Source organism: Stappia sp. WLB 29 (assembly GCF_023507705.1).
GTDB lineage: Bacteria > Pseudomonadota > Alphaproteobacteria > Rhizobiales > Stappiaceae > Stappia.
In genome coordinates, this window is the sequence record NZ_JALBGD010000008.1 from 55,352 (window position 1) to 113,022 (window position 57,671).

Genomic DNA, 57,671 nt, shown 5'->3' on the forward strand with positions numbered 1-57,671 from the left:
GACGATGCGCGGCGAATACAGCACCGACTGGAACGAGATTTCGGCCGCGGCCGTCTTCGTCGCCGTTCCGATCATCGTCATCTACCTGTTCCTTGAGCGCTACCTGGTCGGCGGACTGACCGCGGGCGCGGAGAAGTAATCCATGGCCAATATCTCCATTCGAAACGTCCACAAGAGCTACGGCGCGCACGAGGTGCTGAAGCCGTTCTCGCTCGAGATCGCGGACGGCGAATTCATCGTGCTGGTCGGCCCGTCCGGCTGCGGCAAGTCGACCATGCTCAAGATCCTGGCGGGCCTCGAGCCGGCGACCGGCGGCGACATCCATCTCGGCGAGCGGGAGGTCACCGACCTTGCTCCCGGCGACCGCGACATCGCCATGGTGTTCCAGAACTACGCGCTCTATCCGCACCTGACCGTGCGCGAGAACATCGGCTTCGGGCTGAAGATGCGCGGCACGCCCAAGGCCGAGATCGAGCGCCGGGTGCTGGAGGCCGCGCGCATCCTGGAGGTGGAGAAGTATCTCGACCGCCGGCCGAAGGACCTGTCCGGCGGCCAGCGCCAGCGCGTCGCGCTGGGCCGCGCCATCGTGCGCCAGCCGCAGGCCTTCCTGATGGACGAGCCGCTGTCCAATCTCGACGCCAAGCTGCGCGTCCACATGCGCGCCGAGATCGGCGCGCTGCACAAGCGTCTCGGCGTCACCACGGTCTATGTCACCCACGACCAGATCGAGGCGATGACCATGGCCGACCGGGTGGTGATCATGCGCGACGGCGAAATCCAGCAGATCGCCGATCCCGACACGCTGTTCCAGCGGCCCGACAACCTCTTCGTCGCCGGCTTCATCGGCTCGCCGGGCATGAACTTCCTCTCCGCCGACGTGGAGCGCTCCGCCGGCGGGGCGGCGATCACCCTGTTCGGCAACCGGATCGCCGTCGACGAGGCGCGGCTCGCCGGCGCCTCGACCGTCATCGCCGGCATCCGGCCGGAGCATTTCCACCTCGGCGAGGGCCCCGCGACCTTCACAGTCCGTCCCAGCCTCGTCGAAAGCCTCGGCTCGGAGAAATACGTCTATTTCGACGGCGGGGCGCATATGGTCTCGGCCGGCGAGAGCGAGGACGACACGTCCAAGGGCCTGATCGCTCGTCTCGCCCATTCCGGCCCGATGGCGGAGGGGCAGGATCTCGTCCTGTCCTTCGACCCGGCCGAACTGCATCTCTTCGATGCGGTGAGCGAAAAGGCGCTGCGCTGATGCTGGTTCTCGTCACGGGAAGCTCGGGCCGCGTCGGTCGGGCGGCGGTTGCGGCGCTGCGCGCCGCCGGACACCGGGTGCGCGGCTTCGACCTGCGCGCGTCCAATCTGAACCAATCAGGCTCCGATCTCGACGAGGTGGTCGGCAGCTTCGATGATGCCGAGGCCTGCGCCCGCGCGGTTGCAGGCGTCGAGGCGGTGCTGCATCTGGGCGCCTTCATGTCCTGGGTGCCGGCGGAGCGCACGGCGATGTTCCGCGCCAATGTCGAGGGAACCAGGGTGCTGCTCGATGCGGCGGCGCAAGCCGGCGTACGCCGTTTCGTCTTCGCCAGCTCCGGCGAGGTCTATCCGGAGAATGCGCCGCTGTTCCTGCCCGTCACCGAGGAGCATCCGCTGCGGGCGAACAGCCCCTATGGCCTCACCAAGCTGCTGGGCGAGGATCTCGTCTCCTTCCACCAGCGCATCGGCAGTTTCGAGACGGTGATCCTGCGCTTCTCGCATACGCAGGATGCCAGCGAACTGCTCGATCCCGACAGCTTCTTCTCCGGCCCGCGCTTCTTCCTGCGCCCGCGCATCCGCCAGCAGGAGCGCATGGGCAATACCGCTGTCGCCGAACTGCTGCGCGCGGCCGATCCCGGACGGCCCGCCCATGTGCTGGCCCGAAATGCCGCCGGCAAACCGTTCCGGATGCACATCACCGACACCAGGGATATGGTGAAGGGCGTGCTGCTGGCGCTGGAATCGGACCGGGCTGCCGGGGGGATCTTCAATCTGGGGGCGAGCGACCCCGTCGATTTCGAGCGGCTGCTGCCGGCCATGTCCGAAATCACGGGATTGCCCGTCGTCACCGTTGACCTGCCCGGCGCCGGCGTCGATTACCAGACCTCGAACGCAAGGATACGCGAGACGCTGGGGTTCGAGCCGGAATGGACGATCGATCGGATGTTGCAGGAGGCGGCGCGGACATGGCGGACGCGAGCACAGGCCTGAGCCAGTCCCGCAAGGACGTCCCCTCCGGCACGGCGGCGCTCGCCAAGGGCCTGACGCTGCTCGACATGGTGGCCGATGCGGAGACGCCCTTGCGCTTCGCCGACCTGCTGCGCCAGTCCGGCCTGCCCAAGCCGACCTTCGCGCGCATCCTGCGCACGCTGATCGCCTTCGGCCTCGTGCGCCAGAACGAGGAGCGCGGCACCTATGTCATCGGGCCGCGCTTCCTGGAGCTGTCGCACCGGGTGTGGGACACGTTCGACCTGCCGACCGCCGCCGCGCCCGAGCTGGAGCGCCTGTCGGCCGAGCTCGGCGAGACGGTGGCGCTGTGCCGTCTCGACGGCGACCAGGTGCAGTATCTCGACGAGCGTTCGGGCGACGGTCTCGGCGTCCGGGTCGACACCGGCCGGCGCGTGCCGTTGCATTGCACCGCCGCCGGCAAGGTGCTGGTCGCCTTCCAGGAGCCGGGCTTCGCCCGCGCGCTGCTCGAGCGCCTTCACCTCGACCGCTATACCCCGCGCACCATCACCACGCTGGAGGCCTTGCAGGCCGACCTGACGCTGACCCGCGCGCGCGGATACTCGGTCTCCTACGAGGAGCACCTGAACGGCGTGAACTCCGTCGCCGTCGCCATCGCCGGCAAGGACGGTACGCCCATCGGCGCGCTGGTCGCGCTGGGCCCGTCGTCCCGGCTGGACACGTCGCATATCCACCCGGTCGGACGCGAGCTGATCGCCGCCGCCCGCAGGATCACGGGCGCTGCCGGCGCCATCGCCATCAGTTCCCGCCCGCGTCCGCGCACCAGCCAGTCGCAGACGCCGGCCGATCTCGCCTGCGTCCTGCCCTGGGGCGCGCAGCTCGGCGAGGCCCCGGTCTGGGACCCGGTCGCCCGCAGTCTTTACTGGGTCGATATCCTGCACCCGGCGGTCTACCGCTTCGATCCGTCGAGCGGGCTCAACGAGACCTGCGAGACCGGCAAGCTGGTGAGCGCAGTGATGCCCTGCGCCGACGGCTCGCTGGCGGTGGCGACACAGGACGGCATCGAGTTCCTGGACTTCGCCTCCGGCACGTTGCGGCCGCTGGTCGACCCGGAAGCGGGCATCCCCGAGAACCGTCTGAACGACGCCAAGGTCGGCCCCGGCGGGGCGATCTGGGTCGGCTCCATGCGGCTCGACGCCAGCAAGCCGAGCGGCGCGCTCTACCGGGTTTCCGCCGACGGCACGGTGACGCGCAAGGAAAGCGGCATCTCGGTCAGCAACGGCATGGCCTGGAGCCCGGACAACCGGATCTTCTACTTCGTCGATACGGTGCCGGGCCTGATCTACGCCTACGATTTCGAACCCGGCAAGGGCGTCCTCGGCAACCGCCGGGTGCTTGCGCGCATTCCGGAAGGCGAGGGGCGCCCGGACGGCATCGCCGTCGACAGCGAGGGCGGCGTGTGGTGCGCGATCTGGGACGGCTGGCGGGTCAACCGCTACCTGCCCGACGGGCGCCACGAGCGCAGCATCGAGCTTCCCGTTCCCCGGCCGACCAGCGTCGCCTTCGGCGGCGCGGACCTGGCGACGCTCTACATCACCAGCGCCCGCACGCGCCTGCCGGCCTCGACCCTGTCCGAGGCGCCGCTGTCCGGCGGCCTCTTCGCCTGCACCCCCGGCCTTTCCGGCGTGCCGATCACCCTGTTCGACCGCAAGGGCCGGGACGCTGCATGAGCCCGCTCGAGACGATCTTCGGACTTCAGGGCCGTGTTGCGCTGGTCACCGGCTCGAGCCGGGGCATTGGCGCTGCCATCGCCGCCGGGCTTGCCGGAGCGGGGGCCACGGTCGTCGTGCACGGCCAGAGCCTGGAAGCGACCGCAGGAACCGTTGCCGCCATCGAGGCGAGCGGCGGAACGGCGCTCGCCCTTGCCGCGGACCTTGCCGAGCGCGGCGCGGGCCGCCGCCTGGTGGAGGAGGTGGAGGCCCGGCTCGGGCATCTCGACATCCTCGTCGTCAATGCCTCGGCGCAGGTCAATGCCGAGCTCGCCGATCTCACCGAGGAGGACTTCGACCTGCAGGTGGCGGTCAACCTGCGCTCGACGGTGGAGATGCTGCAGGCCGGCCTGCCGCGCATGGCCGCACGCGGCTGGGGCCGGGTCGTCAGCATCGGCTCGATCAACCAGCTGCGGCCCAAGGCCATCGTCACCGCCTATGCCGCCACCAAGGCCGCGCAGCACAATCTGATCCAGAGCCAGGCGCGCGACTATGCCCGCCATGGCGTGCTGCTCAACACGCTGGCACCGGGGCTCGTCGACACCGACCGCAATGCGGGGCGCAAGGCGGCGGATCCGCAGGGCTGGGACGACTATGTCCGCACGCTCAACTGGATGGGGCGGGCCGGGCAGGCCGACGAGATGGTCGGCGCGGCGATCTTCCTTGCCTCCGATGCCTGCAGCTTCATGACCGGCGAGAGCATCGTCCTGTCCGGCGGCTACTGAGCGGTCCGGTCAGGGCTTGTAGAAGATCAGCCCGGCGCCGGCGACGATCAGCGTGAAGCCGGCCAGATGCGTCCAGCGCAGCGGCTCGCCCAGAAACCAGATCGAGAACACGGCGAAGACGCTGAGCGTGATGACCTCCTGGATGGTCTTCAGCTCGGCGGCGCTGAAATAGCCGTGGCCGATGCGGTTCGCCGGGACCTGCAGCACATATTCGAAGAACGCGATGCCCCAGCTCGCCAGGATGACGACGAGAAGCGGCGAGCTCTTGAACTTCAGATGCCCGTACCAGGCGAAGGTCATGAAGATGTTGGAGGCGAGCAGCAGGCCGATCGTGGCGAAGGGCACGTAGGAAAGATTGGCAAACGGCATCGGAGGATCCACCGCCAGCGCAAGGACACGCCTGCCGGACGGCGCGGTCGCCCGGTGCGGCATCGATCCGGACAGTCCGGCTCGGTCGCGTTTCCCGCGTCGAGAGCAGGGAAACGGACCGATTCGACGGCAGGAAGATAGCGCCGTTTGCCGCGCGCGGAAGAGGCAAGCGTATCTCCGCCCGAGGGAAACACTTAACCCGCGGATGCGGCGGGCGTTATTCTCGACCGGCGGGCGAATTGCGGCTAAGAGTGTGTCCGTCCGTTGACCCGTTTCTGCAAGGCAGTTGAAGGAGTTGCGCTTGGGTGCCGAGGCAACGTCGAAGCCGCGAACGCCGCGCGGCGTCCAGTCCGTCGAGACCGGCGGCGCAATCCTGATGGCATTGGCGCAGGCCGGCGGGCCGCTGAAGCTGAAGGACCTTGCCGAGACGCTCGGCATGGCGCCTGCGCAGCTGCACCCCTATCTCGTCAGCTTCCGCAACATCAACATGGTCGAGCAGACCGAGACCGGCCAGTACCAGCTCGGCCCCTTCGCGCTGTGGCTCGGCCTCACGCGGCTGCGCAACCAGAACGCCTATCGCGAGACGTTGCGCCGGGTCCCGGCGCTGGCCGAGGAACTGGGCCTGATGGTGGCGGTCAGCGTCTGGGGCCTGCACGGCCCGACCATCGTCTATATCGAGGAGACGGCGGCGCGCATCCACTCCAACGTGGCGGTCGGCGGCACGTTCATGCTGACGATGACGGCGACGGGCAAGATCTTCGCCGCCTTCCTGCCGAAGTCGACGACGGAGCCGCTCGCCCGCGCCGAGCTGCAGGGCGTCGAGCCCTCGCTCTACGGCGTCCCGATGGTGGACGAGGCGACGTTCCGCAAGGAAGTCGCCTCCGCTTGCGAGAAGGGCTACTCGATCACCCGGGACGCGCCGATCCCCGGCGTCAGCGCCATCGCGGCGCCGGTGTTCGATCACACCGGCATCATCCAGCTTTCCGTTACGGTGATCGGCCCGACCAACTTCATCGATCTCGCCGAGGACGGGCCCTGCCTCAAGCGGCTGATCGAGTTCACGAAGGACCTGTCGCGCGATCTCGGCCACGTCCCGCCCGCCTGATCAGCGCGCCGGCAATGTCGAGCGAAAGCACGAGGCCGCTGGCCGCGATGGCGACGCCGGCAAGCTGCAACGCGCTCGGCCACTGACCGGCGATCGGAATGGCCAGCAGCACGGCCAGCGGCGGGATCATCGCCGGGAAGAGGCCGGCAAGCCCGGAGCCGAGGCGGCCGATGGCCGCCGCATAGAGGATGATCGCCAGGCTGCCGCCGAGCACGCCCTGGTAGAAGCCCTGTTCCAGCCACTTGGCGACCGGCAGCGCTGCCGGCTCGAAGAACAGCAGATAGGCGGGCAGCAGCACGAGGGTGGTCGTTGCCGAGGCCGCGCCGATGGCCTCGACCGCCGGAAGGCGCCAGCGGCCGATGAGATAGGTGAACAGGCCCCAAAGCGTCCCCGACCCGACGAAGCACAGGTCGCCGACCAGCGTCGCGGTGTCGGCCGACTTGGAGGGCGCATTGTCGGCGGCGATGGCCAGCAGCCCGCAGATCAGCACGGCCATGCCGATCTTGCGGTTGAGGCTCATCTTCTGGCCGTCGAGGACCAGCGGCAGCAGGTTGGCGACGATGATCGTCATGCCCGGCGAGATGACCACCGCATGCGCCAGCGGCGCGATGCCGAAACCGGTGTTGAACAGGAAGGCGAAGGGCGGGCCGATGGCGATGGTGAGCAGCGCCAGCCGGGGCAGGGTGAGGGCGCCCGTACGGGAGCGGCGCAGCAGCATCAGAGGGACGAGAAGCAGCGCGGCGACGCCATAGCGCAGGATGGCGAGGTCGGCGCTGGAGAAGCCGTCCGACCGGCCGATATCGACGCCGATATTGTAGAAGGCCCAGGCGATGGAGGCCGAAAGTCCGAGCAGGACACCCGGAAGCAGGCGGCCCGGTTGTCCCGGGCCGCCCGTGTCCGTTGCGATGGGGGGCATGGTCAGTCGTTGGCCCCGGCCATGTGGCGTGCGGCGATGTAGCCGAAGGTGATTGCCGGGCCGAGGGTGATGCCGCCGCCCGGATAGTTGCCGCCCATGATGCTGAGCGCATCGTTGCCGGCGGCATAGAGCCCGGCGATCGGCCGGCCTGCCTCGTCCAGCACGCGGGCATTCCCGTCGGTCTTGAGGCCGGCGAAGGTGCCGAGATCCCCGATCACCAGCTTGACCGCGTAGAACGGGCCGTTCTCCACAGGCGCGACGCAGGGGTTGGGCTGGTGCTCGGGATCGCCGAGCGAGCGGTTGTAGGAGGTCGAGCCCTTGTGGAACTCCGGATCCTCGCCCTTGCGCGCATGCTCGTTGAAGGTGGCGACGGTCCGCTCCAGCTGCGCCCCGTCCGCGCCGATCTTCTCCGCCAACTCGCGCAGGCTCTTGCCCTCGAACAGGTAGCCGGAGCGGATCAGGCCGCGATAGGGCACCGGCGCCGGCTTGACGAAGCCGAGGCCGTATTTGCGCAGCGTCTTGTGGTCGGCGATGAAATAGGCGCAGATCTCGCCGCTCTCGGCCTCGCAGGCCTTGCGCATCGCCTGGCAGAAGTCGTGGTAGGAATCGGCCTCATTGACGAAGCGCTTGCCCGACCGGGTCACCGCGATGACGCCGGGCTTGGAGCGGTCGACGAAATGCGGGAAGACGCCGAGCGTGCCGTCGCGGCGCGGGGGACGCGACACCGGCACCCAGGCCGCGTTGTTTGGCAGGTCGTCCTTGATGGCGGCACCCACTGCCGAGCCGAGGCGCAGGCCGTCGCCGGTGTTGCCGGGAGGCGCCGGCGACACGTGCTCGTGGCCGGACGGCGAATGCGGGAACAGCTCCTTGCGGCGCACCGCGTCCTGCGGGAAGCCGCCGGCCGCCAGCACCACGCCCTTGCGCGCGGTGACTTCCACCGGGCCTTCCGCGGTGTCGACGATGGCGCCGGTGACGATGCCGCGCTCGTCGCGCAGCAGCTCGCGCACGCCGGCACGGGTCCAGATCGGCACGTTCATGTCGAAGCAGGACTTGGCGAGCCGCGCAACCAGCGCATTGCCGTTGACCAGGCGCATCGGCCGGCCGTGGAAGGCCATGTCCTTGAGGAACTTGAGGAACAGCTTGGCGACATAGAAGGCCGAGATCGGCGACTTGGTGACACGGAAGAAGTGCAGCAGCTCCTTGCCCGAGCCGATCATCATGCCGAGGAAGGTGATCTCGGCGAGCGGCGGCCGTAGACGGCGGATCTCCTTGCCGAGCTCCCGCCCGTCGAAGGGGCGGGCGACGATGGAGCGTCCGCCCGGCATGCCGCCCGGTGCGTCGGGATGGTAGTCGGCGAAAGTCGGGCCGAGGTCGAACTGCAGCGAGGTCTTCTCCTCGAAGAACTCGACCGCCTTGGGACCGGCTTCCAGGAAGGCGTCGACACGGGCCGGATCGAAGAATGCCCCGGTCTCGTGCTGGAGGTAGGTGCGGGCCTTCTCGGGCGAATCCTCGACGCCGGCGCGCTTGGCCGGACCGTTGCACGGGACCCACATCCACCCGCCGGAGCGGGCGGTGGTGCCGCCGAAGACCGGCTCCTTCTCCACCACCAGGACATCGAGCCGGCGGTGGGCGGCCGAGACGGCGCTGGCGAGGCCGCCGGCGCCCGATCCGACGACGAGAACGTCGCAGCTGTGCTTCTTCATTGATACAAATCCTTGAAAGGCGAGGCGGGTCAGGCCGCCAGATAGCCGCCGTCGACGGGCAGGATGGTGCCGGTCACGTAGCTGGACATGTCTGAGACGAGGAACAGGACGGGGCCGACGAGCTCGTCCGGCTGGCCGGTCCGCCCGAGCGGGGTATGGGCCATGAACTTGCCGATGGCCGCCTCGTTGCCGCGCGTGTGCTCGGTCATCGGCGTGTCGATGACGCCGGGGGCGATGGCATTCACCCTGACGCCGCGCGGGGCGAACTCGTGGGCCAGCGCCTTGGTGAACTGGCCGACGGCGCCCTTGCTGGCGATGTAGGCGGAGATGCCGAAGCCGGCGGACAGCGACATGATCGAGGCGAGGTTGACGATTCGCCCGCCGGTCGCCTCCAGCTGCGCCGCATAGGCCAGCACCATGTTGCGCGGCCCGTCGACATTGACGCGGAACGTCTGGTCCCACTCGCTCTCGAAGCCGGGATCGCCGAAACGATGTCGCTTCAGGATGCCGGCATTGTTCACCAGGATGCGGGCTTCGCCCAGCTCCGCGCGGGTCTTCTCGGCAAAGGCGCGGGCGGCCTCAAGGTCCGACACATCGCACTGCGCGCCCAGCGTCTTCACTCCCTCCTGCGCGCCAAGAGCGGCGGTTTCCGCGGCGGCGTCGGCGTTGATGTCGCAGACCGCGACATGCGCGCCGGCCCTTGCAAGACCCAGCGCGATCGCCCGGCCGTTGCCCTGTCCCGCGCCCGTCACGATGGCGACGGAGCCCTCGACTCCAATCATGGGCCTCTCCCTAAATTAGTGTATTGCTAATCCGTTTGATTATAGATAACACTTGAGTTAGGCAAGCGGGAGGTTGAAAAAAGCCGAACGCTGGGCCGGGAGGCCGCCGGACGGCGCGGCAAACAAGATCAAAGAGACGCCCCGTATCGGGGCGCGTTAGGGAGGTCCTGATGAAGGCACGGCTCGCATCCGCCGCGTTGGCGGCTACCATGCTTACGGCTGCTCCGGCGCTCGCCGACAGCTACGACCTGCAGAGCGTTTTCGGCCTGCAGGTGCCCTCGATCGGCCAGAGCCCGGTCAAGTGGGCCGAGCGCGTCAAGCTGATGACCGACGGCGCCATCGACATCAAGGTGCACGGCGCCGGCGACTTCGTGCCGCCGTTCGAGGTGTTCGAGGCGGTCAGCACCGGTGCGATCCCGATGGGCTTCGACTGGATCGGCTACTGGGCGAGCTCCATTCCCGTCGCCAACCTCGTGGGCTCCATGCCCTTCGGCCCGACCCCGGAAGTGGCGCTCGGCTGGATGTTCGAGGGCGGTGGCCTGGAGATCATCCAGAAGGCCTATGACCCGCATGGCGTGAAGATCATCCCGTGCCACCTCGTCGTCCCGGAGGCCGGCGGCTGGTTCAACAAGGAGATCAATACCGCTGAGGACTTCAAGGGCCTCAACATGCGCATCGCCGGCCTCGGCGGCCAGGCTCTCGCACGTCTCGGCGCCAACACCCAGCTCGTGCCGGCCGGCGAGATCTTCGTGTCGCTCGAGACCGGCCGCATCGACGCGACCGAGTTCTCCGCGCCGCAGCTCGACATCGGCTTCGGCTTCGAGAAGGTCGCCAAGACCTACTACTTCCCGGGCTGGCACCAGCCGTCGAGCTGGGACTCCATCATCGTCAACATGGACGTGTGGAACGGCTTTACCGAAGGCCAGCAGCAGATCATGATCGAGGCCTGCAAGGCCAACATCACGGCGAACCTCGGCGACCAGATCCACCAGCAGGCCGTGGCCATTGCCAAGGTCCGCGAGGCCGGCGTCACGATCAAGCGCTTCCCGGACGAGGTGCTCGCGGCGCTGCGTACCGCTTCCCAGGAAGTGATGGCCGAGGAAGCCGCCAAGGATCCGATCTTCAAGGAGGCGCTCGACTCGCTCAACGCCTATATCGAGCGCGTCGGCGAGTGGGGCGAGCTGCAGGCCCTGCCGCGCTGATCTCCCCGATTTCTCGGAAAAACAACGGAGCGGACGGCATCCTCATGAAGGGTGCCGTCCTTTCGCAATGATACGCCGTGCAAGCCTACGGAGGTCGCCGTGTCCGAACTGAGCCGCAAGGCGGGGGAGGTTCTCGCCTTTCCCGGCAAGATCGTCGGCTGGCTGGTGCTGCCGCTGATCGTGTCCGTCTGCGCCGGGGTGCTCGCCGCCAAGCTCGGCGTCAACCGTCTCGCCGACTGGGGTGCCAGCATTCCGCTGTTCGATACCGGCATCACCGTCAACACCCTGCTCGACCTGCAATGGCATGTCTTCGCGCTTGTCGTGCTGTTCGGCGGTGTCTACGCCTATCGCGACCGCAGCCATGTCAGCGTCGACTTCATGGCCTCGAACTTTTCGCCCCGCACGCGGGCCATCGTCGATCTGGTCTGCGACCTCATCTTCCTGCTGCCCTTCTGCGCCATCGTCGTGTGGTTCGGCACGCGCTTCGCCCACCGCGCCTATGTGACGGGCGAGGGCTCCACCTATGGCGGCATGATCGACCGCTGGATGATCAAGGCCTGCATTCCCATCGCCTTCTCGTTGCTCGGGCTTGCTGCCGTGAACCGCATCGTCGGCACCGCGATCGGACTGGTGCGCGGCGACTTCTCTTCCAAGGACAAGAAGGGCTCGTGATGGAAGACGCTTTCTGGCCGCTGCTGATGCTGCTCGGGCTGATGGGCGGCATCTTCGCGGGCTATCCCGTCGCCTTCGTCCTCGGTGGCATCGGCATCCTCTTCGCCGTCATGGCCGGCGTGCCGCTGGTCTTCCTGTCGACGACGGTGGCGCGCATCTATTCCGGCACGCTGACCAATTGGCTGCTGATCGCCATCCCGCTCTTCGTCTTCATGGGGCTGATGCTGGAGCGCTCCGGCGTCGCCGAACGGCTGCTGAAGTCGCTGGCCTCGGTGTTTCGCGGCATGCCCGGCGGCTACGCCTTCGCAGTCGCCATCATCGGTGTGGTCATGGCCGCCTCGACCGGCATCATCGGTGCCTCCGTCGTGCTGATGGGCATGATGGCGCTGCCGACCATGTTGCAGAACCGCTACGACCCGAAGATCGCGACCGGCCTCATCGCCGCCAGCGGCACGCTCGGCATCCTGATTCCGCCGAGCATCATGCTGATCGTCCTGGGCGACCAGTTGCGCGTGTCGGTCGGCGACCTGTTCATGGCCGCCGTCGGGCCGGGGCTGCTGCTCGGCGCGCTCTACATCCTCTACCTGGTCTGCGTCGCGATCTTCCAGCCGCACCGCATGCCGCCGGCCGAAGTCGCCGACCCGCTGCCGTTCTGGCGGGCGGCCGGAACGCTGGCGCTCGACCTGCTCGCGCCGGTGCTGCTGATCGTCTCGGTGCTCGGCACCATCGTCGCCGGCATCGCCACGCCGACCGAGTCCGCCGCCATCGGCGCGTTGGGCGCCATGGTGCTGGCGCTGGTCTCGCGCCAGCTCGACTGGGCAACGCTCTATGCGGCGCTGCGCGACACCACCAAGACCACCGCGATGATCATCTTCGTCATGCTCGGCGCGACCGTCTTTTCCGTCGTCTTCCGCAAGCTCGGCGGCGATGCGCTGATCGCCGACCTTTTCGCGGTGCACGAAGGCAACCCTTACGTCGTGATCGTCATGATCATGGCGCTGGTCTTCGTGCTCGGCTTCTTCCTGGAATGGGTCGAGATCACGCTGGTGGTGGTGCCCATCGTCGCCCCCGTGGTGGCGGGCCTCGACTTCGGCCTGACGCCGGAGCAGACGCTGATCTGGTTCGCCATCGCGCTGGCGGTCAACCTGCAGACCTCGTTCCTGACGCCGCCCTTCGGCTATGCGCTGTTCTACCTGCGCGGCATCGCGCCGGAAGGCGTTTCCATCGGCACGATCTACCGGGGCGTCATTCCCTTCGTGGTTCTGCAGATCGTCGCGCTGGCCGCGGTGATCTACTGGCCGCAGGTCGCGCTCTACATTCCGCTCGCCCTGGCGAAATAACCGTCAAGCCGCCGCCCGCCGGGCGGTGGCCGGACCAGTCCTCCCAAGCTGCCGGACCGGCGCTTCCGTCCTTGCACGGAAGCCGCTTGTCCGGCGCGGTCCGTTCTGGAGAGCCCTCAGGCGAGGGAAGGGGGCGCGACGCTGCCGCGCTCGACGAGGCCGACCGGCAGGATCGTCGCCTGCGGCACACGCTCGTCCGGCCGCTCGATCAGCGACAGCAGCAGCCGGGCAGCGATGGCGCCGGCCTCGAACTGCTGGATGCGGACTGTCGTCAGCCCCGGCGGAATCAGCTCCAGCAGCGGCATGTCGTTGAAGCCGGTGATCGAGATGTCCTTCGGGCACGAGCGGCCGATCGACTGGAAGAACGACATGGCGCCGAGCGCGAGACGGTCGTTGGCGCACAGCACCGCCGTCGTGCCGGGCGCGCGGGCGTGGATCTCGGCAGCGCAGCGCCGGCCTTCCTCCTCGTCGAACCGCTCCGCCTCGGTGATCATCGTGTCGTTGGGGCCAAGGCCCGCCTCGTCCACCATCGCCTGGAACGCCTTGAGCCGCAGCCGTCCGGTGGAAAGCTCCGCCGGGCCGGCCAGATGCGCGATCCTCCTGTGCCCCTGCCGGCGCAGGAGTTCGAAGACGAGACGGATGCCTTCCTCCTCGTCGTTGATCACATAGGGGATGTTGGTTTCCTCGATGCGCCGGTTCAGCGTCACCACGGGCAGTCCCTGGCGCGCCGCCTCGACGATCCCCGGATCGCTGCGCAGCACGGCGGTGTGGATGATGCCGTCGACGCCGCGCTCCTGCAGGATCTCCAACAGCCGCTCTTCGCGCCGCGGCTGGCTGTCCGTGTTGACCAGGATCGAGGCATAGCCGGCCGCCTCCATCACGCTCTCGATGCCGCGCACGATGGGCGGGAAGATCATGTTGGTGATGTCGGGGATCATCACCCCGACCGTCATGGTCTTCTGCTTGCGCAGGCTGAAGGCGACGCGGTTGGGCCGGTAGCCGAGCGTGCGGGCCGCTTCGCGCACCCGCTCCACCACTTCCTCCGACAGCGAGGAGCGGGAGGAGGCGTCCAGCGCCCGCGAGACGGTCGAGGGATGCACGCCGGTTGCCCGGGCGATGTCCTTGAGTGTGGGCCGTTTTCTCATGCCGCGCGCTGCCTGGTTGCGATCCTGTTTCCTGATATACCGGCCGAGGGGCGTTTCTGCAATCGATTGCATATTCTATATTGACGCATGCGAAATCGGGTGATAGCGATATGCAATCGATTGCGTAAATCGCATCGTTCGATGGCTGTCGTGCCGCAAATGCGATCCCGTCCGGCGGCTGCGCTTGCAGTCCAGGGGCGCGCAAATGCGACCGAGCAGGCTCTTCGGGCCGGCCGACGCCATCATGAGATTTGCAGCTTCGCCGCAAAGGCCCTCAAGGGCCGGCGATGGGCGGGCATTTCGACACGCGGTGCCGCGACGGAGGAGGTCGCGGCCGGCATCTCCGGATCCAGGACGGACAATAGGGATCCGGCACAGGCAGGCGAAGATGTGCAATCGATTGCATACAGCTTCCAGGCGGGAAGTCTCGGGCAGTCGGGGCGCACGGGTCCTGCCGCATCTGCAAGACCGCGACCCTTCGGTCGCGGCATGGGAGGAGGAAACCATGAAACATCTGACTGCGCTTTGCGGCGCGACCGCCCTTCTGCTCGCCGGCACGGCGTATGCGCAGGATGCGGCCCCGCTCAAGATCGGCGCCTCGCTGCCGCTGACGGGCAATTTCTCGATTGCCGGCGCCAAGCACCGGGCCGGCTACGAGCTGTGCATCGACATGATCAACGAGCGGGGCGGCATTCTCGGCCGCAACGTCGAGCTGGTCGTCTCGGACAACCGCTCCGATCCGGCCACTGCGATCAACCAGTACGAGCGCTTCATCAATGTCGACGGAGTGGAGGCGGTCTACGGCACCTTCTCCTCGCGCCTGTCGTTCCCCGTCGCCAACATCCTGGCGAAGAACAACATGGTGCACCCGCTGCCGGCCGGCGGCGCGCTGCGCATCTATACGCAGGGCCACAAGAACATCTTCTACTTCCAGCCGAACGCGGCCGAATATGTCGGCGCCTCGCTGGCCGGCGTGATCCGCGACCTGGTGCCGGAGGGCGAGCGCCCGAAGACCGCGGCCGTGATCTCCGCCGACGACTTCTTCGCCAACGGGGTGTGGGCGGGCCTTCTCGGCGAGAAGGTGATGGACCCGGCCGACGGCAGCGAGGTCGCCGACCTCGCTCCCGGCTATCTCGCCGACAGCGGCATCGAGGTCGTGTTCTCCGAGCGCTGGCCGGAAGAGGGCTTCAACGACTGGCTCAACCTCGCCAACCAGGTGAAGCGCGCCAATCCGGACCTCATCATCGGCCTGACCGCCTCCGCCGAGGAGGCCGTACAGCTGACCCGCGCGCTGAAGACCGTCCGGGCGACGCCGAAGATGGTCTATTTCAGCCAGGGCACCCAGGCCGAGTTTCTGGAAGGCACCGGCGCCAGCGCCGAGGGCGTGCTGGTCCACACCTCCTGGCACAAGGACGCGCCCTTCGAGGCGGTGCTCGGCGGCCAGCCCTTCTCCAACCTCGACTTCGTGGCGGCCTATCAGGAGCGCTTCGGCGAGGTTCCGGACGAGGACGCGGCCATTCCCTTCGCCGTCTGCCAGGGCATCGAGCAGGCGATCCTGGGGGCCGGAAGCACCGACAATGCCGCCATGGGCGAGTGGCTTTCCGCCCGCACCCGCGAGGAGCCGGTTCGCACCATCCTCGGCCGCTTCAACTGGGATGACCGCGGGCTTCCCGCCGACAAGCCGTTCCTGATGACCCAGTGGAACGACGGCGAACTGCAGTTCGTCTACCCGACCGACGAGTTCGTCGGCGTCGACAAGCTGAGCCATCCCAAGAACGGCTTTTGAGCCAAAGCCTCTCCCTCCGGACCCGCACCCTGCTGCGGGTCCGCCCGGACTGACGAAGAGGATTTCGCCATGCTTGAGGTCAAGGGCCTTTGCAAGCATTTCGGTGGCATTCGCGCCGTCGACAATTGCAGCTTCACCGTCGAGCGCGGCTCGATCACCGCCTTGATCGGTCCCAACGGCGCCGGCAAGACCACCGCCTTCAACTGCATCAGCCGCACCACCCGCCCCACCAGCGGCGAGGTCTGGCTCGACGGCGAGCGCATCGACCACCTGCGCCCGCACCGGATCACCCGTCTCGGCCTCAGCCGGACCTTCCAGATCAGCCGCAACCTGGCGGACATGACGGTGCTGGAAAACGTCATCGCCCAGTCCCGCGTGGAGGGGTGGCGGGACCTGTTCAAGCCGGCGATGAGCTCCTCGGAGATCGACAAGGCGATGGGCCTGCTCGACTTCCTCGGCATCACCCGCATTGCCCACGAGGACGGCTCCAACCTGTCCTATGGCCAGAAGAAGCTGATGGATCTGGCCGCGCTCCTGATGAGCGATCCGAAGATCATCCTGCTCGACGAACCGGCCGGCGGCGTCAACCCGTCGCTGCTGGAGGAAATCGTCGGCCATATCCGCCGGCTCAACGATCAGGGCCTCACCGTGCTCATCGTCGAGCACAACATGGACCTGATCATGCGCCTGTCCCACCGCATCGTCGTCATGGCGCAGGGCACCGTCATCGCCGACGGCCGCCCGGACGAGGTGCGCGAGAACCCGGCCGTGCTGGATGCCTATCTGGGCGGCGTTCTGGAGGAGGCTGCGTGATGGCCGAACTTCTCGAAGTCGAAAGCCTGACCGCAGGCTATGGCGATGGCCCGGCGATCCTCGACGGCGCCCATCTCACCGTCCAGCCCGGCAAGGTCCATTGCATCATCGGCCCCAACGGCGCCGGCAAGTCGACCCTGCTCAAGGCGATCTGCGGCATGCTGAAGATCCGCCAGGGCGACGTCCGCTTTCGCGGCGAGAGCCTCAAGGGGCTGCGGCCCGACCAGGTCCTGCGCCGCGGCATCTGCTTCGTGCCGCAGGAGCGGGCGCTGTTTCCCAAGATGACCGTGCGCGAGAATCTGCGCATGGGCGGCTATTCGCTCGCCGACAAGTCGGGGCTGGAGCGCCGCATCGACGAGATCGAGGAGCGCTTCCCGATCCTGCGCGAGCGCCGCGACCAGCATGCCGGCACCATGTCGGGCGGCCAGCAGCAGACGCTTGCCATGGCCCGCACCCTGATCATCAAGCCGGACATCGTCATGCTGGACGAGCCCTCGCTCGGCCTCGCGCCGAAGATCGTCCAGGAGATGTTCGACATCATGCGGGTGATGGCCTCGGAAGGCATCACGATCCTGCTCGTCGAGCAGAACGCCCTGATGGGGCTGAAGAATTCCGACTGGGGTGTCGTCCTGGACCTCGGCCGCACCCTGTTCGAGGGGCCGGCGGCCGACGTGCTCGCCGATCCCCGCATCCAGGAACTTTATCTCGGCGGCCGCAAGGCGGCCTGAGCGGGAGCATCACCATGGCAGACTTCATCCAGACCCTAATCCTGGGATTGGCGCTCGGTGGCGTCCTGGCGCTGATGGGCGCGGGCCTCAGCCTCGTCTTCGGCGTCATGCGCATCGTCAATCTTGCGCATCCTTCCTTCATCATCGCCGGCGCCTATCTCGCTTATTGGGGCTTCCGGCTGTGGGGCATCGACCCGCTCGTCATGCTGCCGGTCGCGGCGGTGATCCTGGCGGCGATCGGCGTCCTTCTCTACCGCTTCGTCTTCGAGCGCGAGGCCCGCTCGGCCAAGTATTCGGAGATGACGGTGCTGCTCACCTTCGCCCTGGCGATGGTTGTGGAAGGCGCGCTCGGCGGCATGTTCACCAACACCCAGCGCGTGACGTCGCCCTCCTATGCCACCGATGCGATCTTCATCGGCGACGTCTTCATCCCAACCGGCCAGCTTTATGCGGGGCTCGCCTCGCTGGCGATCATCGGCGGCCTGGCGCTGTTCCTGAAATACTCGCGCTTCGGCTACGCGATCCGCGCCACCACGCAGAACCGCGAGGCGGCCGAGCTGCTCGGCGTCAACGTCAACCTGGTCAGCATGGCGAGCTTCGCCATCGGCATCGGCCTTGCCGGCGCGGCCGGGGCGCTCGTCTCCTTCGTCTTCTCCTTCTTCCCGGCCAAGCACTGGGAGTGGATCGCGGTGCTGATGTCGCTGGTCGTTCTCGGCGGCATGGGCTCGATCCTCGGCACCGTCCTCGCAGCGTTCATGCTCAGCGTGGTGGCCGCCTTCGTCGGCGACTACATCGGCTCGACCTGGTCGACGCTGACCTTCTTCCTCGCGCTGTTCCTCATCCTCCTGCTGAGGCCCCAGGGCCTGTTCGGCGAGAAACCGGAGCTGGCCTGATGACCATGTCCCTCGACCAGACCTCGTCCGTCCTTGCCGCGCGCAAGGCCCACAACGAGAAGCTTGCCGCCCGTGCCGACAAGACCCGCGCGGTGTGGTTCCCCTGGACGGTGCTTGCGCTGTTCCTGGCCCTGCCGGCCCTGCAGTTCGTCGGCAACTACAACTACGTCCTGCACCTGGTGCTGTTCACCGCCTGCTATGTGACCATGGCCTCGGGCTGGAACATCCTCGGCGGCTTCACCGGCTATATCAGCCTCGGCCACAACGTCTTCTTCGCCATCGGCGGCTATTTCGCCGGCATGATCCTCGCGCGCTACGGCATCTCGACGATCCTGCTGGCACCGCTCGCCGGCGTAGTCTGCGCGGCCTTCGGCTACCTGATCGGCCGGGTGACGCTGAAGACGCGCGGTCCCAGCTTCATCATCTCCTCGCTCGCGCTGGTGATGATCGCCCGCATCCTGTTCGACCACTGGAGCTTCGTCGGCGGGGCCAACGGCGTCGCGCTGCCGGCGACCGAGCTGCCGCTGGCCTGGGCGAAGCTGCCCTACTACTACGCCTTCGTGGTGCTGGCCGCCTTCTCGGTCTGGGCCTCCTACAAGATCAAGCACTCCAAGTTCGGGCTCGGCCTGCGCGCCATCTCCAAGGACGAGATCAAGGCGGAAAGCGCCGGCATCGACACCCGCACCTACAAGGTCCTGGCCTTCGCCATCTCCGGCGCCTTCGTCGGAATGGCGGGTGCGATCTGGGGCGAATACCTCACCTACATCCGGCCCAACATCTTCCTGCTCATTCTCGTCAGCGTGAACATGGTCCTCATGTGCATCCTCGGCGGCAAGGGCACGGTCGCCGGTCCGGTGATCGGGGCGGTGCTGATCGTCATCTTCAACGAGCTGTTCGTGGCAACGCTCGGCGCCTCGGAAATCAACATCCTGGCGACCGGCGCGGTGATGGCGCTCGCCCTGATGTTCTTCCCTCTCGGCATCGTCGGAACGCTGGCGCGCAGCGGCCGTCTGCCGCGCGTGCTGAACTGGGACTGAGCCGATGGCCTTCACGCTCTACAACGCGCCCCAGTCGACCTGCTCCCAGCGCGTGCGCTACCTGCTGCACGCCAAGGGACAGGCCTTCGCGGAGCATAGGCTCGACCTGTTCCGCGGCGACCAGCTGAAGCCGGACTATCTGGCGATCAACCCCAACGGCGTGGTCCCGGCCCTCGTCCATGACGGGCGCACCGTCATCGACAGTGCCGTGATCATGGAATACCTGGAGGACATCCTGCCGGACGTGGCGCCCTCGCGCCCGGCAGATCCCTTCGAGGCGGCGCGCATGCGTGCGATGATCCGCTTCATCGACGAGATCCCGACGCCGGCGATCCGCGTGCCCTCCTACAATCTGGCCTTCCTGCCGCACTTCCGTTCGATGAGCGAGGCGGAGTTCCAGGCGCTCGCCGATAGCAAGCCGCTGCGCCGCGAGTTCCTGCTGAAGATGGGCCGGACCGGCTTCCCCAAGGAGGAGATGGACGAGGCGCTCGGCCGCCTGCGCCGCGCCGTGCTGCGCATGGCCGACTGGCTGGAAGAGGGCGGCGGCCCCTGGCTGATGGGCGAAAGCCTCACCCAGGCGGACATCGCCGTGATGCCGGTGATCGTGCGCATGGCCGACATCAATCTCGACACGGCCTGGGACGACCGGCCCGAGATCGGCCGCTGGCTGGAGCGTATCCGCGCCAGCGCGCCCTTCGCGGCGACCTACTACCACGGCTCGCTGCTCACCGAGAAATACCCCCACCTTGCCGCGCAGCGCGCCGGCATGTCCGGGGACGAGACCAGGAGGCCGGCATGAAGGATCCGGAACTGACGCGGCTGATCATCTCCCGGGAGGAGGAGGTCACGCCGAAGGTGCTCAACGCCATGGCTGAGACGGGCGACGCGCGCCTGCGCGAGATCGTCGAGAGCTTCGTGCGCCACGCCCACGCCTTTGTGCGCGAGGTGCGCCCGACGGAGGAGGAATTCGAGGCGGGCCTGCGCTGGATCACCAGGCTCGGCCAGTACACCAACGACAGCCACAACGAGACGGTACTCGCCGCCGACATTCTCGGCATCTCGACCCTGATCGACCTGATCAACAACGACGGGATGCAGGGCGAGACCATGTCGGCGCTGCTCGGCCCGTTCTATCGCGGCAACAGTCCCGAATGCTGTCACGGCGAGTCCATCGCCCGCTCGCCCACGCCCGGGCACGAACTGTTCATCTCCGGCCGCGTCGTCGGTCTCGACGGCGAGCCGATCGCCGGTGCAAGGCTCGACATCTGGCAGGCCTCGCCCGACGGGCTCTACGAGAACCAGGACCCGGAGCAGGCCGACTACAACCTGCGCGGCGTCCAGACCACCGGCGAGGACGGCACCTATCTGTTCCACTCGGTGCGGCCGGCCGGCTACCCGGTGCCGACCTTCGGCCCGGCCGGCGACCTGCTCAAGGCGCAGAACCGCAATCCCATGCGCCCCGCGCATGTGCATTTCATCGTCTCCGCGCCCGGCCGCAAGACGCTGGTCACCCAGATCTTCACCGACACGGAGGAGGCGATGGCCGACGACGTGGTCTTCGGCGCCAAGCGCCAGATCAGCGGCAACCTGCAGCGCTACGACGAGCCTCATCCCGACCACCCGGGCGCATCGCTCCCCTTCTACACCTGCAGCTACGATTTCGTTCTGAAGCCGGGCACGCCCACGTTCCCGGTGCCGCCGATCTCCGGCAAGGCGCGCAAGGAGGCCGAACATGCGTGAGCCTGTGAGCCATGAACTGGACGGCAAGGTCGCCGTCGTCGTCGGCGGCTCGGGCGGCATCGGCGCCGCCACCTGCCGGCTGCTGGCCGGGCAGGGCGCGCGGGTCGTCGTCGGCTACCGCTCCAACGCGCAGGCCGCAACAGCCCTTGCCGGGGATTTGCCAGGCTCCGGACATCTGGCGCTGCCGGTCGGCGTCACGGACACCGCCTCCATCGAGGCGTTCCGCGATGCGGTCCTGTCCGCCATCGGCCGGGTCGACATCCTGGTCAATTCCGCCGGCACGACGACGCCTGTGCCGCATCGCAATCTCGACGCCCTGACCGACGAGATCATCGACGAGGTCTTCGCGTCCAACTGGCGCGGCGTCTTCGCGACGATCCGCGCCTTCGCGCCGGCGCTGAAGGCGAGCGGGGCAGGGGTGATCGTCAACGTCTCCTCCATCGCCGCCTTCAAGGGGTTCGGCTCGTCCGTCGCCTATTGCGGGGCGAAGGCCGCGCTCGATTCCATGACGCATACGCTGGCGCTGGCGCTGGCGCCGGAAATCCGGGTGCTGTCGGTGTCTCCGGGCATGGTCGCGACCGGCTTCGTGCCCGGCCGCACCAGCGAGGAGATCGAGCGCGCGGGGGCGGCAACGCCGCTCGGCCAGGTCGCCCAGCCGGAGCATGTGGCCGAGACCATCTATGCCGTGATCCGCTACATGCCGCTGTCCACCGGCATCCGCATCCCGGTCGACGCGGGGAGGGCGCTGTAATGCAGCCGAAGGTCATCATCACCTGCGCGGTCACCGGCAATCTCACCACCCGCGAGCATCACCCCGGCCTGCCGGCGACCCCGCGGGAGATCGCCGATGCCTGCCTGGAGGCGGCGGATGCGGGCGCGGCCATCGCCCATATTCACGTGCGCGATCCGCAGACCGCAAAGCCCTCGATGGAGCTGCAGCTCTACCGCGAGGTGGTCGAGCTGATCCGTGCCCGCAACACCGACCTGATCCTCAATCTCACCACGGGACCGGGCGGGCGTTATGTCCCGTCGGACGAAGACCCGGCGGTGGCCGGTCCCGGCACCACCTTGCTGCCGCCGGAAAAGCGGGTGGAGCACGTCGTCGCCCTGCGCCCCGAGATCTGCACGCTCGACTTCAACACCATGAATTCCGGCGGCCAGGTGGTGATCAACACGCCGCGCAATGTCGGGATCATGGCGGAGATCATCTCCGATTGCGGGGTGAAGCCGGAGCTCGAGCTGTTCGACACCGGCGACATCTCCATGGCGAGCGACTTCCTGCGCGAGGGGCGCCTGCGCGCGCCGGCGATGTGCTCCATCGTCACCGGCATCAAGTACGGGCTCCCGTCGACGCCGGACGCCATGGCGACGGCGGTGCGCATGCTGCCCCCCGGCAGCCAGTGGACGGGCTTCGGCATCGGCCGCATGGCCTTTCCCATGCTCGTCCAGTCCTGGCTGCTCGGTGGGCATGTGCGCATCGGCATGGAAGACACCAGCTACATCGCCCGTGGCCGGCTGACCGCCGGCAATGGCGAGCTCACCGAGCGCGCCCGCGACCTCATCGAAAAACTCGGCGGCGAGATCGCCAGCTGCGGCGAGGCCCGCCAGATCCTCGGCCTTGCGGCCTGATCCTCCTTCATTCTCAGGGAACCAGTCACATGAACATCCAGACCACCCCCAAGACCGGCCCGGCGCTGCGGGTCTCCGAAAAATCGCCCGATCTCGACAACCTGCGCATCGAGCTGGTCGAGCCTTCCGTGCCGGCTCCCGGCCCCGGCCAGGTGCTGGTCGAGATCCACGCGGCCGGCGTCAACCCGTCCGACGTCAAGGCCTCGCTCGGCCACATGCCGCATGCGGTGTGGCCGCGCACCCCCGGGCGCGATTTCGCCGGCGTCGTCGTCGAGGGGCCGCAGGCGCTGGTCGGCACCGAGGTCTGGGGCGGCGGCGGCGAACTCGGTATCACCCAGAACGGCAGCCATGCCCGCTACATGGTGTTGCCGCAGGCGGCGGTGCGGGCAAAGCCTGCGGGCATGAGCTTCGAGGAAGCCGGCGCCATCGGCGTTCCCTTCATCACCGCCTTCGAGGGCTTGCGCGAGGCCGGCGGCGTCCAGCCCTGGGACAACGTCCTGGTGTGCGGGGCCAACGGCAAGGTCGGCCAGGCGGCGATCCAGCTGGCGACGCTGGCCGGCGCCCGGGTCTTTGCCGCCGAATACAAGCCGACGCCCTATCTCGGCCATGCCAATGCCGAGATCGAAATGCTCGACAGCTCTTCGCAGGACATTGCGGCTATCGTGCGCGAGAAGACCGGCGGCCATGGTGCCGACATCGTCTTCAACACCGTCGGCAGCCCGTATTTCGAGATCGGCAATTCCGCGCTGGCCAAGCAGGGGCGGCAGATCTTCATCTCCACCTTCGACCGGGCGGTGCCCTTCGACATCTTCAATTTCTTCCGTGGTCGCCACAAGTTCATCGGCATCGACACGCTGGCGCTCGACAGCGTCTATGGCGCGCGCATCTTCGACAAGCTGAAGCCGAAGTTCGAGCAGGGCCTGCTGAAGCCTTTCCCGATCAACCAGCGCGCCGTCTACGGCCTCCGGGACGCCGCCACCGCCTATGCCTCCGTGCTGCGCTCCACGCCGGATCGCGTGATCCTGAGGCCGCAGGGATGAAGGTCACCCGCATCGACGAGGCGCCCGCCTATGAGGCGCCGGAGCACTACGGCATGGCGATGGCCCGCCTGCAGGGCCATGAGGCGAGCGAGACGGCCGCCATGTGGGCCGGCCTCTCCCATCTCCTGCCCGGCGGCCATACGTCGCTGAAGGCCTCGCCGCACGAGAAGATCTATGTCGTGATCGCCGGCGAGGTCACCATCGGCAACGGTGAGGAAGAGGCGGTGCTCGGTCCGCTCGATTCCTGCGTCATCGCCCGCGGCGAGGCGCGCAAGCTGGTGAATCGCGGCAAGCTCCCCGCAACCGTCCTGCTGGTAATGGAGAAGGGCTGACGCGTTGCTTGCTGCCGGCGGGGCTGGGCAGCCCGCCGGCAGCGGGCGCCTGTCCTGCCGATGCAATAAGTCCGGCGCCGCGCGTTCTGGGCCGAGAGTCCGACTCGTCGGCAAAGCCGCAGCCCATGCAATCTATTGATTTTTCTTCTTGTCTCCCGTCCTTGTTGCTACCCTAAGGGCTTGTTATTTATTGCAGGTGCGTGTGCGGGTTGCTTGCGGGATTGCATGTTTTTCACGATAATTTTCAAAAAATTCTAGCAATTTTTCTTGGAGAGAACGGGCTGGTATCGCTTGTTGAGGGCTCATTCATAGTTTGTTGATAAGTTATCGGTCTTCATTTTGAAAAATTTACTTGTCGCAGGCATAGTGGGCGCATGAGCTCGATGATCCTCGACGTGCTGCCCGACAACGAAGAGACCCGTCTCCAGGCGTTGCGCCGCCTGGGCATCCTGGATTCCGGGCGCTCGAAGGAGTTCGACGCGCTGGTCGAGACCACTGCCGCGGTCTTCGGCTGCCCCATCGCGCTCTTGACCTTCGTCGACGAGCACGAGCAGTGGTTCAAGGCCCGATGCGGCCTGGAAATGGACGGGACGGCACGAAGCGCCGCCATCTGCCGCCACACCATTCTGGGGTCCGGCCTGCTGGTCGTGCCCGATCTTGCGAGCGATCCGCGCTTCCGCCACGATCCGCTGGTGACCGGCGCGCCGCACGCCCGCTTCTATGCCGGCTATCCCTTGTCGCTCGACGGCGTGCATCGCCTCGGCTCGCTTTGCGTCATCGATACCGTGCCGCGCACTCCCTCTCCCGAGCAACTGCAGCAGCTCAGCCACCTGGGTGTCGCCGCCGAAGGGCTGATTCGCGCCTATGCGGCTCGGGTGGAGGCGGCAGCCCTGCGCGAGGAGGCGCAGCGTCAGCAGGCCCTGGTCCAGACCCAGGCGCAGCTGATCGCCCAGACCACCAGCATTTCCGGCGTCGGCGGCTGGGAGCTCGACCTGGAACTGGACCGGCTCTTGTGGACCGATCAGGTCCGCCGCCTGCTCGAGGTCGACGACGACTACGAGCCGGACATGAAGAAGGCTCTCGGCTTCTTCACGCCCGAGGCGAGGTGCGAATTGCGCCGGGCGCTCGAGAATGCCCGCCTGCACGGCTTTCCGTTCAGCCTCGAGCTTCCCGCACGCACCGCCAGCGGACGCGAGCGTTGGGTGCGGCTCGCCGGCAAGCCGCTGACGCGCGACGACAGGGTCGTGCGCATCGTCGGCGCCATTCGCGACGTGACCGACCGCAAGATGGCCGAGATCCGGCTGCAGCAGTCGGAGGCGCTCTACCGCACAACCCTGCTGTCCTTGTCCGAAGGCGTGATCGTCGTCGACGCCGAAGGGCGGATCCTGTCCCACAATCCGGCGGCTCTCGTCATGCTCGGGCTTCGGGGGCGCGAGATCGTCGGGCTCTCCCTCTCCGCCCTCGATCTCGATTTCATCGGCAAGGGGCAAGACGGCGTCCGGCTCGGCAACCTGCTTGCCAGGGGCGCGGAAGATCCTGCCTGCCTGTCCAGCACCGTCGCCGGCCTCACGCTCGGGGAAGGAGCGCCGCGCTGGCTGAACCTCAATGCCGTGGCTTTCGGCAGCTCCGTCGAAGGGACGGGAGGCGGTGTGGTGATTTCACTCACCGATGTGACGCGGACCGTGCGCCAGGCCATGATGATCGAGGGCGTGTTCCAGAACTACCCCGGCGCGGTCGTCTATTTCGACCAGGACCTCGTCGTCGCAGGCTGGAACAGGACATTCGAGACGCTTCTCGACGTATCGCCCGAATATCTCGCCGGGCGGCCGTCTCTGGCCGATTACGTCCTGATGAATGCTGAGCGCGGCGAGTATGGCGAGGGCGATCCGCAGGAACTGGCCAACGATCGCCTCAAGACGATCCTCGGAGGCCGCGAGCACGGCTACGAGCGCAGCCGTCCCAATGGCGATATGCTGGAAATCCGCGGCACTTTCCTGCCTGGCGGCGGCCTGTTGTCGACCTTCACCGACATTTCCGGCCGCAAGCGGATCGAACGGCAGCTGATCGAGAAGGAGCGGCTGGCGCGCGAGAAGTCGGACGAACTCGGCGCCGTTCTGGCCAACATGAACCAGGGCGTCAGCGTCTTCGACAGCAACGCGCGCCTCACGCTGTGGAACGAGCAATATGCCGTCCTGTTCGGGCTCGACGACGGCGGCCGCAGCCATGGCGGTAGGACATTGCACGAACTGATCGCCGAGACCAATGCCAGTGCAACGTCGCCTGAGGTCGTGGAGGCCCGGGTGAAAGAGATCAGGCAGCAGCTTTCGGCTGGCGAAACGGTCCGCTCCATGTTCAGCCTGCGCTCCGGACGGATCATCTCCACCGTCCATGCCCCGCTGCCCGACGGCGGCTGGGTCGGCACACACGAGGACGTCACCGAGCGGGAGAAGGCGGCGGACAAGGTGCTGCATGCCGCCCGCCACGACACGCTCACCGGCCTTGCCAATCGCACCTATCTCAACGAGCGGCTTCAGAAGCTCGTCGCGGACGGGGCAGCGGATCCGTCCTGCCTCGGCATTCTGATGCTGATCGACCTCGACCGGTTCAAGCCGGTCAACGACGCGCTGGGCCACAATGCCGGCGATCTGCTGCTGTGCGAGGTGGCGAACCGGCTGCGGCGTTGCGCGCGCGACAAGGACTTCGTCGCCCGGATCGGCGGCGACGAATTTGCGGTCCTGCTGTCTTGCGAGTCGGGCTGCGACCGTCCGTCCGACCTAGCGGAAGCCGTGGCGCAGCGGATCCTGACCGCGATCTCCGCACGGTTTTCCATCGACGGCAGCAGCGTCCAGATCGGCGCCAGCATCGGCATCGCGCCGGTCATGCGGGGCTCCGACCTGTCGGAGCTGATGCGTCAGGCCGATGCCGCGCTCTACGACGTGAAGAACCAGGGGCGAAACGGCTTTCGCGCCTACAAGCCTGTTGGAAGGATGTCGGAAGCTGCCCTCGACCAGGACAATGTCACCGTCGTCTGGCCGGCCTTCGCCTCGGCGGGCGTCGAGGTGCGCACCAATGCGATGCACGCCGGCGGCATCGTCCAGTACCAGCCCATCGTCTGCCTGCGCAGCCGCGAGCTTCGCGGCTATCAGGTCCTGCAGCCGGGTGCGGGCCAGGGCGGCGCGTCCGGTGACGGTCCGCAGGAGACGACAGTGCTGGAAAGCGTGACCTCCGCGCTGCTGCGCGAGGTCCTGGCGGCCGCCGTGCGCACGCCGGCAGACCAGAAGATCGCGCTGTCCCTGAGCGTGCGTCAGTTCAGCCTGGAAACGCTCGCCTCCATCGTCGAGAACGAGATCGACATTGCCGGCATCGCGCCCGAGCGCATCCACCTGCAGGTGGCCGACAGCTACTTCCTCGTCAATTCCGGCGCGGCCCTGCGCCAGTTCGAGGCACTGCGTTCCATCGGGGTGCGGCTGGTTCTCGACCGTTTCGGCTCGGACTCGTCCTCGCTTCAGCTGCTCGGCCGGTTCAGCTTCGATTCCCTGCGCATCGACCGCAGCGCCCTCCAGGACATGCTGGCCGGGGCGCGCGGCGAGACGGTGATCCGTGCGCTGGTGGCCGTGGCCAGAACGTTCGACGTCGATGTCGCCGTCGACGGCATCGACAGCGAGGAGGCGGCGCAACTGCTGCAAGCCTCCGGCTGCGTGCAGGGGCAGGGCGGACTTTTCGGCCTGCCAGGTCCCATCGAGACCTTCCTTTCCGTCGCCTGACCTTCCGATGCCCGACGTCCCATGCGGGTCCCGCGCCAACTCGGCGGTTGCTTTGGCGCGTGAATTCATTAGGTAAGGGCCGAGGGCCGGTCGCCTTTCGGCGCGCCGGCCGCGGGCACAAGTCCCGGCACAACCCATGAGGCGGCTGATCCATGCAGCAACTGAAGCTGGCGGCACTGGACGAAGAAGACCTGTCGGTGATTTCCGCGCAGGTCCAGGACGCCGTCCTGAAGGTCGGCGATATCCGCTACTATCCTGCCGACCGCCATCTGGTGCTCGTCATGAACCGCTTCGCCTGGGACGTCACCGCCACCGGCAACCGGGCGTCCAACGAGCGGCGGCGCGCCGCCCTGTCCTTCGCCCGAGCCGGGCGCCCACGCACGCGCAACATCCGCCAGGATGCCAAGGACGCGGTCCTGTCCCTGCTTGCGGTGAATTTCGTGGTCTCCGAGGAGCCGGCAGGACGCATCGACCTCGTCTTCGCGGGCGGCGGCACCCTGTCCTTCGACGTCGAGTGCATCGAGGCCCAGCTTGCCGATCTCGGCGCGGCCTGGGCGACCGAGCATCGCCCCAGCCACGAGACCGACTGACCTTTCTCCAGACCTTCCGGGCCCGGCCCGGTCAATTGTGGAGCTTCCTCCCGTGGCGATCCGCCTGTCTACCCGTGCAACCGGCTTCAAGGCCGACTTCGACGCCCTCCTGTCCAGCAAGCGTGAGGCCTCCGCCGATGTCGACACGGCGGTGCGAGACATCATCGAGGACGTGAAGCAGCGCGGCGATGCGGCGCTCCTCGACTACACCCGCCGCTTCGACCGGCTGGAGGCGGCAAACCTTGCGGACCTGACCGTCACGGCTGGGGAGATCGAGGACGCGGTGAAGAAGGTCGACCCGCGCACGCTCGACGCGCTGAAGCTGGCGCGCGACCGGATCGCCTCCCATCACGCCCGCCAGATGCCGGCGGACGACCGCTATACCGATCCGCTCGGCGTCGAGCTCGGCTCGCGCTGGACGGCCATCGAGGCGGTGGGCCTCTATGTGCCCGGCGGCACGGCCAGCTATCCCTCGTCCGTTCTCATGAACGCGGTTCCCGCGGGCGTTGCCGGCGTGTCGCGCATGGTCATGTGCGTGCCCAGCCCCGGCGGCGCGCTCAATCCCCTGGTGCTGGCCGCCGCCCATCTTGCCGGCGTCACCGAGATCTACCGCATCGGCGGGGCGCAGGCCGTTGCCGCGCTCGCCTTCGGCACGCAGACCATCCGTCCGGTCTCCAAGATCGTCGGCCCCGGCAACGCCTATGTCGCGGCCGCCAAGCGGCGGGTCTTCGGCACGGTCGGCATCGACATGATCGCCGGTCCTTCCGAGATCCTGGTCGTCGCGGACGGCGCCAACGATCCCGACTGGATCGCCGCCGACCTCCTGTCCCAGGCCGAGCACGACACCAGCGCCCAGTCGATCCTGATCACCGACGATGCCGGCTTTGCCGAGGCGGTCGAGAAGGCGGTCGAGCGCCAGTTGAAGACCCTGCCGCGCGCCGATGTGGCGGGCGCAAGCTGGGCCGATTTCGGCGCCGTCATCACCGTTGCGTCGATGGACGAGGCGCCGGCGCTGGTCGATGCCATCGCGCCCGAGCATCTGGAACTGGCGGTGGAAGACCCCGAGGCCCTGTTCGCGCGCATCCGCAATGTCGGCGCCGTCTTCCTCGGCCGCCACACGCCCGAAGCCATCGGCGACTATGTCGGCGGGTCCAACCACGTGCTGCCGACGGCCCGCTCGGCGCGCTTCTCCTCCGGCCTGTCGGTGCTGGACTTCGTCAAGCGCACCTCGATCCTGCGCTGCAACGCGGAGAACCTGCGTGCCCTCGGCCCGGCTGCGATCGCCCTTGCCGAGGCGGAAGGCCTTGCCGCCCACGGCCGCTCGGTCGCCATCCGCCTCAATCTCTAGGGGCCTCGCCCCAGGGGCTTGGCGGATGGCCCTTCGACGCGATAGGTGTTGGGCAGCCGCTGACGGGCGCGCCGGAACCACGGTGCGGGCAATGGAGGGCGCAAGCGCAGGTCATGGGACAGAACAACAGCGCCCGGCTGGTTGCGGTGGAGCTCGACGAGGATTCCATCCAGCGTTCCACGCCCGACGTGGAGCACGAGCGCGCGGTCGCGATCTACGACCTCATCGAGGAAAACGAGTTCGAGCCGCTCGGCGATGACGGCGGTCCCTACCGGCTGAGACTGTCGCTCGTCGAAAAGCGTCTGGTCTTCCTGGTCGAGCGCGAGGAGGGCGATCCCGTAGTCACGCACATCCTGTCGCTGACCCCGCTGCGCAAGGTGGTGAAGGACTACTTCCTGATCTGCGAGAGCTATTTCGAGGCGATCAAGACGGCGACGCCCAGCCAGATCGAGGCCATCGACATGGGCCGGCGCGGCGTCCACAACGAGGGCTCGCGCATCCTGATGGAGCGTCTGGAGGGCAAGATCCGGGTCGACATGCAGACCGCCCGCCGGCTCTTCACCCTCGTCTGCGCCCTGCACTGGAAGGGTTAGCAGCGTGTCTGGGCCGGGCGACGTACCCGGTAAGAGCCCCGACATGGTACTTGGCACCGCGCCATCCGCGGCGCCGGGGGCGGTGTTGTTCGTCTGCGGAATGAACGCGGTGCGCTCGCCGATGGCGGCGGCGATCCTCGCCAAGCTGTTTCCCGGCCGCGTCTACGTGAAGTCCTGCGGCGTGCGGGCCGGCGAGCCCGATCCCTTCGTCGAGGCGGTGATGAGCGAGATCGGCTGCGACCTTGCCGCGCATCGGCCGAAAACCTTCGAGGATCTCGACGAGTCGGGCTTCGACCTGGTGGTGACGCTGGCGCCGGAGGCCCATCACAAGGCGCTGGAGATGACGCGCACGGACGCGGTCGAGGTCGAATACTGGCCGACGCCCGACCCCACGCTCGCCACCGGCTCGCGAGACCAGATCCTCGACAGCTATCGCGCCGTCCGCGACCTGCTGATGACCCGCATCAAGAAGCGTTTCGGCTGGGCCGCGACCCCGGGCGGATAGCCTGCCTTCTGCGGCTCTGCACAGCCGCGGATTTTCGCGAATCCTTCTGTTCCCTTTCGCGGCCCGATCCGTTAGGTTCCCCGCCACATCTGGCTCGACAATCAGGAATCCATATGGCCAAGGAAGAAGTGCTTGAATTTCCGGGGGTGGTCACCGAACTGCTTCCCAACGCGACGTTCCGCGTGAAGCTCGAAAACGACCACGAAATCATTGCCCACACGGCCGGGCGCATGCGCAAGAACCGTATTCGCGTTCTCGCCGGCGACCGCGTGCTTGTCGAAATGACGCCCTACGACCTGACCAAGGGGCGCATCACCTACCGTTTCAAGTGACGCCGCAGGGCCGCCCGGCCCGGTCCGTCACCCGCGACAGAGAGACAGCGGTCCGATGATCGCCGCAGCTTCCGACGAGAGCAATACCGACGGGACCCGTGCCAAGGGCGCGCGCCCCGCGTTGGTGCTTGCCTCCGGCTCGCCGCGCCGGCTGGCGCTGCTCCAGCAGATCGGCATCGATCCCGACACGCTCCTGCCCGCCGACATCGACGAGACGCCGCGCCGGGGCGAGACTCCGCGTGCGCTGGCGCAGCGCCTGGCGCGCACCAAGGCCGAGGTGGCGCGGCGTGCCGCCGACCGCAACGCGGCCAATGTCGACGGGCTGGTGCTTGCCGCGGATACCGTCGTCGCGGTCGGTCGCCGGATCCTGCCCAAGGCGGAAACCCACGAGCAGGCCCGTGCCTGCCTGGAGCTGCTGTCGGGTCGCGGCCATCGGGTCTATACCGCGCTGTGCATCAGCGCGCCGAAGGACGTGGTGCGTCAGCGTCTCGTCGAGACGCGCGTGCGCTTCAAGCGGCTGTCGCGCGCCGAGATCAATGCCTATCTGGACAGCGGCGAGTGGCGCGGCAAGGCCGGCGGCTACGCCATTCAGGGACTTGCGGGCGCCTTCGTCGCCAAGCTGGTCGGCTCCTATTCCAACGTGGTCGGCCTGCCTCTGCACGAGACGGCCAATATGCTGGCAGGCCTCAAGTATCCGGTCCTTGCCGGCTGGGCCGACCCGGCCGCCATCCGGCCCTGATCTGAGGTCCCGTCCCCCGGCGCGCCCTTCGCTGCGGCGGGGCAATTCCCGCTTGGCCTTGCCGGCGGTTCCTTGTCATAACGGGGCGGGTCATGCGGCAATGGGCACGCCCGTGCCTCCTTGCCGTCGGATGATCATGCAAAGCGGGGAATCTCGATGAATCTCGCAGCCTGGCTGGCGCGGGCCGGAAGGTCGCGCGCGGACGCGGTCGCGCTGGCGCGCGGTGCCTCGCCGGTCGCCAGCTACCGCGACTTTGCCGGCCGCTCGGCCCGGCTGGCCGGCAGCCTCCTTTCCCACTACGGCCTTGCCCGCGGCGACCGGGTCGCCATCGTCGCCAAGAACGGCCCGCATTACCTGGAGGCGCTCTACGCGATCTGGTGGGCGGGCCTGGTCGCCGTGCCGGTCAACGTCAAGCTGCACAGCGCCGAGATCGGCTGGATCCTGGAGAATTGCGGCGCGCGCCTTGCCCTCGTCAGCTCCGGCATGGAGGCCGATGTCGCCGCCTATGCGCCCGAGGGCCTGCGCGATGTGGTGACGCTGGGCGGGCCGCAGTTCTGGTCGCTGGTCGCCGGCGATCCGGCGCCGCTGGCCGAAGCTGCGCCCGACGATCTCGCCTGGCTGTTCTACACCTCCGGCACCACGGGGCGGCCGAAGGGAGCGATGCTCAGCCATCGCAACCTTGTGGCCATGAGCCTTGCCTATCTCACCGATGTCGACCCGGTGGCGGAGGGCGACACGCTGTTGCATGCCGCGCCGATGAGCCACGGCTCGGGCCTTTATGCCATGGCCCATGTCATGCGCTTCGGCATCAATGCGGTCGCCGAGTCCGGTGGCTTCGAGGCCGACGAGGTGCTGGAGATCGTTTCGCGCAGCCGCGGCGTGTCGATGTTCGCCGCCCCCACCATGATCCGGCGGTTGACCGAGTGTCCGATGGAGGCGATGACGGAGAACATCCGCACCATCGTCTGGGGCGGTGCGCCGATGCACGTGGCCGACACCCGCCGCGCCATCGACCGGTTCGGACCGCGCTTTGCCCAGATCTACGGCCAGGGCGAAACGCCGATGACCGGCACGGTTCTCTCGAAGGCCGACATCGCCGACCGCGACCACCCACGCTGGGAGGCGCGCCTTGCCAGCGCCGGCCTCGTCAGTTCCCTCGTCGAGGTACGGATCGACGGGGCGGCGGCCGATCATGGCGAGACCGGCGAGATCCTCGTGCGCGGCGACACGGTGATGCTCGGCTACTGGAACGATCCGCAGGCAAGCGCCGAGGCGCTGCGCGGCGGGTGGCTCCATACCGGCGATGTCGGCATCTTCGATGCGGACGGCTACCTGACGCTGCTCGACCGTTCCAAGGACGTCATCATCTCCGGTGGCACCAACATCTATCCGCGCGAGGTGGAGGAGGTGCTGCTCACCCATCCGGGCGTGCGGGAAGTCTCCGTCATCGGCCGGCCGGACGAGGAATGGGGTGAGAGCGTCGTCGCCTGTTATGCCGGGGATGCCGAACCGGGCGAGCTCGATGCGCTGTGTCTGGAACACATCGCCCGCTTCAAGCGTCCCAGGGACTACCTGCAGCTTCCCGAACTGCCGAAGAACGACTACGGCAAGATCCTCAAGACGGAGCTGCGGGCGATGGACCGGCGGCGGATCCGCCGCGGCGGCTGAGCGGCGTTCCGCCGGGCCGCACACACCTTTCCCGCCGATGTTGCGGTCGACGTCGGCGGAGTGCTCCAGTATAGCTGGAACAGCATCAACCGGCCCTGCTTCGGGCCGAGGGAGACAGAATGACGAACGCACAGGACGAAGGCACAAGGCAGAGGCGGGCGCGGCCCTGTCCCGGCTGCGGCAAGCTGTCGGTGGAGCGTTACCATCCCTTCTGCTCCGCCCGCTGCGCCGACGTGGACCTCAACCGCTGGCTGTCGGGCAGCTACAGCGTGCCGGTGGTCGAGCTGGAGCCGGAAGACCTTGCAGCGCTCGAGGCGGCGCAGGAAAATCTCGAAAACCGCGAGTGACGCGGGGGATTTCGCCGGTTTGTGACGTCTGTCACCCCGGCGCGCGGCAAAGACGATAGGGTAGCAACGAGACGAGCGGCAGATCCGCTTGCGATCCGCCGACAGGAGACTGGACATGGCTATGACCTTCCGCCCCCTTGCGCTCGCCGTTGCGACCCTGCTCACCGTGGCCGGCCAGCCGGCTTTCGCCAGCGAGCCCGTCGGCGTCGCCAGTGCCGTCAACCAGAGCGCCCAGAGCCAGCGCGGCGGGGCGGGTATGCGCACCATCCGTATCGGCTCCGACTTCGTAAACCGGGAGAAGATCGAGACCGGCGCCTCGGGCCTGGTACAGGTCCTGCTTGCCGACGGGTCCAACTTTGTGGTCGGACCCAATTCCAGCCTGGTCATCGACGAGTTCGTCTATTCGCCGTCCGCCGGCACGGGGCGCATCGTCGCCACCTTCGGCAGGGGCGTTGCCCGCTATGTCGGCGGCCGCATCTCCAAGCAGCGCGGCGGCGTCACCATCAACACCCGCCAGGGCACCATCGGCGTGCGCGGCGGCATGGCCAACCTCGTCGACCGCGACGGCGAGACGGTGTTCTCCTTCCTCTATGGCAAGGACCTGACCTTTACCGGCAGCAACGGCAAGACGACCCGGGTCTACCGGCCGGGCTTCTCGATCTTCGCCAATGGCGGGCAGGGTGCCTCCCAGCGCACGCCCGCCGCGGTCGTTGCCGCCGTGAACCGCATCCTGAAGGGCAACCGTCCGTCCGGCAGCCGTCCGACCGCCAGCCAGATCGCCCGCTTCTCCACGTTCAACTCCGCGCTGCCGCCCAAGTTCGAGGCGCAGTATCCGGCGCCGGTGCTGAACAGCGGGCCGACGGGGCCGGACCCGCGCGATGTCAATCACGCCAACTCCGTCTACATCAGGTCGAACGCCAACACCTATTGCGGCAACTACTGCAACTGAAATCCTGCGATCTTGCGTGGATGAGCGGCAGGCCGCCGTTGCCGTGCTGCGGGAACGGTTGATCTGCCCCCGGCAAGCTGGCAGTCTCGCAATCGCGAATAGGGGGCAGAGGGCGTGAACGCCTTCCTCTTGTCGGCAGCCTGGGCAGTCGCCGCATCGACGGTGCGCGGCCCCATCCTACGGGGAGTGGACAGTATGCGGGTTGCTTCTTTCGGCGCGGCCATGCTGGCCGCCGCGGGCGGCATGGTGCTGTCGGCATCCCTGGCGGTCGCCCCGGCCCAGGCCGATTACGCCCTGACGATCCTCCACATCAACGACCTGCATTCGCGCCTCGAGCCCATCAACAAGTACGATTCCACTTGCAGCGCCAAGGACGATACCGAAGGCAAGTGCTTCGGCGGCATCGCCCGCGTAAAGAGCAAGATCGACGAGCGCCGCGCGGCCCTTTCCGCCGCCGGCCGCAACGTGCTGACGCTCGATGCCGGCGACCAGTTCCAGGGCTCGCTCTTCTACACGACCTATAAGGGCGCCGCCGCTGCCGAGTTCATGAACATGATCGGCTTCGACGCGATGGCCGTCGGCAATCACGAATTCGACGACGGACCGGCTGGCCTCGCCGGCTTCCTCGACAAGGTCGATACCAAGGTCCTGTCCGGCAATATCGAGGTGGAGAACGAGCCGACGCTGAAGGGCCGGGTGCCCGGAACGCTGGTGCTCGAGATCGGTGGACAGAAGGTCGGCATCGTCTCGGTTCTGGCCGAGGATACGGTCGAGACCTCCTCGCCCGGACCCAACGTGTTCTTCCAGCGCGCCGAGACCTATCTGAAAGGCGCGGTCGAGGGACTGCAGGCAGCCGGCGTCGACAAGATCGTCGCGCTGACCCATATGGGCCTGCCGCGCGACATGGAGATCGCGACGCGCGTGCCCGGCATCGACGTCATCGTCGGCGGCCACTCGCACACGCTCCTGTCCAACACCCACGAAGGGGCCGCCGGTCCCTATCCGGTGCTGGTGCAGAACCCGGCCGGCCGTCAGGTGCCCATCGTCCAGGCCTATGCCTATGGCAAGTTCCTCGGCGAGATCGAGATCGTCTTCGACGATGCCGGCAAGGTCGTCTCGGCGACCGGCAATCCGATCCTGCTCGATGCCTCGGTGCCGGCGGACAAGACGGTGGCCGCCCGCCTTGCCGAGCTTGCCGCACCGCTCGAGGAACTGCGCGCCAAGGTCATCGGCAGCACCAGCGAGACCATCGACGGCTCGCGCGACACCTGCCGCGCCGGCGAGTGCGCCATGGGCACCCTCATCGCCGATGCCATGCTGGAGCGCACGCGCGGGCAGGGCGTGCAGATCGCCATCCAGAACGGCGGCGGCATTCGCGCCTCCATCGATGCCGGAGAGGTGACTATGGGCGAGGTGCTGACGGTGCTGCCGTTCCAGAACACGCTCGCCACTTTCCAGCTCAAGGGCCGCGATATCGTCGCCGCGCTGGAAAACGGCGTCTCGCAGGTGGAGGAGGGGGCCGGCCGCTTCCCGCAGGTCGCCGGCATGCGCTTCACCTGGACCCGCACGCGCAAGCCGGGCGACGGTCGCATCATACAGGTCGAGGTCGAGGAGGAGAACGGCTGGCAGCCGCTCGACATGGACAAGACCTACGTGGTCGCCACCAACAACTACATGCGTGGCGGCGGCGACGGCTACAAGATCTTCTCCGAGGCCGGCACCAATGCCTACGATTACGGTCCGGGTCTGGAGACGGTTCTGGCCGACTACATCGCCGCGCGCCCCGACGGCTACAAGCCCTATACCGACGGCCGGGTGCGCGAGGTCAAGTGATCCGGCCTGTCGCTTCGCGCGGCCCTCGGGCGCAGGTCGTCAGGGGCAGGTTGTGCCCGGAATGCAACATAACCCTCATTATTTGACAGGGACTGCCCTTTGGGCGGGACTCTCACAGGGCACGTAACGTAATCTCCCCCCGTTCAGTACATGTTTTTCCGGAGGGGGTCGTGAACGTGGCGGTGGTTGCCCGGCGTGGGGTTCTGCGTATTGCTGGAGTTGCTGCTGCCGGACTGCTCGCTGTCGCCGGCGCGGCGCAGGCACAGAACGTCGCACCTCAGGCCCAGAGTCAGTCCGTGCTCGCCGGGGCGCCCCTGTCTCAGGAGCAATTGCGCGCCCGCCAGACCGAGCTTCTGGCTGCGATGATGCGCGATCCCGCCAATCTCGACATCGCCTTCGAATACGCCACCCTGTCGGCCCGCATGGGCGACTACGAGGCGGCCATCGGCACCTTCGAGCGCATGCTGATCTACGCGCCGGGTCTGCCGCGCATCCAGCTCGAGCTCGGCGTCCTCTACTTCCGCCTCGGCTCCTTCGATGCCGCGCGCTCCTATTTCGAGCAGGCCCTGCAGGCGCCGAACGTGCCGCCGGAAGTGACCGAGCGCGTCCAGACCTTCATGACCGCCATCGAAACGGCCGAGGACCCGACCAAGTTCTCGGCAACGCTCATGACCGGCCTGCGCTGGCAGTCCAATGCCAATGCCGGTCCCGGCGGTCGGCAGGTCACGCTGAACGGCGTCACCTTCCTCCTGGACGATACCGCCATCGGCCGCGCCGACTGGAACGCTTTCGTCGCCGGCAACGTGCATGCGGCCTATGATCTCGGCACCCAGGGCGATCTGCTGGAGGCGGACCTGCTGTTCTACGGCGGGCGCTATTTCGACAGCACACGGCTCAATACCGAGCTGGCGGAGCTGACTTTCGGTCCCTCGTTCAACCTGGCCCGCTTCGACATCGACAATGCCCGCCTCGGCCTTTACGGCATCCTGACCGGCGTGCGGCTCGACAATTCCAACTATTCCGGCGCGACCGGCTTCGGCGCCCGCTTCGGCATCCAGCCGAGCCCGCTGTCGAGCGTCAACGCCAAGATCGAGTACCGCTATCGCTGGTACCGCGACAGCCGCACCTATCCGACCGTCAGCGACCGCAACGGCTACCAGATCCTCGCGCAGCTGACCAACAGCTACCAGTTTTCCTCTGCCTGGTCGGGCCGCGTCGCGCTGCTCGGCGACTACGAGCATGCCTCCGTGCGCTACGAGCAGAGCTGGGAGGCGGGTCTTTCGGCCGGTCTCACCTATCGCTTCGCCTCGCCGGTGGAGATGCTGCGCACCGTCTGGTCGGTCGATGCCGATGTCGGCTACATCCGCCGCGAGTTCGACGCGCCGGACCCGGCGATCAGCGCCACCGAAAGCCAGACCGACAACGAGCTGTGGGTGCGCGGCGCGCTGAACGTGCCGTTCCGCCAGGACATAGCCATGTCGCTGGCGGCCGAATACCGGCGGATGCAATCGAATTACCAGACGCGCGACTATTCCAACACGTCGCTGACGCTGAGCCTGATCAAGACGTTCTGACATCGCCTGATACTCGACATTACACGCGCCGTTCCGAAGGGGGCTGAAATGCGCAGGCAATATGTGATGGCGGCTCTCGGTGCCGCCCTTGTCATGGTGCCGGGGGCCGCGACGGCCCGAAGCGACGTCGGCGTTGCCGCCGCCGTGAACCAGGATGCCCTGCGCACGCCGCCGGGCGCGCCCACCCGCACCGTCGTGCTCGGCGACAACCTGATCTTTCGCGAGCGGATCGAGACGGCTGGCGAGGGGCTGGTGCAGATCCTGCTGGTCGACGGTTCCACCTTCACCGTCGGCGCCAATTCCGATCTGGTCATCGACGAATTCGTCTACGATCCCGATGCGGGCACCGGCAGGCTCGTCGCCACGCTCGGCAAGGGCGTTGCCCGCTTCGTCGGCGGCCGGCTCAGCAAGAATGCCGGCGGGGTGACGGTCAAGACGCCGGTCGGCACCATCGGCATTCGCGGCGGCATCGCCAATCTCAACCTGCTGGACGGCGGCGCGCGCTTCTCGCTGCTGTTCGGCGACGAGTTGAGCTTCACCGGCCTCAACGGCGAGAGCCGGCGCATCTACGAGCGCGGCTACACGCTGGCCATCGCCTCGGCGCAGGCGGGCAACTACCGGCCGGAAATCCGCCGCACCAACCAGGCCGACATCGCCGGCGTGCAGCAGGGGCTGGCCGGGCGCAGCGGCCAGACCGGCGGCATCTCCGCTCCGCCGACCGACACCCAGGTCCGCAATTCCGGGCTCGGTCAGACCAATTCCGGTCGGCCGGTCGTCGCCGTTCTGCCGCGCCCGCGCCCGGAGGTCGTCCAGTCCACCCGCATCACGGAAGGCGGCCAGGTCGTCAACGAGATCAATCACGGCGCCACCGGCGATATCATCCGCGAGGTGGTCGGCGATCCGCCGCCGCCGGTCGATGGGGGCGAGGTGGTGATGCGCGTGCTCACCGCCGCCGCGTCCTACGATCCGGCCTTCGAGACCTTCACCGTCACCGATCCCGGCCGCCAGGGCCTCATCGGCGGCACCCCGGGCAGCGACATCACCGCCACCTTCACCGTGACCGGCGGCGGCACCCAGCTCACCGGCACGATCGGCGGCGAGACCATCACCATCCCGCTGCCGACGGGCGGGGAGGCAGCGTTCCGCGTCGTCACTTCCGGCGGACGCACGGTTGCCGGCTCCGTCTATCGCAACGGCGACCATTTCCTCGCCTTCACCTATTTCGAGGAGATCACCGCGCCGCTGCTCATCCCTTCCGAGGTTCCGGGCGATATCGGCGGGCCGCTCGTCGTCAACGAGCCGACCTTCGGCTTCTGGGGCGTGCGCACCGACCCCGATGCGCTTCGTGTCGCCGGCGCCAACCAGATCCGCCGCTATCACCTGTCGTCCGATCCGGTGCATGTCGCCCGCACCGGCATCGGCCATGACCTGTATTTCCTCAATCCGCTGGCCGGCGAGATGCTCGGCTCGTATTTCCTGCAGAACGTGCGCACCAGCGATCTTCTGACGGTGACGGGACCGAACCTTACCGAGAACGACACGCGATTCCTGGTCGCCTCCATGCTGATCCAGGGGCAGGGCGCCAACCAGGCCTCGGCGATCTCCGTCTCGGCGGGCCGGATCTACGAGGACGAGGAGGACGGGCTCGTCGTCGGCGGGCCTCGGCGCGGCGGCTTCCGCGTGTCCGGCTACGACCCTTCCGTGCTCTATGCCGGTCCCGTCTCCTCCGTTCCGGGGGGCGATGGCAGCCATGTGTTCGGCCCGAACGGCGAGAATTTCGTTCTCGGTTTCGGCGTCGGCGACCTCGACACCGGCAACGACAGTTCCGCGCGCCTGCCGCTTCCCTACGAATCCGTCACCGACACGGTCTCCGGCTACATGCATGTGGCGCAGGTTGCGTCGATCTCTCCGGTCGGCGAGTTCACCCGCACGAGCCGGCTCCTCAACGGCTATGCCTCCGGAATGGTCGAGGTCGGATCGAATGGCGGCGCTGCCGTGCCGTTCTGGTCGCTGACGCCCGAGATGCTGACCATCGGCTTCGACGCGGTCAACAATTCGGTCGGCGCCAGCATGACCGTGCTCGACACCTTCGAGGCGGACGATCACCTGGCCGCGCTGGTGCTGGGCTTCGGCGACAGCCTGTTCACCACCGGCCCGAACGGCCAGTCGGCGCTGATCGACGACGACCGCTATGCCCTGACCTACAATTTCGGCGAGACCTTCGCGGTCACCGACGAGGGATCGATCATTGCCCCCGACAGCAATCCGCGCAGCTACATGGTGCCTTCGACCCTGGTCGCCGGCGCGGACAACGACCTGTTCACGGACGTTGCGCGCTGCACCTGCGCTTTCCTGGAATGGGGGTATTGGGGCACGCGCTTCCGGGGCGAGGACGTGTCGGAGACGGCGCCGTTCGACCCGCGTCGGCGCGACTTTGTGCATCTGGGCACTTGGGCGGCCGGCGATGTGTCGACCTTCGGCGAGTTGCCGACCGTCGGCTCGGCCTCCTATGCCGGCCATGCGGTCGGCAATGTGGCGCGCACCACGACCGACGGTCCGGTGCAGTATCTCGCCGCCGGCAATTTCAACATGACCTACGATTTCGGCGCGCGCAGCGGCACGGCCAGCATCACCAATTTCGACGGATACAATTTCGGCGGATCGGTGCTCGGCCCGTCGGGCAACCCGGAGGGGCTGAACCATTTCATCGGAGGTCTGGGCAATCCCGAGGAGACCCTGTCGGGCGTTCTGACCGGTTCCTTCGTGCGCGGCCCCGGCGGGCCGGCGCAGGGCGTCGTCGGCAGCTTCGGCGTGTCCGATCCCAGCGGCTCCTACACCGCGACCGGCGTGGTCGTCGGCCAGCAGTAGGTAAGTTCCGTCAAGGGTTTGCCGGGCGAAGGCCCGGCGGCCGCACCCTCGAACGCAGCCGCGCCGGACGCTGCTTGCGCGCTTGTGCAAAACTTTGGCGAGGGAACTGGACAGGCCTTGTGGGAGCCTCTATAAGACCGGCACTTCGATGCGACGCGGGCTTGCCGCGACACGCTTCGCGGGCCCAGGTAGCTCAGTTGGTAGAGCAGCGGATTGAAAATCCGCGTGTCGCTGGTTCGATTCCGGCCCTGGGCACCATTCATTTTTAAGTTGAATTTGACCATAAAGTTATCCAGAGGATCAATAGATTATTATTTCGCGCTCCCAAAAAAATCGGAGCAGTGGAGAAATTGATGGTATTTTCCACGGTACATTGGGAGGTATCCTCACCGATACCGTCAAGATCCGCCGAAAACGCTTTAAATCGACTACTTGATTTCATTTAATAACTTAAAAAATGAAATGCTGGTGGATCGATCCTCATATGCGGAGCCGCAATGGTAGGTTGGTAATTGACGTCTATCTATCCATCGTGCTTCGGCGTCCTCGGAGCAGGATGATAGTTAGGTTCTGACCCTGCCGACGACAGGCCAGCCACAATGTCATGTTGCGGTGTTGGTAAATTCCCTCCAAATTGTCACCAGGCTACCGGGAGGGGGAGCAAAATGACTACGTTTTCCAATCCATTATTGTTCTCGCAGCACTTCAAAATCGATCCCAAAAACTTGGCTGATGCGGGTCTAATCGATCCATTCCTAACCGTGGACACGCAGTTATTTGTTGATCCGATTCTCTTGGGTAAATCGGAACACAGGCTCATTCGCGAAGATGGCTATCGAAGCTTCTGCGCTCATTTTCAACGGGTCATCCGGTTGCTTGCTATGTGCAAGCGAGAAGGAGATCCTGCTTGGAAGGCTGCGCAGCAACAGATGAGCTTGCGTGAGGCCCCCGCAAATGGTCTTGGCTATGGGACCAGCGATAGGCCGGGGAATTCGCGACCTAATGAATTGCGTGACGTGATACTCCGCACTGCAAAGGAGATCGTGGAGCTTGGGACACAAGATCCCGAAATGATTTCGCTTATGGGCTTTTTTGAGGAAAACGTTGGGCCTGACACGATCAGCGATCTCACATCTCGTGTCATCCAGCCACAACTTGCTAGGCTAACAAACGAGTTCTGTGATCCGCTGGGCATCCCTTTGAAGGTTTCGGACGCAACACCGGACATTGCTCTGCCGCACTACACCAACGCCGGCGGAAAAGAACGGGCGCTTGTACTCGTTCCCTCGGACATTGTTCGGGAACTCCCCGTCGCGAGAAGCTGGGACGATATCGAAGCAGCTATTGATGCCAATGCCTTAATTCGCCAGCGCGTGAACGCGCTCCTTGCAAGCATCGCTCAACCAACAGTAGCGGATCGGAAGGAAGCACTTCGCAGTGCAGCCATGCAATCGAAGGATGTCTTTGAGGCTTTCATTGCCGCGGTTAAAGAGAGTGCAACCTATTACGACCCCAATATTGACGCGCTCGGGTATTATCGAATCAAAGAAATACTCCAAGGTGACTTGAATCTCTTCAGGAGCGATCAGAAATATGACGTATCAAAAGGAGTTAATGAAATTAAGAAGGTCGTTTTGGATACAATTGAACGGTTTGCTCATCATATTGAGAAGGGGAATTTATGGGAGGCCCTTTGGATTGGCGATAAACCGAAGAAAGAAAGAGCCGCTCAGCTTATATATTTTGCGATGTCAGACTGCTTTTGTGAAGCGAACGACATCGACATATCACCAGAAGCAAACATGGGTGGCGGACCTATCGATTTCAAATACTCCAAGGGATACCACGCCCGGGTCCTAGTCGAGATGAAGCGCTCAATGGGCCAAGTAGTTCATGGCTACAATCGTCAGCTCGAAATCTATAAGAATGCTTCAGGCACCGATCATGGGTTTTTCGTGATTCTTGACTACGGTGGCTTGGGGAACAAGTTGGAAAATATTCAACAGACGAGACGTGAACGTCTCGCCCGGGGTGAGCCTGCATCGGAGATAGTAGTGATAGATGCCAGCAAGAAGGCTTCTGCAAGCAAACGAGAATAGATGGAGTATGAACAACAGTGCCTGATTTAGCCACGATAACAGATAGATGCGACAACCAAAATGTAGTTAATTTCAATTTTCTGGTGATTTACAGTGTCGATATATCTGACGGCATCTGAACACCAGTGAGAAGGGCAAACATTTAATATCAGTAATATAAGGCCCTGGGCACCACCACTCCCCCACCGATTCCGATCAGATCAGGCCCTTGACGACATCGCGCGTTGTGGCCAGCCGCTCGCTGGGCGCTGTCCCGACAGTCGCGCGATCTCAGGTGCACTCCGCGAGAGCTTGCGGGATATGCGTGAGAAAGGCGTCGTCGACATCGCTTCGCACATGCCGCGACGATGTGATCAATGCGATTTCGAGATCGATCCTGGGGACGAACGGCCGGATGGTCGTTCTGCTCTGGTCTGCGGACCGGGCGGAAACGGAATCCAGCAGAGCAACGCCCAGCCCTTGCGACACGAAGGCCGCGCAGGACAGCGCATGCTGCATTTCGCCGACGATGCGCGGGGCGATCTGCCTTTGCGCGAAAACCTCGTTGATCTGCGGCCGGATGGCGCCGCTGCGCCCGAGAACGTAGAGGCTTACCCCGTCGAGATCCTCAGGGATGATCCGGGGCCGCTCGGCCAGCGGATGATCGGCTGGCAGCAGGCAGACGGTTTCGACCTCATGGCGCGACAGGACGTTCAGCTCCCGTTCCCACCTGCCGGGCATGCAGATGCCGAGGTCGTGCTCGCCGCGGGAGACCTGTTCGGCGATGGCGCGCGAGGTATCGGAATGCAGGCTGATGGCGAGGTCCGGAATATCGGCAGAAACGCGCGCCACCAGTTTTGCGGCGAAGCTGTAGGAGAGGAACGGCGGCACCGCCAGCCGATAGGGCTCCAGCGCAAACCGCCGGATCCGCCGCGCCGCTTCCTCGACGAAATCGAGGCCGAGAAAAACGCGGTCCACCTCTCCGATGAGGCGCCGGGCGGCCGATGTCGGCAACAGCCGCGGCCCGACCCGCTCGAACAGCTTGAGATCCAGCGTCTCTTCCAGGTCGGAGATCAGCCTGCTGACGGCGGGTTGTGAGATCGACATCTGCTCCGCCGCGATGGTCATCGTGCGGTTGGTCATGATCAGGCGGAACGCCTGGACCTGTCTCAGGGTGATGCGGGCGGCCATGGCTGTCCTGGCAAGGATAATGCCAGGTTATGATAGCATCGATTATTGAGATTAGAAATTATCATTGAACCTCGGCAGATTAGGCAGATCGGAGCCCGGCACGATGAGCCGGCACAGCTTCTGGCAGGGAGATAATGATGAAACGATACGCCATGTCCGCGCTTGCAGGCGCCATGATCGCCGTCCTTTCGGGAGGAGCCGAGGCCCAGACGCTCCGTCTTTCCACCCAGGGCAATGCCCCGCATCCCTGGCTCGATGCGGCCGAGGTCCTGAAGGCCGAGGTCGAGCAGGCGACGGAAGGCCGCGTGAAGATCGACATTCATCCCGGCGGCGTGCTCGGCAACGACGCGACCGCACTGGACGAGATGCGGATGGGCACCATCGACCTGCTGATCGGCGGCACCCAGGAGGCGACGCCCTTCTTCCCGCAGTTCCAGCTGTTCAGCATCAGCTACCTGTTCCCGGACGAGAAGGTGTTCCGCACGGCCATGGACCCGTCGGGTCCGGTGACGGACCACTATCGGCAGGTCTATCGCGATGCCGACAACGGCCTGACCCTGCTCGCGCTGACCGGCGGCGGCATCCGCAACCTCAGCAACAACATCAAGCCTGTCGAAACGCTGGAAGACCTCAGTGGCATGAAGCTGCGCGTGCCGGGGTCGCGCATGGACGCGCAGATGTGGGAAACCTCGGGCGCGCAGCCGATCTCGCTGCCCTTCACCGAGCTCTACACCGCCCTGCAGACCGGGGTGGCGAATGCTTTCGAGAGCTCGATCAGCGCCTATGTCGGCGCCAAGCTCTTCGAGGTCGCGCCCTACCATTCCAAGACCCAGCACCAGTTCATGGTCAGCCACATCACCATGAGCCGCTTCGCCTTCGACCGCCTGTCGGCGCAGGATCAGGAGATTTTCCTCAAGGCGGCGGCCAAGGCTTCGGCGACGGGCATCGACCGGGGCATCGAGTATGACGCCTCGCTGCTGGAGCCGCTGATCGCGTCGGGCAAGGTCACGGTGACGGAGGTCGACAAGACGCCGTTCATCGAGATCATCCGTCCGCTGCACGATCAGGTCGCCGCGGAAATCGGCGCCACCGACGTCCTGCAGATCATCCGCGACATCAAGTGACTTTCCGGTGCCGGTCCCGGTGCGTCCGGGGCCGGCCCCGTGATGGGAGGCAGCTTATGCTGATAAGATTCAATGCCGGGCTGGAGCGATTTTTCTACCTGGTCGGCGGCGCCTTCTTCCTGGCGTTCATCCTTTGCGTCCTGTTCCAGATCGTTGCGCGCAACTCGTCGCTCGGAACCTTCGTGTGGACGGACGAGGTGGCGATGTTCTGCTTCGTCTGGACCGTCTTCCTGGGATCGGCGGTCGGCTACCGGCGCGGCGTCCACTACGTGGTCGAGGTGCTGCCCGGCAGCTTCACCCGCACCAACACGGCGCTGACCCTGCTGGCGCTGGTCCTGTGTCTTCCCGTGATCTGGGTGCTGACCGTCGAGGGCTGGACCTATGCCGAGATGAGCTGGCGCCGCTTTTCGTTCTCGCTCGGCTTTCCGATGTTCTACCAGAACGCGGCCGTCGCCGTGTCGGGCGCGGCCATGGCGCTCTTCTCGGTCGAACTGATCGCGACCACCGCATGCCGCCTGTTCGGCACCCGGCAAGCCGGGGTGCAGGGATGACGCCTATCGTCACGCTGATCGCAGGGTTCCTGTTTCTGATCCTCCTGCGCGTTCCGATCGCCTTCGCCATCGCGCTTGCGTCTCTGGTCACGGTCGTCCAGCTGGGCCTTCCCGCGACGTCGGTCGTCAACCAGATGGTCTCCAACATCAACTCCTTCGCGCTGCTCGCGGTGCCGTTCTTCCTGCTGCTCGGCCGGCTGATGAACGACAGCGGCATCACCGACCGGCTGATGACCTTCGCGCAATCGATGGTCGGCCACATCAAGGGCGGGCTCGGACATATCAACGTCCTGGTCAGCATGATGTTCGCCAGCATGTCCGGATCGGCGGCAGCGGATACGGCGAGCGTCGGCGCGATCATGATCCCGGCGATGAAGAAGGCCGGCTATCCCGCGCCCTTCGCCGTCGCTCTGACGGCGACCTCCTCGACGCTCGGCGTGATCATTCCGCCCTCGATCCTGTTCGTGATCTACGGCGCCTTCGGCAATGTCTCCATCGCCGGGCTGTTTCTGGCCGGCGTGCTGCCGGGCCTGCTGATCGGTCTGGGGCAGATGGCCTATACCTATTACGTCGCCCGGCGCTACGGGGTCGCCAACACGCCCTACATGCCGTGGCAGGCACGCAAGGAGAGCGCGCGGCGTGCCGCACCGGCCCTGCTCATTCCCCTGATCATCCTCGGCGGCATCATCTCGGGCTTCTTCACCGCCACCGAGGCCTCGGCCATCGCCGCGCTGGTCGGCCTGGTGCTGGCGGTCGTCGTCTATCGCACCGTGCGGCCCGCGGCCCTGTTCGACATCCTGGCATCCACCGTCGTCGCCTATGCCCTGCCGATGTTCGCGGTCGCGGCCGCAGGGATCATGGGCTGGCTGATCGCCTATCTGGGCGTCGCCCGCGAGGTCGCGACGTTCATCACCTCGATCTCGGATACGCAGACGGGCGTCATGCTGCTGCTGATGGCCTTCTGCCTGATCGTCGGCACCGTGCTCAGCCCGATGACGGCGGTCATCATCTTCCTGCCGATCATCAAGGAGCTGGGCGTTCTCGCGCAGATCCCGGACATCCATCTGGCGCTGGTCGTCTGCCTGTCCCTGGCGATCGGACTGACGACGCCGCCCTACGGGATCTGCCTGCTGATCGCCGCGCAGATCGGCGAGGTCGACATGCCGCGCGCCTTTCTGGCCGTGCTGCCGATCATCGCGATCACGGTCGGGATCATCCTGATGGTCATCCTGCTGCCGGGGGTCTTCCTGTACCTGCCCGCGACCTTCTTCCCCGAGGCCTTCCCGGCCTCCTGACGGCGCGCCTGCCCAACCCAAGGAAAAACAATGAAGATTACCGTGATCGGCGGCGGCCCCGTCGGTTTGACCTACTGCGCGCTTCTCCAGCAGGGCGGCCACTCGGTCGGGCTGTGGTCGCAAACCCACCCGAACGGGCTGAGCCAGCGTTTCGACGGCGCGTTTTCCGGCGATCATGCGATCCCCGGTGCCGGCAGCCTCGAGGATGCGGTGCGCGGCGCCGACGTCATCGTGCTGGCGCGCTGTGCGCAAGGCATGCAGGACGTGCTCGACCGCCTTGCCCCGATCCTCGATGGCCAGACGGTCGTCTTCAGCGCCGAGCTCTCCTTCGGGTCGATCTATCTGGCGCATGCCCTGGAGCGGTCGAAGACCCGCGCCGGCATCGTGTCATGGTCCACCACCGTGGCGACCGCACAGCGCCGGGACGGGGTCGTCCGCGTCGGCACGGTGCGCGATGTGATCGACATGGCGGTATCCGGATCGATGCCCGCGGAGGATGGCCTGCGCCTGTGTCGGGCGCTGTTCGGAGATCGCTTCCGCCTCAAGGAGAGCCCGGCGCTCATCGGCATGAGCAACCTCAACCCGCCGATCCACCTGGCGAATTCGCTCGCCAACCTGACCCGGATCGAACAGGGCGAGGACTGGGAGAACTACCAGTGCATCACGCCCGTCGTCGGCCGCATGATCGAGGCGCTGGACACCGAGCGCCTGGCGCTGGCCGGCCGCTTCCGGTTCCAGGTGCGCGACGTCTTCGACCACTACATGATGACCTTTCCCGGCATCCGGCGCGGCAGCGTGTCGGACATGGCCCGGCAGGTCTTCGAGCGGGCGCCCGGCACCATGGGCCCCCGCAGCCTCGACACGCGCTACATCACCGAAGACGTGCCCTTCGGCCTGATCCCGCTCTGCGAACTGGGCCGGCGCTGCGGTGTGCCGATGCCCTTGCACGAGGCCGCGATTGCGACGCTCTCCGCCTATCTCGGACGCGATTTCCGTGCGCAGAACGGGATGCTGGAAACGGTCGTCGCCGAACTCCAGGACCGTCTCAAGGCGTCTACCTCGCGAACAGGCGGTTGACGTTCTCGACCTGATCGCGAACGACATCCTGGAACACGAGGGAAAAAAGTTCGCCCCCGCGGCTGCGGCCGGTCGCCGGAAAGATCGCCGAGAAGCGGAATTCGATCGCGGGGGTGAACGGCCTGACAGCAATCTTTTGCAGGTCGACGCTGATGACGGAAAAGATATCGGCGATCGAGATGCCGAGCCCGGCCGACACGTAGCTGGGCACGGTGTTGGAATAGAGCGTCTGTGCGGTCCTGCCCGGCTGGACGCCCGCGGCCTCCATCTCGGCCTCGATCTGCATCCGCAACAGGCTGCTGACACCGAGCGAGATGAAGGGTTGGCCGTCCAGGTCGGCGACCGAGATCACCTCCCGCTGCGCCAGCGGGTGCGCCTTCGGAAGCAGGCAGATCGCGGTGGAGACGGGCATCTCGATATGGTCGACATCGGTTCGCTCGGGCGGGACGCGGCCGAGCCCGATGGAAAACTCGCTGCGCTGCAAGGCGTCGAGGATGTGCACCGAATTGTCCGAGTGGATGAAGAAATCCATGTCCGGCCCCTTCTGGCGATACCGGCGGATCGCCTCGGGCAGGGCGCCGGACGACAGGGTCGACATGGCGGCGATGCGCAGCCGCCCCTCGGACTTTTCGCGCATCTCCCGCGCGCTCTCGCGAACGCGCTCCATCGCCTCGAAATACTTCTCGACCTCTCGAAACAGCGCGACCGCCTCGGGCGTCGGACGCACGCTCGACCATTTGCGGATGAACAGCGTCAGCCCGAGATCGGCCTCGAGATCGCGCACCAGGCGTGTCACCGCAGGCTGGGTGATGTTCAGGATGCGGCCGGCGGCCGTCATGCTGCCGCTGATCATCACGGCGCGAAACGCCAGCATCTGTCGATGGTTGAGCGAGCGCAACGTCTCTTCCCTCCGCCGCGAATCTTCCAGGGCCAGCCAAACATGACAGTTCCGGAGCCAGGAGGGGCATAACTTTATCTGATGACGTATTCGGTAATTCGATTCGCCAATCGAAGGCACGGCTTCCTACGATCTGCGGCATTCCGAGACCCGAGAAGGAGCCGAGCGTGCCGGACATCATTGGTGAATATGTCGATCGCCTGATCACCGTCGAGATGCGCAACCGGGGCATGAATCACAATATCATCGCTCCGATCTATGACGAGGCGCGGCGCGAGGGCGGCGGCCGCCCCATCACCGCCCGTGCAGCCGAGGCGCTGGTGGATCGGGTCGGCGAGGGCGATGTGGTTCTGATCGTGACGGGCGCGGGCTACCTGCCCGAGGTGCCGCACGGCGAAAGCGACGGGCCTCCGGGCGCCGTGTCGCTGGCGCGGGCGCTGTATTGGGGCCTCAAGGCCGTCCCGGTCTACGTGTCCGAAGTGTGTCACGCTCCCCCGATCAAGGCCTCGTCCGAGGCCGCCGGCATCATGATCCGCGATTACGAGCTGGCGACGGGCCGCCGCATGGGCGCCGCCCAGGTCACCGCCCCCGAGGAGCAGGGCGACATAGACCGGTGGGCGAGGGACCTCCTCGACCGCACCCGGCCCAAGGCGATCATCGCCATCGAGCGGCTCGGGCCGAACGAGAACGGCATCGTCCACTACTCGACCGGCGTTGCGCCGAAGAACTGCGTGAATCTAGGCCCTCTGTTCGACCAGGCGGCCGAGCGCGGCGTGCTCAGCATCGGCATCGGCGACAACGGCAACGAGATCGGATTCGGCCGCATCCATTCCTTCATGCAGGATTTCCACCCCTATGGCCGCGAGACGCAGACCGACAAGCCCGGCGGCGCCATCACGGTGACGGCCACCGACATCTTCCTGCCGGCCTCCATCTCCAACTGGGGCGCCTACGGCATCTCCGCGATGCTGGGCTTCCTGTTGAAGGACAAGGAGCTGGTCCAGGATCCGGAGACGGAAAGGCGCATCATCCGCGCCTGTCTGGATGCTGGCGGCTGGGAGATGCGCTACTGCACCTCGCGCTTCATCGTCGACGGGGCGGAAGGGGAGAGCTCCATGGCCATCGTGCAGCTGCTGCGCGACATGGTCCGACTGAACATTGCGCCGCCCGACCGCGGGTTGTCGCACGGCAAGATGAAAGAGGCGGCGCGATAAAGCCGCCCGACCCCGCACGGCCCTGCCGGAACAAGGGCAGGGCCGGCCCCACCCTCCAGAGAGGACTGTCCATGAACACTCTTGCGAAACGGCTCGGCGCCACGGCGCTGGCATGCCTGCTTCCCATGGTCGCCGCGGCTCAGGACCTGCCGCAAACCAAGCTTTCGGTCATCGGCTCGCCGGTGAACTCGCCGAACTGGACGAACGTGCTGCAGCCGTTCTGGAACGAGACGGTTCCGGCCGACAGCAACGGCCGCGTCACGGCAAACGCGGTCAGCATGACCGACCTCGGCGCCAAGGGCCCGGAGCTGATGCGGCTCGCCGCCTCCGGCGTTGCGGACATCGTGGCGGGCAGCACGACCCTGATTTCCGGCGAACTGCCGGAGAACGACTCCATCGATCTGGCCGGCCTCGCACAGGACATCGATACGCTGCAGCAGATCATCGACGCCTATCGCCCGACGCTGGAAGAGCGCTACCGCGACCGCCTCGGGGTCGTCCCGCTCGGCTTCTGGCCGACCGGTGCGCAGGTCCTGTGGTGCGCCACCCCGGTCGAAGGGCTCGACGATCTGGCCGGCAAGAAGGTCCGCGTGTTCTCCACCACCACCTCGTCGTTGACCGCGGCGCTGGGCGCCACGCCCGTCACCATGGCCTTCAACGAGGTGGTTCCGGCTATGCAGCGCGGCGTCATCGACTGCGCGTTCACCGGCTCGAACTCGGGCAACAACGCGAAGTGGACGGACGTTTCCACGCATCTGGTCGACCTGACCGTCGGCTGGGGCGTCAACTTCATCGTCGCCAATTCCAAGACCTGGGACGCGCTGAACCCGGCCGTCCAGGCCTTCCTGCGCGACGAGGTGCGCACCAAGCTGGAGCCGGCGGGCTGGGAGATGGCCCGTGTCGCCACGCAGCAGGGCATCTGGTGTTCGGTCGGCGACGACCGATGCGAGCCCGAGGCGACCGCGCCGCGCAACCTGACGAAAACCGACCTGAAGCTGGTGGAACTGACCGAGGCCGAGAGCGCACGCCTTCGCGAGATCGTCGCCGGGCACGTCATGCCCGAATTCACGCAGGCCTGCGGCGCGGACTGCGTCGCCCGCTGGAACGAGACCGTCGGCAAGGTTCTGGACATCCAGCTGACAACGGCGAGGTGATCAGCTTGGCCGATCCTCTGATCTCTCGCAAGCTGGCGCGACTGGCCCGGCTTGCCGCCATCGGCAGCGGACTGCTGCTGCTGGGGGCGGCCGGGCTGATGACAGTGGAAATCCTGTCGCGCCGCCTCTTTCACTTCGGCCTCATCGGCGTCGACGAACTGGCGGGCTACGCCTTCGCCATCGCCATGGCCTGGGGCTTTGCCCAGGCCCTGTTCATGCGGGCGCATATCCGCGTGGACCTCGTCTATCTGCGGCTGCCGACCGGGGTGCAGCGGTTTCTGGACGTCGTGGCCCTCGGGGCATTCACCGGGATCATCGGCATCCTCGTCACCCATGCCTTCGGGACGCTCGCGGAATCCCTGCGTCTCGGCGCGCGCGCCAGCACGCCGCTGGCCACGCCCCTGTGGATCCCGCAGGCGCTCTGGCTGGCGGGGCTGATCTTCTTCCTGATCTGCCTTGCGGGCTTGCTGTTCGATCTCGTGCGTGCGCTGGCCCGCGGCGACCAGGCCCTGGCGGCCGAGCTGGGCGCCTCGGAATCGGCATTGCGGAGGCCGTGAGATGGGCATTGCGCTGATCCTTCTCTTCGTCCTCATCGCGCTCGGATTGCCGATCGCGGCGGTTCTCGGCTGGCTGGCCGTGCTGCTCGACTGGCTGCTGTCGCCCTTTCCCCTGCAGCGGGCCTTCGGCGAAATCGCCTGGTCGCACAGCATCGAGTTCACGCTGATCGCGATCCCCATGTTCATCATGATGGGCGAGATCCTGCTGCGCTCGGGCATCGCCGACCGGATGTACAACGGTGTCGCGGCCTGGCTCGGCTGGCTGCCCGGCGGCTTGATGCACGCCAATATCGGCGCCAGCGCCCTGTTCGCGGCAACGTCCGGCTCCAGCGTCGCGACCGCCGCCACCATCGGCACCACCGCCATGCCGCAGGTCGACCGCCACGGCTACGGCGAGCGGCTTTTCCTTGGCTCTCTTGCGGCCGGAGGGACTCTCGGCATCCTGATCCCGCCCTCGATCAACATGATCATCTACGGCTTCCTGACCGACACATCCGTCCCGCGCCTGTTCATGGCGGGGCTGATCCCCGGCATCGTCCTTGCGGCGATCTTCTCGCTGGTCATCGTCGTGCTGTGTGTCGTCAGGCCGTCGCTGGACGGCGACCGCAGCGCGCCGACCGCGCGGGCCCTGCTGGCCAGCCTGCCGGCGCTGGCGCCGCCTGTCGGGCTGTTCGCGGTGGTGATCGGGTCGATCTATGCCGGCTGGGCCACTCCGACCGAGTCCGCGTCCATCGGCGTCATCGTCTCCTTGATGCTGGCCGCGGTTTATCGGCGGCTCAGCTGGGCGATGCTGGTCGAGGTGTTCGTCGGCACCATCCGCACCTCCTCGATGATGATCCTGATCACGCTGCTGGCCTTCCTGCTGAACTTCGTCATCGGCGCGACGGGAATGGCCGGCGTGGTCAACGACTTCGTGAGCGGCCTCAACTGGAGCCCGCTGGCGACGATGCTGATGATCCTGCTCGTCTATCTGGTGCTCGGCATGTTCATGGACACGCTGGCGATGATCGTGCTGACCATCCCCATCGTCACGCCCATCGTCGTCGGCCTCGGCTACGATCCGATCTGGTTCGGCGTCATGATGGTGCTGGTGGCCGAAACCTCGGTGCTGACCCCGCCCATCGGCATGCTGTGCTATGTCGTGCACGGGGTCCGGGGCAGGGGCGACCTGACGGATGTGTTCATCGGCGTCACGCCGTTCATCGCCGCGCTGATGGGCATGATCGCCCTGATGCTGGCATGGCCCGAACTGGCCCTGTGGCTGCCCGGTCGTCTGTACTAGGTCGTGGACTCATAATTGTGCCGGAAACGGCGTCTGGCCCGGCAATGATATGCCAGGAGGAGCGTGATGGCCGGGGCAAGTCCCCCGGCCGAGCGGTCCGACGCCGCAGATCGAAGTCGGGCCGACGCCCTCCGGGTCTGGGCGAACCTGCCGGCAGCAGCGTCGCAAGACCTTGAAAACCGGACGGTTTCCTGCGGACTTGCTCCTTGTATCCGATCAGGTTCGCGCAGACCGTTTCTCGCCAGAATTATGAGTTCACGACCTAGGCAACGCCCGCTTCGGGGCCGAAGAGGCAAGGCCCGGCTGAGCCGTTACGCGGCGGGCCGGGCCTTTGTCTTTCCCGCTCCCCGCCCGCCTTGCGCTTGCAGCAAAACCCGACCATCCCGTCGCCAACGGGAGAACTGCCTCCGTACAACCTGCAATTTTTATCGGAAAAACCAATAATTATATCCAAAAAAGGCAGGTTATCCGATGAAGCCTTCTGGCGCAGGGTTGGATGTCCGGCGCGTTTTTTGACCGCGCCACTCCAATATCCCTCGGGAGCCAGAGTTGAGCGCTGTCTATCTGAATTACACGCAAGCCGAACTGGACCAGGCGTATGATCAATCGTGCTGGGCTCCGGAAATGGCGGATACGCTCGCTGCCTATGCCGCGCTGAGCCTTGCGCAGCGCGAGGAAACGCCGCCGGAAGTCTTCCGCTACGAAGAAGACGCCATGGGCGGCATCGATGTGTTCAACGGGTCTGCCGAGGGGCCGCTGATCTATTTCCTCCACGGCGGCGCCTGGCGCTCGGGCGACCGTTCCATGTACAGCTTTCTCGCGCGCAACCTTGGCCGGATCGGCTGCCCGCTGGCTGTGCCGGATTACCCCAAGATCCAGTCGGTCGGCTTGCCGGCGATGGTCGGCCGCGTGGCCTCGGCTCTGCGCGCCCTGCTGGCGCGCCGGCGCGAGTATGCCGGGCGCGGCCTGGTTCTGGCGGGCCACAGTTCCGGTGCGCACCTGGCCGCGTGTCTGGCGACCGGGGCAGGGGGCGTCGACATCGCGCAGCGCGTGTCCGCCTGTCTGCTCGTCTCGGGCATCTACGACATGGAGCCGGTGCTGCTGTCGAGCCGGCGCAGCTATGTGGACGTGACAAGGGCCGAGGCCCGGCGGCTGAGCCCGCTGGAGCATATCGAGGCGCTGGGGCCGGGGCGCATCACCCTGGCCTACGGATCCCGCGAAAGCCCGGAATTCATCCGGCAGGCGGAAGAGTTCGGCCGGGTGCTTGCTTCGAAGCGGCGCGATGTCCGGATGCTGCGGGTCGAGGACCGCGATCATTTCACCATCCTTTTGGAATGCAACGATCCCGCCAGCGCGCTCTGGCAGGCCCTGGCGTCGCTGGCGGCGTCGATGCAGCGCTGTGAAGCGCCGCGGACCAAGGAGATGCAAGAACCGGAATAGACACACTGCAGAGGGAAAATGGGAGAGAAGCCAATGAGAATGAAGTCGATTGTCTGCGTTGCCGCGCTGCTTTGCGCAGCATCGCCCGCCCTGGCGGACCAGTATTCGATCGGGACCCTGCCCCAGGGCAGCAGCGGCTACGTCATCGCCGCCGCCATCGCCTCGACGGCCAGCGATCACACGAGCAACGACTTTATCGCCGTTGCGACCGGCGGTGCGAACCTCGTCTTGCCGCAGGTGAATTCCGGCGAGATGGACTTCGCCACCTCGAACATGATCGAGGCCTCCTATGCCGTCACCGGCACGGGCAACTTCGAGGGCACGCCCTTGCCCGAGCTGCGGATCGCCGCGGTGCTGCCGCGCTATCAGGTCGGGCTCCTGGTGCGCCGCGACAGCGAGTTCAAGACGGCCGCCGATCTGGCCGGCCGGCCGGTGCCGACCCAGTACAGCGCGATGAAGATGATCGAGCTGATGCAGGATGCCACGCTCGCGGCGGAAGGGCTGGACTCGTCTCGCTTCGAGGCGACCGCGGTGCCCAATTTCGCCAAGGCCGTCGAGCTGCTCGCCGCCGGCCGTGTCGATGCGGCCTATGCGGCGGCGACCAGCGCCCAGGTGCGCGAGGCGGACGCCTCCGTCGGCGTCCGCTTCCTCGGCGTCAATCCCGTGCCGGGCGGCGAGGAGAAGATGCAGGAGATCGCGCCCGGGTCCTATCTCGACACGATGGAGCCGGGTCCGGGCCTGGTCGGCGTCGACAAGCCGCTGACCATGTTCAGCTACGAATATGCCCTGCTCGTCGGCGCCCATGTGCCGGATCAGGTGGTCCACGACCTGGTCAAGGCGCTCTACGAAAACCAGCAGCAGCTGGCCGAGACCTCGCCGCACTTCAAGGGATGGGAGCCGGCCAAGATCTATCGCCCGTCGAAGAAGGCGAAATATCACCCGGGCGCGGAAGCGTTCTTTCGTGAAGTCGGTCTTTTGAAGAACTGATCGAGGATATCGGGCAGCGGGCGGATGTCCGTTGCCCGATCCCCAGTTGAAAGGTCTTGACGATGAGGCACCCTCAGGACGGTTCGGGCGCGTGGACTGGCGTCGACCGGCTTTTCGCCGGCCTTCGCACGGCCTTTGCCGTGTCGATACCTCTCCTTGCCGTCGGCTTCTGTCTGGATGGGCCGCGCAGGCTGGGCTACGTCATCTACGACGAGCAATTCCTTGCGCTGCTGGTCGGCCTGTGCCTGTCGCTGGTCTTTCTGTCGACCGGTGCGCGCGGTACGGTCCGCGAGGGGGCCGCGCCCTGGTACGACGTCCTGGCCGCCATGATCGGCCTTGGGGTCTGTCTTTACATCGCCTCGGACTACGAAGGGATTTCCATCGCTTCCGCGATGGATCCCATGGTCCACCTGTTTCCCGCCCTTGCCGTGATCCTGCTGTTGCTGGAGGGGGTGCGCCGGGTTGCCGGCCTCGCCCTCACGGCCATCATCCTCGTCTTCCTGGTGTACGGGCTGTGGGGCTACCTGATGCCCGCGCCCCTGACCGGCCAGCAGGTTTCGCCCCAGCGGCTGGCGGTCCAGATCGCCTTCGACCCGAGCGCCATCCTCGGTACGGCGCTGTTCATCTGCGCCACCGCCGTGGTCACGTTCATCCTGTTCGGGGCGATCCTGGAGAAGGCGGGCGGCACCGAGTTCTTCAACGACATCTCCCTTGCGCTGTTCGGCGGATATCGCGGCGGTGCCGCGAAAATCGCCGTGACCTCGTCGGCGCTGATGGGCTCGATCTCGGGCAGCGCGGTCGCCAATGTCGTCTCCTCCGGCGTCGTCACCATCCCCTTGATGAAGCGCAGCGGCTACCGCGCGCAGACCGCGGCGGCGGTCGAGACCGTCGCCTCCACCGGCGGACAGCTGGCGCCCCCGGTGATGGGCGCTGCGGCCTTCCTCATGGCGGACTTCCTGCAGGTGGACTATTCGCAGGTCGTCCTTGCCGCGTTGATCCCGGCCTTGCTCTACTTCCTGTCCATCTTCTTCCAGGTCGACCTTGCCGCAGCGCGCAAGGGCCTGCGCGCGCTTTCGAAGTCCGAGCTGCCCTCGGCGCGGGCGGTCATGGCCAAGGGGTGGATCTATCCGCTTCCCTTCATTGTTCTGATCGTCGCGATGTTCTGGCTCCATCTGCGCGTCGAGGAAGCGGCCCTTTGGGCCTGCGCCTCCCTGCTGCCAATCCTCCTCTGGCGGAAAGGCGGCCGGCGCAGTCCGGGCGACCTGTTCAGCGCCTTCGCCTCGGCCGGCCGGTCGTCGACCTCCGTCATCCTGATCGCGGCGGCGGCGGGCATCATCATCGGCATTCTCAACCTGACCGGGCTCAGCTTCTCGCTGACGCGCATCCTGACGACGCTCGGCGAGAACAACCTGTTCCTGCTGCTTCTGCTGTCGGCGGCCCTGTCGATCGTTCTGGGAATGGGCATGCCGACCGTCGGCGTCTATGTGCTGCTGGCGACCCTGGTGACCCCTTCCATGATCAAGCTCGGGGTCGAGCCCATCGCCGCCCACATGTTCGTTCTCTATTTCGGCATGATGTCGATGATCACCCCGCCGGTCGCCGTGGCCGCGTTCTCGGCGGCGACCCTTGCCTCCAGTTCGCCGATGCGAACGGCGATGGAAGCGACGGTCATGGCCTGGCCGGCCTTCGTCGTGCCGTTCCTCTTCGTCTTCTCGCCGACCTTGCTGGGCGTCGGGCCGGCCGTCTCGGTGGTCGCCTCCACGGTGACGGCCC

52 protein-coding genes and 1 tRNA gene (2 of these 53 running past the window's edge) are annotated in these 57,671 nt (G+C 66.5%); 46 read left to right on the forward strand and 7 right to left on the reverse strand.

Annotated elements, in window-relative coordinates; translation table 11 throughout:
• The 5 genes in view from MNI96_RS15485 to MNI96_RS15505 are tightly spaced (at most 3 nt apart) and all read left to right on the forward strand, a layout consistent with a single transcriptional unit that may run on beyond the window.
• Positions 1-139, forward strand: the 3' portion of a protein-coding gene (locus tag MNI96_RS15485; RefSeq protein WP_249694598.1) for a carbohydrate ABC transporter permease. It extends 692 nt beyond the left edge of the window; the window shows 139 of its 831 coding nt (coding positions 693-831); the start codon falls outside the window, past its left edge; it ends in the stop codon at positions 137-139.
• A gap of 3 nt (positions 140-142) precedes the next feature.
• A complete protein-coding gene (locus MNI96_RS15490) occupies positions 143-1,249 on the forward strand; it encodes an ABC transporter ATP-binding protein (protein ID WP_249694600.1) in 1,107 nt (368 codons plus the stop codon).
• Complete coding sequence (locus tag MNI96_RS15495) at positions 1,249-2,238, forward strand: NAD-dependent epimerase/dehydratase family protein (RefSeq protein ID WP_249694602.1); 990 nt, start codon at positions 1,249-1,251, stop codon at positions 2,236-2,238. The genes MNI96_RS15490 and MNI96_RS15495 overlap by 1 nt, the downstream gene beginning before the upstream one ends.
• Entirely contained in the window at positions 2,214-3,944 is a 1,731-nt protein-coding gene (locus tag MNI96_RS15500; RefSeq protein WP_249694604.1) for an SMP-30/gluconolactonase/LRE family protein, read from the forward strand. The genes MNI96_RS15495 and MNI96_RS15500 overlap by 25 nt, the downstream gene beginning before the upstream one ends.
• Positions 3,941-4,708, forward strand: a complete 768-nt coding sequence (locus MNI96_RS15505) for an SDR family NAD(P)-dependent oxidoreductase (RefSeq protein ID WP_249694606.1) — start codon at positions 3,941-3,943, stop codon at positions 4,706-4,708. Before MNI96_RS15500 ends, MNI96_RS15505 begins: the two co-directional genes overlap by 4 nt.
• 9 nt (positions 4,709-4,717) lie before the next feature.
• Here the strand turns inward: MNI96_RS15505 and MNI96_RS15510 are convergent, their stop codons facing one another.
• Positions 4,718-5,077 (reverse strand): DMT family protein, encoded by a 360-nt coding sequence (locus tag MNI96_RS15510; protein ID WP_249694609.1) that lies wholly within the window; start codon positions 5,075-5,077, stop codon positions 4,718-4,720.
• 301 nt (positions 5,078-5,378) lie between these two features.
• On the opposite strand from MNI96_RS15510, the gene MNI96_RS15515 reads away from it, so the two are divergent.
• The gene (locus tag MNI96_RS15515) at positions 5,379-6,182 is read left to right on the forward strand and encodes an IclR family transcriptional regulator (protein ID WP_249694611.1); all 804 of its coding nucleotides are present in this window, start codon (positions 5,379-5,381) and stop codon (positions 6,180-6,182) included.
• Here MNI96_RS15515 and MNI96_RS15520 read toward each other — a convergent pair.
• Genes MNI96_RS15520 through MNI96_RS15530 form a run of 3 tightly spaced genes read right to left on the reverse strand, consistent with a single transcriptional unit; the run spans position 6,136 to position 9,583 of the window.
• Positions 6,136-7,098: a DMT family transporter gene (locus MNI96_RS15520; protein WP_249694613.1), complete on the reverse strand. Its 963-nt coding sequence runs from the start codon at positions 7,096-7,098 to the stop codon at positions 6,136-6,138. The two genes, MNI96_RS15515 and MNI96_RS15520, sit on opposite strands and share 47 nt — an antisense overlap.
• 2 nt (positions 7,099-7,100) lie before the next feature.
• Positions 7,101-8,801 (reverse strand): FAD-dependent oxidoreductase, encoded by a 1,701-nt coding sequence (locus tag MNI96_RS15525; protein ID WP_249694615.1) that lies wholly within the window; start codon positions 8,799-8,801, stop codon positions 7,101-7,103.
• Positions 8,802-8,830: 29 nt separating this feature from the next.
• Complete coding sequence (locus MNI96_RS15530) at positions 8,831-9,583, reverse strand: SDR family NAD(P)-dependent oxidoreductase (protein WP_249694617.1); 753 nt, start codon at positions 9,581-9,583, stop codon at positions 8,831-8,833.
• 170 nt (positions 9,584-9,753) lie between these two features.
• Between MNI96_RS15530 and MNI96_RS15535 the strand changes: the two genes are divergently transcribed.
• The 3 genes from MNI96_RS15535 to MNI96_RS15545 all read left to right on the forward strand — a co-directional run bounded on the left by MNI96_RS15535 (position 9,754) and on the right by MNI96_RS15545 (position 12,797).
• Positions 9,754-10,785 (forward strand): TRAP transporter substrate-binding protein, encoded by a 1,032-nt coding sequence (locus MNI96_RS15535; protein ID WP_249694619.1) that lies wholly within the window; start codon positions 9,754-9,756, stop codon positions 10,783-10,785.
• A 99-nt stretch (positions 10,786-10,884) separates the two neighbouring features.
• The gene (locus MNI96_RS15540) at positions 10,885-11,457 is read left to right on the forward strand and encodes a TRAP transporter small permease subunit (protein ID WP_249694621.1); all 573 of its coding nucleotides are present in this window, start codon (positions 10,885-10,887) and stop codon (positions 11,455-11,457) included.
• Positions 11,457-12,797, forward strand: coding sequence for a TRAP transporter large permease (locus tag MNI96_RS15545; RefSeq protein WP_249694624.1), 1,341 nt, complete (start codon positions 11,457-11,459; stop codon positions 12,795-12,797). The genes MNI96_RS15540 and MNI96_RS15545 overlap by 1 nt, the downstream gene beginning before the upstream one ends.
• A gap of 116 nt (positions 12,798-12,913) precedes the next feature.
• On the opposite strand, the gene MNI96_RS15550 is transcribed toward MNI96_RS15545, so the two are convergent.
• Positions 12,914-13,942: a LacI family DNA-binding transcriptional regulator gene (locus tag MNI96_RS15550; RefSeq protein WP_249694626.1), complete on the reverse strand. Its 1,029-nt coding sequence runs from the start codon at positions 13,940-13,942 to the stop codon at positions 12,914-12,916.
• A gap of 505 nt (positions 13,943-14,447) precedes the next feature.
• Here MNI96_RS15550 and MNI96_RS15555 point away from each other — a divergent pair.
• From MNI96_RS15555 to MNI96_RS15680, 26 genes are all read left to right on the forward strand, one after another.
• On the forward strand, positions 14,448-15,728 hold the full coding sequence (locus MNI96_RS15555) for an amino acid ABC transporter substrate-binding protein (RefSeq protein ID WP_249694628.1): 1,281 nt from the start codon (positions 14,448-14,450) through the stop codon (positions 15,726-15,728).
• Positions 15,729-15,797: 69 nt separating this feature from the next.
• A complete protein-coding gene (locus tag MNI96_RS15560) occupies positions 15,798-16,541 on the forward strand; it encodes an ABC transporter ATP-binding protein (RefSeq protein WP_249694630.1) in 744 nt (247 codons plus the stop codon).
• A complete protein-coding gene (locus MNI96_RS15565; RefSeq protein ID WP_249694632.1) occupies positions 16,541-17,269 on the forward strand; it encodes an ABC transporter ATP-binding protein in 729 nt (242 codons plus the stop codon). The genes MNI96_RS15560 and MNI96_RS15565 overlap by 1 nt, the downstream gene beginning before the upstream one ends.
• A 14-nt stretch (positions 17,270-17,283) precedes the next feature.
• Entirely contained in the window at positions 17,284-18,162 is an 879-nt protein-coding gene (locus MNI96_RS15570; RefSeq protein WP_249694634.1) for a branched-chain amino acid ABC transporter permease, read from the forward strand.
• Complete coding sequence (locus MNI96_RS15575; RefSeq protein ID WP_249694636.1) at positions 18,162-19,199, forward strand: branched-chain amino acid ABC transporter permease; 1,038 nt, start codon at positions 18,162-18,164, stop codon at positions 19,197-19,199. Before MNI96_RS15570 ends, MNI96_RS15575 begins: the two co-directional genes overlap by 1 nt.
• 4 nt (positions 19,200-19,203) lie before the next feature.
• Positions 19,204-19,998 (forward strand): glutathione S-transferase family protein, encoded by a 795-nt coding sequence (locus MNI96_RS15580; RefSeq protein ID WP_249694638.1) that lies wholly within the window; start codon positions 19,204-19,206, stop codon positions 19,996-19,998.
• The gene (locus MNI96_RS15585) at positions 19,995-20,939 is read left to right on the forward strand and encodes a dioxygenase family protein (RefSeq protein WP_249694640.1); all 945 of its coding nucleotides are present in this window, start codon (positions 19,995-19,997) and stop codon (positions 20,937-20,939) included. Before MNI96_RS15580 ends, MNI96_RS15585 begins: the two co-directional genes overlap by 4 nt.
• Entirely contained in the window at positions 20,932-21,690 is a 759-nt protein-coding gene (locus MNI96_RS15590) for an SDR family NAD(P)-dependent oxidoreductase (RefSeq protein WP_249694642.1), read from the forward strand. The genes MNI96_RS15585 and MNI96_RS15590 overlap by 8 nt, the downstream gene beginning before the upstream one ends.
• Positions 21,690-22,568, forward strand: a complete 879-nt coding sequence (locus MNI96_RS15595) for a beta-keto acid cleavage family enzyme (RefSeq protein WP_249694643.1) — start codon at positions 21,690-21,692, stop codon at positions 22,566-22,568. Before MNI96_RS15590 ends, MNI96_RS15595 begins: the two co-directional genes overlap by 1 nt.
• Positions 22,569-22,597: 29 nt before the next feature.
• Entirely contained in the window at positions 22,598-23,608 is a 1,011-nt protein-coding gene (locus tag MNI96_RS15600; protein WP_249694644.1) for a quinone oxidoreductase family protein, read from the forward strand.
• Complete coding sequence (locus MNI96_RS15605; RefSeq protein WP_249694645.1) at positions 23,605-23,940, forward strand: cupin domain-containing protein; 336 nt, start codon at positions 23,605-23,607, stop codon at positions 23,938-23,940. The genes MNI96_RS15600 and MNI96_RS15605 overlap by 4 nt, the downstream gene beginning before the upstream one ends.
• Before the next feature lie 374 nt (positions 23,941-24,314).
• A complete protein-coding gene (locus tag MNI96_RS15610) occupies positions 24,315-27,704 on the forward strand; it encodes a bifunctional diguanylate cyclase/phosphodiesterase (protein ID WP_249694646.1) in 3,390 nt (1,129 codons plus the stop codon).
• A 152-nt stretch (positions 27,705-27,856) separates the two neighbouring features.
• Positions 27,857-28,294, forward strand: coding sequence for a DUF2948 family protein (locus MNI96_RS15615; RefSeq protein ID WP_249694647.1), 438 nt, complete (start codon positions 27,857-27,859; stop codon positions 28,292-28,294).
• Positions 28,295-28,346: 52 nt separating this feature from the next.
• Positions 28,347-29,642 (forward strand): histidinol dehydrogenase, encoded by a 1,296-nt coding sequence (hisD, locus tag MNI96_RS15620; RefSeq protein ID WP_249694648.1) that lies wholly within the window; start codon positions 28,347-28,349, stop codon positions 29,640-29,642.
• 113 nt (positions 29,643-29,755) lie between these two features.
• Positions 29,756-30,235, forward strand: a complete 480-nt coding sequence (locus tag MNI96_RS15625; protein WP_249694649.1) for a UPF0262 family protein — start codon at positions 29,756-29,758, stop codon at positions 30,233-30,235.
• Between the two features lie 43 nt (positions 30,236-30,278).
• Positions 30,279-30,740: an arsenate-mycothiol transferase ArsC gene (locus MNI96_RS15630; protein ID WP_249694650.1), complete on the forward strand. Its 462-nt coding sequence runs from the start codon at positions 30,279-30,281 to the stop codon at positions 30,738-30,740.
• A gap of 113 nt (positions 30,741-30,853) precedes the next feature.
• On the forward strand, positions 30,854-31,072 hold the full coding sequence (gene infA / locus MNI96_RS15635; protein ID WP_013653834.1) for a translation initiation factor IF-1: 219 nt from the start codon (positions 30,854-30,856) through the stop codon (positions 31,070-31,072).
• A 55-nt stretch (positions 31,073-31,127) separates the two neighbouring features.
• Complete coding sequence (locus MNI96_RS15640) at positions 31,128-31,811, forward strand: Maf-like protein (protein WP_097175497.1); 684 nt, start codon at positions 31,128-31,130, stop codon at positions 31,809-31,811.
• A gap of 156 nt (positions 31,812-31,967) precedes the next feature.
• A complete protein-coding gene (locus tag MNI96_RS15645; RefSeq protein WP_249694652.1) occupies positions 31,968-33,479 on the forward strand; it encodes an AMP-binding protein in 1,512 nt (503 codons plus the stop codon).
• 119 nt (positions 33,480-33,598) lie between these two features.
• A complete protein-coding gene (gene yacG / locus MNI96_RS15650) occupies positions 33,599-33,826 on the forward strand; it encodes a DNA gyrase inhibitor YacG (protein WP_249694654.1) in 228 nt (75 codons plus the stop codon).
• Positions 33,827-33,941: 115 nt separating this feature from the next.
• Entirely contained in the window at positions 33,942-34,775 is an 834-nt protein-coding gene (locus MNI96_RS15655; RefSeq protein ID WP_249694656.1) for a FecR family protein, read from the forward strand.
• A 195-nt stretch (positions 34,776-34,970) separates the two neighbouring features.
• On the forward strand, positions 34,971-36,608 hold the full coding sequence (locus MNI96_RS15660) for a bifunctional metallophosphatase/5'-nucleotidase (protein WP_249694659.1): 1,638 nt from the start codon (positions 34,971-34,973) through the stop codon (positions 36,606-36,608).
• Positions 36,609-36,778: 170 nt separating this feature from the next.
• Entirely contained in the window at positions 36,779-38,182 is a 1,404-nt protein-coding gene (locus MNI96_RS15665; protein WP_249694661.1) for a tetratricopeptide repeat protein, read from the forward strand.
• 48 nt (positions 38,183-38,230) lie between these two features.
• A complete protein-coding gene (locus MNI96_RS15670) occupies positions 38,231-41,050 on the forward strand; it encodes a FecR family protein (protein ID WP_249694663.1) in 2,820 nt (939 codons plus the stop codon).
• A gap of 182 nt (positions 41,051-41,232) precedes the next feature.
• Positions 41,233-41,308: transfer RNA gene (locus MNI96_RS15675), tRNA-Phe, on the forward strand.
• A 407-nt stretch (positions 41,309-41,715) separates the two neighbouring features.
• Positions 41,716-43,149: a DUF8370 family protein gene (locus MNI96_RS15680; RefSeq protein ID WP_249694665.1), complete on the forward strand. Its 1,434-nt coding sequence runs from the start codon at positions 41,716-41,718 to the stop codon at positions 43,147-43,149.
• A 270-nt stretch (positions 43,150-43,419) separates the two neighbouring features.
• On the opposite strand, the gene MNI96_RS15685 is transcribed toward MNI96_RS15680, so the two are convergent.
• Entirely contained in the window at positions 43,420-44,319 is a 900-nt protein-coding gene (locus tag MNI96_RS15685) for a LysR substrate-binding domain-containing protein (protein ID WP_249694667.1), read from the reverse strand.
• Between the two features lie 152 nt (positions 44,320-44,471).
• Here MNI96_RS15685 and MNI96_RS15690 point away from each other — a divergent pair, with 152 nt between their 5' ends.
• The 4 genes from MNI96_RS15690 to MNI96_RS15705 are packed head-to-tail and all read left to right on the forward strand — an operon-like array spanning position 44,472 to position 48,366.
• Positions 44,472-45,443: a TRAP transporter substrate-binding protein gene (locus MNI96_RS15690; RefSeq protein WP_249694669.1), complete on the forward strand. Its 972-nt coding sequence runs from the start codon at positions 44,472-44,474 to the stop codon at positions 45,441-45,443.
• A gap of 56 nt (positions 45,444-45,499) precedes the next feature.
• Positions 45,500-45,994 (forward strand): TRAP transporter small permease, encoded by a 495-nt coding sequence (locus MNI96_RS15695; RefSeq protein WP_249694671.1) that lies wholly within the window; start codon positions 45,500-45,502, stop codon positions 45,992-45,994.
• Positions 45,991-47,289: a TRAP transporter large permease gene (locus MNI96_RS15700; protein ID WP_249694673.1), complete on the forward strand. Its 1,299-nt coding sequence runs from the start codon at positions 45,991-45,993 to the stop codon at positions 47,287-47,289. The genes MNI96_RS15695 and MNI96_RS15700 overlap by 4 nt, the downstream gene beginning before the upstream one ends.
• 30 nt (positions 47,290-47,319) lie before the next feature.
• The gene (locus tag MNI96_RS15705) at positions 47,320-48,366 is read left to right on the forward strand and encodes an NAD/NADP-dependent octopine/nopaline dehydrogenase family protein (RefSeq protein WP_249694675.1); all 1,047 of its coding nucleotides are present in this window, start codon (positions 47,320-47,322) and stop codon (positions 48,364-48,366) included.
• Here the strand turns inward: MNI96_RS15705 and MNI96_RS15710 are convergent.
• Positions 48,344-49,264 carry a LysR family transcriptional regulator gene (locus tag MNI96_RS15710; RefSeq protein WP_249694677.1) on the reverse strand — a complete coding sequence of 307 codons (921 nt, stop codon included), beginning with the start codon at positions 49,262-49,264 and terminating at the stop codon, positions 48,344-48,346. The two genes, MNI96_RS15705 and MNI96_RS15710, sit on opposite strands and share 23 nt — an antisense overlap.
• 167 nt (positions 49,265-49,431) lie before the next feature.
• Here MNI96_RS15710 and MNI96_RS15715 point away from each other — a divergent pair, with 167 nt between their 5' ends.
• The 7 genes from MNI96_RS15715 to MNI96_RS15745 all read left to right on the forward strand — a co-directional run.
• Positions 49,432-50,478 (forward strand): glutamate cyclase domain-containing protein, encoded by a 1,047-nt coding sequence (locus tag MNI96_RS15715; protein WP_249694679.1) that lies wholly within the window; start codon positions 49,432-49,434, stop codon positions 50,476-50,478.
• Between the two features lie 71 nt (positions 50,479-50,549).
• Positions 50,550-51,632 (forward strand): TRAP transporter substrate-binding protein, encoded by a 1,083-nt coding sequence (locus tag MNI96_RS15720; RefSeq protein ID WP_249694681.1) that lies wholly within the window; start codon positions 50,550-50,552, stop codon positions 51,630-51,632.
• A 5-nt stretch (positions 51,633-51,637) separates the two neighbouring features.
• Complete coding sequence (locus tag MNI96_RS15725) at positions 51,638-52,189, forward strand: TRAP transporter small permease subunit (RefSeq protein ID WP_249694683.1); 552 nt, start codon at positions 51,638-51,640, stop codon at positions 52,187-52,189.
• A 1-nt stretch (position 52,190) separates the two neighbouring features.
• Entirely contained in the window at positions 52,191-53,471 is a 1,281-nt protein-coding gene (locus MNI96_RS15730; RefSeq protein ID WP_249694685.1) for a TRAP transporter large permease, read from the forward strand.
• A gap of 549 nt (positions 53,472-54,020) precedes the next feature.
• On the forward strand, positions 54,021-54,911 hold the full coding sequence (locus tag MNI96_RS15735) for an alpha/beta hydrolase (protein WP_249694687.1): 891 nt from the start codon (positions 54,021-54,023) through the stop codon (positions 54,909-54,911).
• Between the two features lie 39 nt (positions 54,912-54,950).
• The gene (locus MNI96_RS15740) at positions 54,951-55,898 is read left to right on the forward strand and encodes a TAXI family TRAP transporter solute-binding subunit (protein WP_249694688.1); all 948 of its coding nucleotides are present in this window, start codon (positions 54,951-54,953) and stop codon (positions 55,896-55,898) included.
• Between the two features lie 62 nt (positions 55,899-55,960).
• Positions 55,961-57,671, forward strand: partial view of a TRAP transporter permease gene (locus MNI96_RS15745; RefSeq protein WP_249694690.1) — the 5' portion only. The gene runs 221 nt beyond the window's last position; the window shows 1,711 of its 1,932 coding nt (coding positions 1-1,711); the start codon lies at positions 55,961-55,963; its stop codon lies off the right edge, out of view.

Coding starts and splice junctions, on each gene's coding strand:
- MNI96_RS15520 (WP_249694613.1), bottom strand. CDS start 7,098: ATGCCCCCCATCGCAACGGACACGGGCGGCCCGGGACAACCGGGCCGC.
- MNI96_RS15495 (WP_249694602.1), top strand. CDS start 1,249: ATGCTGGTTCTCGTCACGGGAAGCTCGGGCCGCGTCGGTCGGGCGGCG.
- yacG (WP_249694654.1), top strand. CDS start 33,599: ATGACGAACGCACAGGACGAAGGCACAAGGCAGAGGCGGGCGCGGCCC.
- MNI96_RS15705 (WP_249694675.1), top strand. CDS start 47,320: ATGAAGATTACCGTGATCGGCGGCGGCCCCGTCGGTTTGACCTACTGC.
- MNI96_RS15510 (WP_249694609.1), bottom strand. CDS start 5,077: ATGCCGTTTGCCAATCTTTCCTACGTGCCCTTCGCCACGATCGGCCTG.
- MNI96_RS15585 (WP_249694640.1), top strand. CDS start 19,995: ATGAAGGATCCGGAACTGACGCGGCTGATCATCTCCCGGGAGGAGGAG.
- MNI96_RS15505 (WP_249694606.1), top strand. CDS start 3,941: ATGAGCCCGCTCGAGACGATCTTCGGACTTCAGGGCCGTGTTGCGCTG.
- MNI96_RS15550 (WP_249694626.1), bottom strand. CDS start 13,942: ATGAGAAAACGGCCCACACTCAAGGACATCGCCCGGGCAACCGGCGTG.
- MNI96_RS15560 (WP_249694630.1), top strand. CDS start 15,798: ATGCTTGAGGTCAAGGGCCTTTGCAAGCATTTCGGTGGCATTCGCGCC.
- MNI96_RS15630 (WP_249694650.1), top strand. CDS start 30,279: ATGGTACTTGGCACCGCGCCATCCGCGGCGCCGGGGGCGGTGTTGTTC.
- MNI96_RS15695 (WP_249694671.1), top strand. CDS start 45,500: ATGCTGATAAGATTCAATGCCGGGCTGGAGCGATTTTTCTACCTGGTC.
- MNI96_RS15530 (WP_249694617.1), bottom strand. CDS start 9,583: ATGATTGGAGTCGAGGGCTCCGTCGCCATCGTGACGGGCGCGGGACAG.
- MNI96_RS15565 (WP_249694632.1), top strand. CDS start 16,541: ATGGCCGAACTTCTCGAAGTCGAAAGCCTGACCGCAGGCTATGGCGAT.
- MNI96_RS15655 (WP_249694656.1), top strand. CDS start 33,942: ATGGCTATGACCTTCCGCCCCCTTGCGCTCGCCGTTGCGACCCTGCTC.
- MNI96_RS15590 (WP_249694642.1), top strand. CDS start 20,932: ATGCGTGAGCCTGTGAGCCATGAACTGGACGGCAAGGTCGCCGTCGTC.
- MNI96_RS15610 (WP_249694646.1), top strand. CDS start 24,315: ATGAGCTCGATGATCCTCGACGTGCTGCCCGACAACGAAGAGACCCGT.
- infA (WP_013653834.1), top strand. CDS start 30,854: ATGGCCAAGGAAGAAGTGCTTGAATTTCCGGGGGTGGTCACCGAACTG.
- MNI96_RS15555 (WP_249694628.1), top strand. CDS start 14,448: ATGAAACATCTGACTGCGCTTTGCGGCGCGACCGCCCTTCTGCTCGCC.
- MNI96_RS15645 (WP_249694652.1), top strand. CDS start 31,968: ATGAATCTCGCAGCCTGGCTGGCGCGGGCCGGAAGGTCGCGCGCGGAC.
- MNI96_RS15500 (WP_249694604.1), top strand. CDS start 2,214: ATGGCGGACGCGAGCACAGGCCTGAGCCAGTCCCGCAAGGACGTCCCC.
- MNI96_RS15535 (WP_249694619.1), top strand. CDS start 9,754: ATGAAGGCACGGCTCGCATCCGCCGCGTTGGCGGCTACCATGCTTACG.
- MNI96_RS15640 (WP_097175497.1), top strand. CDS start 31,128: ATGATCGCCGCAGCTTCCGACGAGAGCAATACCGACGGGACCCGTGCC.
- MNI96_RS15545 (WP_249694624.1), top strand. CDS start 11,457: ATGGAAGACGCTTTCTGGCCGCTGCTGATGCTGCTCGGGCTGATGGGC.
- MNI96_RS15575 (WP_249694636.1), top strand. CDS start 18,162: ATGACCATGTCCCTCGACCAGACCTCGTCCGTCCTTGCCGCGCGCAAG.
- MNI96_RS15625 (WP_249694649.1), top strand. CDS start 29,756: ATGGGACAGAACAACAGCGCCCGGCTGGTTGCGGTGGAGCTCGACGAG.
- MNI96_RS15670 (WP_249694663.1), top strand. CDS start 38,231: ATGCGCAGGCAATATGTGATGGCGGCTCTCGGTGCCGCCCTTGTCATG.
- MNI96_RS15740 (WP_249694688.1), top strand. CDS start 54,951: ATGAAGTCGATTGTCTGCGTTGCCGCGCTGCTTTGCGCAGCATCGCCC.
- MNI96_RS15490 (WP_249694600.1), top strand. CDS start 143: ATGGCCAATATCTCCATTCGAAACGTCCACAAGAGCTACGGCGCGCAC.
- MNI96_RS15605 (WP_249694645.1), top strand. CDS start 23,605: ATGAAGGTCACCCGCATCGACGAGGCGCCCGCCTATGAGGCGCCGGAG.
- MNI96_RS15700 (WP_249694673.1), top strand. CDS start 45,991: ATGACGCCTATCGTCACGCTGATCGCAGGGTTCCTGTTTCTGATCCTC.
- MNI96_RS15660 (WP_249694659.1), top strand. CDS start 34,971: ATGCGGGTTGCTTCTTTCGGCGCGGCCATGCTGGCCGCCGCGGGCGGC.
- MNI96_RS15690 (WP_249694669.1), top strand. CDS start 44,472: ATGTCCGCGCTTGCAGGCGCCATGATCGCCGTCCTTTCGGGAGGAGCC.
- MNI96_RS15685 (WP_249694667.1), bottom strand. CDS start 44,319: ATGGCCGCCCGCATCACCCTGAGACAGGTCCAGGCGTTCCGCCTGATC.
- MNI96_RS15720 (WP_249694681.1), top strand. CDS start 50,550: ATGAACACTCTTGCGAAACGGCTCGGCGCCACGGCGCTGGCATGCCTG.
- MNI96_RS15600 (WP_249694644.1), top strand. CDS start 22,598: ATGAACATCCAGACCACCCCCAAGACCGGCCCGGCGCTGCGGGTCTCC.
- MNI96_RS15595 (WP_249694643.1), top strand. CDS start 21,690: ATGCAGCCGAAGGTCATCATCACCTGCGCGGTCACCGGCAATCTCACC.
- MNI96_RS15525 (WP_249694615.1), bottom strand. CDS start 8,801: ATGAAGAAGCACAGCTGCGACGTTCTCGTCGTCGGATCGGGCGCCGGC.
- MNI96_RS15580 (WP_249694638.1), top strand. CDS start 19,204: ATGGCCTTCACGCTCTACAACGCGCCCCAGTCGACCTGCTCCCAGCGC.
- MNI96_RS15615 (WP_249694647.1), top strand. CDS start 27,857: ATGCAGCAACTGAAGCTGGCGGCACTGGACGAAGAAGACCTGTCGGTG.
- MNI96_RS15570 (WP_249694634.1), top strand. CDS start 17,284: ATGGCAGACTTCATCCAGACCCTAATCCTGGGATTGGCGCTCGGTGGC.
- MNI96_RS15680 (WP_249694665.1), top strand. CDS start 41,716: ATGACTACGTTTTCCAATCCATTATTGTTCTCGCAGCACTTCAAAATC.
- MNI96_RS15730 (WP_249694685.1), top strand. CDS start 52,191: ATGGGCATTGCGCTGATCCTTCTCTTCGTCCTCATCGCGCTCGGATTG.